This window comes from Pontibacter sp. CAU 1760 (assembly GCF_054482735.1).
In genome coordinates this window covers 57,672-115,342 of record NZ_JBTLRL010000010.1, presented here as the reverse complement: position 1 = coordinate 115,342, position 57,671 = coordinate 57,672, and the positions used below count along the sequence as shown (strand labels likewise).

The 57,671-nt window shown below is 48.7% G+C and carries 49 protein-coding genes (2 of these 49 cut by a window edge); 22 read left to right on the top strand and 27 right to left on the bottom strand.

All coding sequences use genetic code 11. The features are described from left to right. The 12 genes from ACXYMU_RS14975 to ACXYMU_RS14920 form a co-directional block, all read right to left on the bottom strand. On the bottom strand, positions 1-849 hold the 5' portion of the coding sequence (locus ACXYMU_RS14975) for a glycosyltransferase family 2 protein (RefSeq protein ID WP_458987222.1). Its footprint begins 108 nt before the window's first position; 849 of the gene's 957 nt are visible here — the first part of the coding sequence; it begins with the start codon at positions 847-849; its stop codon lies beyond the left edge, outside the window. After that, positions 846-1,625: a glycosyltransferase family protein gene (locus ACXYMU_RS14970; protein ID WP_458987221.1), complete on the bottom strand. Its 780-nt coding sequence runs from the start codon at positions 1,623-1,625 to the stop codon at positions 846-848. Before ACXYMU_RS14970 ends, ACXYMU_RS14975 begins: the two co-directional genes overlap by 4 nt. A gap of 7 nt (positions 1,626-1,632) precedes the next feature. Beyond that, positions 1,633-2,598, bottom strand: a complete 966-nt coding sequence (locus tag ACXYMU_RS14965; RefSeq protein WP_458987220.1) for a glycosyltransferase family 2 protein — start codon at positions 2,596-2,598, stop codon at positions 1,633-1,635. Positions 2,599-2,626: 28 nt separating this feature from the next. Further along, on the bottom strand, positions 2,627-3,424 hold the full coding sequence (locus ACXYMU_RS14960) for a glycosyltransferase (RefSeq protein ID WP_458987219.1): 798 nt from the start codon (positions 3,422-3,424) through the stop codon (positions 2,627-2,629). 11 nt (positions 3,425-3,435) lie between these two features. Continuing rightward, entirely contained in the window at positions 3,436-4,071 is a 636-nt protein-coding gene (locus tag ACXYMU_RS14955; protein WP_458987218.1) for a class I SAM-dependent methyltransferase, read from the bottom strand. A gap of 1 nt (position 4,072) precedes the next feature. Next, a complete protein-coding gene (locus ACXYMU_RS14950; RefSeq protein WP_458987217.1) occupies positions 4,073-4,876 on the bottom strand; it encodes a class I SAM-dependent methyltransferase in 804 nt (267 codons plus the stop codon). 1 nt (position 4,877) lies between these two features. Next, entirely contained in the window at positions 4,878-5,495 is a 618-nt protein-coding gene (locus tag ACXYMU_RS14945) for an acyltransferase (protein WP_458987216.1), read from the bottom strand. An 11-nt stretch (positions 5,496-5,506) separates the two neighbouring features. After that, a complete protein-coding gene (locus tag ACXYMU_RS14940) occupies positions 5,507-6,799 on the bottom strand; it encodes an ABC transporter ATP-binding protein (RefSeq protein ID WP_458987215.1) in 1,293 nt (430 codons plus the stop codon). Between the two features lie 138 nt (positions 6,800-6,937). Further along, positions 6,938-7,801, bottom strand: a complete 864-nt coding sequence (locus tag ACXYMU_RS14935) for an ABC transporter permease (protein ID WP_458987214.1) — start codon at positions 7,799-7,801, stop codon at positions 6,938-6,940. A 14-nt stretch (positions 7,802-7,815) separates the two neighbouring features. Further along, entirely contained in the window at positions 7,816-10,239 is a 2,424-nt protein-coding gene (locus ACXYMU_RS14930; RefSeq protein WP_458987213.1) for a GumC family protein, read from the bottom strand. A 7-nt stretch (positions 10,240-10,246) separates the two neighbouring features. Then, positions 10,247-11,029 (bottom strand): polysaccharide biosynthesis/export family protein, encoded by a 783-nt coding sequence (locus ACXYMU_RS14925; protein ID WP_458987212.1) that lies wholly within the window; start codon positions 11,027-11,029, stop codon positions 10,247-10,249. 126 nt (positions 11,030-11,155) lie between these two features. Continuing rightward, complete coding sequence (locus ACXYMU_RS14920; RefSeq protein ID WP_458987211.1) at positions 11,156-11,947, bottom strand: DUF481 domain-containing protein; 792 nt, start codon at positions 11,945-11,947, stop codon at positions 11,156-11,158. 225 nt (positions 11,948-12,172) lie between these two features. On the opposite strand from ACXYMU_RS14920, the gene ACXYMU_RS14915 reads away from it, so the two are divergent. The 3 genes from ACXYMU_RS14915 (at position 12,173) to ACXYMU_RS14905 (ending at position 15,780) form a co-directional block, all read left to right on the top strand. Continuing rightward, positions 12,173-12,640 (top strand): hypothetical protein, encoded by a 468-nt coding sequence (locus tag ACXYMU_RS14915; RefSeq protein WP_458987210.1) that lies wholly within the window; start codon positions 12,173-12,175, stop codon positions 12,638-12,640. Positions 12,641-13,030: 390 nt separating this feature from the next. Further along, positions 13,031-13,690, top strand: a complete 660-nt coding sequence (locus ACXYMU_RS14910; protein ID WP_458987209.1) for an HD domain-containing protein — start codon at positions 13,031-13,033, stop codon at positions 13,688-13,690. 92 nt (positions 13,691-13,782) lie between these two features. Next, a complete protein-coding gene (locus ACXYMU_RS14905) occupies positions 13,783-15,780 on the top strand; it encodes a cation:proton antiporter domain-containing protein (protein ID WP_458987208.1) in 1,998 nt (665 codons plus the stop codon). A gap of 40 nt (positions 15,781-15,820) precedes the next feature. On the opposite strand, the gene ACXYMU_RS14900 is transcribed toward ACXYMU_RS14905, so the two are convergent. Continuing rightward, complete coding sequence (locus ACXYMU_RS14900) at positions 15,821-16,366, bottom strand: DUF4136 domain-containing protein (RefSeq protein WP_458987207.1); 546 nt, start codon at positions 16,364-16,366, stop codon at positions 15,821-15,823. A 406-nt stretch (positions 16,367-16,772) separates the two neighbouring features. Here ACXYMU_RS14900 and ACXYMU_RS14895 point away from each other — a divergent pair, with 406 nt between their 5' ends. From ACXYMU_RS14895 to alr, 6 genes are all read left to right on the top strand, one after another. Further along, on the top strand, positions 16,773-17,060 hold the full coding sequence (locus ACXYMU_RS14895; RefSeq protein ID WP_458987206.1) for an acetyl-CoA hydrolase/transferase C-terminal domain-containing protein: 288 nt from the start codon (positions 16,773-16,775) through the stop codon (positions 17,058-17,060). Positions 17,061-17,137: 77 nt separating this feature from the next. Continuing rightward, positions 17,138-17,971 (top strand): DUF1206 domain-containing protein, encoded by an 834-nt coding sequence (locus tag ACXYMU_RS14890; RefSeq protein ID WP_458987205.1) that lies wholly within the window; start codon positions 17,138-17,140, stop codon positions 17,969-17,971. A 324-nt stretch (positions 17,972-18,295) separates the two neighbouring features. Further along, complete coding sequence (locus ACXYMU_RS14885; protein WP_458987204.1) at positions 18,296-19,654, top strand: sigma-54-dependent transcriptional regulator; 1,359 nt, start codon at positions 18,296-18,298, stop codon at positions 19,652-19,654. Between the two features lie 76 nt (positions 19,655-19,730). After that, on the top strand, positions 19,731-24,392 hold the full coding sequence (locus ACXYMU_RS14880; protein ID WP_458987203.1) for a PAS domain-containing hybrid sensor histidine kinase/response regulator: 4,662 nt from the start codon (positions 19,731-19,733) through the stop codon (positions 24,390-24,392). Positions 24,393-24,541: 149 nt separating this feature from the next. Beyond that, complete coding sequence (locus ACXYMU_RS14875; RefSeq protein WP_458987202.1) at positions 24,542-25,702, top strand: amidohydrolase; 1,161 nt, start codon at positions 24,542-24,544, stop codon at positions 25,700-25,702. Positions 25,703-25,708: 6 nt separating this feature from the next. Further along, positions 25,709-26,860 (top strand): alanine racemase, encoded by a 1,152-nt coding sequence (alr, locus tag ACXYMU_RS14870; protein ID WP_458987201.1) that lies wholly within the window; start codon positions 25,709-25,711, stop codon positions 26,858-26,860. A 27-nt stretch (positions 26,861-26,887) separates the two neighbouring features. Here the strand turns inward: alr and ACXYMU_RS14865 are convergent, their stop codons facing one another. The 5 genes from ACXYMU_RS14865 to ACXYMU_RS14845 all read right to left on the bottom strand — a co-directional run bounded on the left by ACXYMU_RS14865 (position 26,888) and on the right by ACXYMU_RS14845 (position 32,749). Then, positions 26,888-27,703, bottom strand: a complete 816-nt coding sequence (locus tag ACXYMU_RS14865; RefSeq protein ID WP_458987200.1) for an ion transporter — start codon at positions 27,701-27,703, stop codon at positions 26,888-26,890. Positions 27,704-27,835: 132 nt separating this feature from the next. Continuing rightward, entirely contained in the window at positions 27,836-29,188 is a 1,353-nt protein-coding gene (locus tag ACXYMU_RS14860) for a DUF2254 domain-containing protein (protein WP_458987199.1), read from the bottom strand. A gap of 178 nt (positions 29,189-29,366) precedes the next feature. Next, the gene (locus ACXYMU_RS14855) at positions 29,367-29,789 is read right to left on the bottom strand and encodes a helix-turn-helix transcriptional regulator (RefSeq protein WP_458987198.1); all 423 of its coding nucleotides are present in this window, start codon (positions 29,787-29,789) and stop codon (positions 29,367-29,369) included. A gap of 611 nt (positions 29,790-30,400) precedes the next feature. Then, the gene (locus ACXYMU_RS14850) at positions 30,401-30,949 is read right to left on the bottom strand and encodes a plastocyanin/azurin family copper-binding protein (RefSeq protein ID WP_458987197.1); all 549 of its coding nucleotides are present in this window, start codon (positions 30,947-30,949) and stop codon (positions 30,401-30,403) included. A 51-nt stretch (positions 30,950-31,000) separates the two neighbouring features. Further along, entirely contained in the window at positions 31,001-32,749 is a 1,749-nt protein-coding gene (locus ACXYMU_RS14845; RefSeq protein WP_458987196.1) for a L,D-transpeptidase family protein, read from the bottom strand. A 316-nt stretch (positions 32,750-33,065) separates the two neighbouring features. Between ACXYMU_RS14845 and ACXYMU_RS14840 the strand changes: the two genes are divergently transcribed. Continuing rightward, complete coding sequence (locus ACXYMU_RS14840) at positions 33,066-34,973, top strand: M1 family metallopeptidase (RefSeq protein ID WP_458987195.1); 1,908 nt, start codon at positions 33,066-33,068, stop codon at positions 34,971-34,973. 136 nt (positions 34,974-35,109) lie between these two features. Here the strand turns inward: ACXYMU_RS14840 and ACXYMU_RS14835 are convergent, their stop codons facing one another. Beyond that, positions 35,110-35,601 (bottom strand): YciE/YciF ferroxidase family protein, encoded by a 492-nt coding sequence (locus tag ACXYMU_RS14835; protein WP_458987194.1) that lies wholly within the window; start codon positions 35,599-35,601, stop codon positions 35,110-35,112. A 302-nt stretch (positions 35,602-35,903) separates the two neighbouring features. Here ACXYMU_RS14835 and ACXYMU_RS14830 point away from each other — a divergent pair, with 302 nt between their 5' ends. Beyond that, a complete protein-coding gene (locus ACXYMU_RS14830) occupies positions 35,904-36,797 on the top strand; it encodes a cyanophycinase (RefSeq protein WP_458987193.1) in 894 nt (297 codons plus the stop codon). 22 nt (positions 36,798-36,819) lie between these two features. Here the strand turns inward: ACXYMU_RS14830 and ACXYMU_RS14825 are convergent, their stop codons facing one another. Further along, complete coding sequence (locus tag ACXYMU_RS14825; protein ID WP_458987192.1) at positions 36,820-37,758, bottom strand: isoaspartyl peptidase/L-asparaginase family protein; 939 nt, start codon at positions 37,756-37,758, stop codon at positions 36,820-36,822. 165 nt (positions 37,759-37,923) lie between these two features. On the opposite strand from ACXYMU_RS14825, the gene ACXYMU_RS14820 reads away from it, so the two are divergent. The 3 genes from ACXYMU_RS14820 to ACXYMU_RS14810 all read left to right on the top strand — a co-directional run bounded on the left by ACXYMU_RS14820 (position 37,924) and on the right by ACXYMU_RS14810 (position 40,905). Beyond that, positions 37,924-38,292, top strand: a complete 369-nt coding sequence (locus ACXYMU_RS14820; protein WP_458987191.1) for a DUF3127 domain-containing protein — start codon at positions 37,924-37,926, stop codon at positions 38,290-38,292. A gap of 127 nt (positions 38,293-38,419) precedes the next feature. Further along, the gene (locus ACXYMU_RS14815) at positions 38,420-39,040 is read left to right on the top strand and encodes an AlbA family DNA-binding domain-containing protein (RefSeq protein WP_458987190.1); all 621 of its coding nucleotides are present in this window, start codon (positions 38,420-38,422) and stop codon (positions 39,038-39,040) included. A gap of 437 nt (positions 39,041-39,477) precedes the next feature. Continuing rightward, positions 39,478-40,905, top strand: coding sequence for a PhoH family protein (locus tag ACXYMU_RS14810; RefSeq protein ID WP_458987189.1), 1,428 nt, complete (start codon positions 39,478-39,480; stop codon positions 40,903-40,905). A gap of 133 nt (positions 40,906-41,038) precedes the next feature. On the opposite strand, the gene ACXYMU_RS14805 is transcribed toward ACXYMU_RS14810, so the two are convergent. Continuing rightward, entirely contained in the window at positions 41,039-41,569 is a 531-nt protein-coding gene (locus ACXYMU_RS14805; RefSeq protein ID WP_458987188.1) for a DinB family protein, read from the bottom strand. After that, entirely contained in the window at positions 41,550-42,137 is a 588-nt protein-coding gene (locus ACXYMU_RS14800) for an SRPBCC family protein (RefSeq protein ID WP_458987187.1), read from the bottom strand. Before ACXYMU_RS14800 ends, ACXYMU_RS14805 begins: the two co-directional genes overlap by 20 nt. 204 nt (positions 42,138-42,341) lie before the next feature. Here ACXYMU_RS14800 and ACXYMU_RS14795 point away from each other — a divergent pair, with 204 nt between their 5' ends. After that, positions 42,342-42,794: a YkvA family protein gene (locus tag ACXYMU_RS14795; protein ID WP_458987186.1), complete on the top strand. Its 453-nt coding sequence runs from the start codon at positions 42,342-42,344 to the stop codon at positions 42,792-42,794. 216 nt (positions 42,795-43,010) lie between these two features. Here ACXYMU_RS14795 and ACXYMU_RS14790 read toward each other — a convergent pair whose 3' ends face one another. Beyond that, the gene (locus tag ACXYMU_RS14790) at positions 43,011-43,625 is read right to left on the bottom strand and encodes a PAS domain-containing protein (RefSeq protein ID WP_458987185.1); all 615 of its coding nucleotides are present in this window, start codon (positions 43,623-43,625) and stop codon (positions 43,011-43,013) included. 435 nt (positions 43,626-44,060) lie between these two features. Between ACXYMU_RS14790 and ACXYMU_RS14785 the strand changes: the two genes are divergently transcribed. After that, positions 44,061-44,654 (top strand): hypothetical protein, encoded by a 594-nt coding sequence (locus tag ACXYMU_RS14785; protein WP_458987184.1) that lies wholly within the window; start codon positions 44,061-44,063, stop codon positions 44,652-44,654. A gap of 78 nt (positions 44,655-44,732) precedes the next feature. On the opposite strand, the gene ACXYMU_RS14780 is transcribed toward ACXYMU_RS14785, so the two are convergent. Continuing rightward, positions 44,733-45,608, bottom strand: coding sequence for an SDR family oxidoreductase (locus tag ACXYMU_RS14780; RefSeq protein ID WP_458987183.1), 876 nt, complete (start codon positions 45,606-45,608; stop codon positions 44,733-44,735). Between the two features lie 120 nt (positions 45,609-45,728). Between ACXYMU_RS14780 and ACXYMU_RS14775 the strand changes: the two genes are divergently transcribed. Beyond that, on the top strand, positions 45,729-46,130 hold the full coding sequence (locus tag ACXYMU_RS14775; protein ID WP_458987182.1) for a nuclease A inhibitor family protein: 402 nt from the start codon (positions 45,729-45,731) through the stop codon (positions 46,128-46,130). 10 nt (positions 46,131-46,140) lie between these two features. Here the strand turns inward: ACXYMU_RS14775 and ACXYMU_RS14770 are convergent, their stop codons facing one another. Then, entirely contained in the window at positions 46,141-47,598 is a 1,458-nt protein-coding gene (locus tag ACXYMU_RS14770) for a phytoene desaturase family protein (RefSeq protein ID WP_458987181.1), read from the bottom strand. Between the two features lie 98 nt (positions 47,599-47,696). Here ACXYMU_RS14770 and ACXYMU_RS14765 point away from each other — a divergent pair, with 98 nt between their 5' ends. The 3 genes from ACXYMU_RS14765 (at position 47,697) to ACXYMU_RS14755 (ending at position 50,430) form a co-directional block, all read left to right on the top strand. Further along, positions 47,697-48,524 (top strand): SDR family oxidoreductase, encoded by an 828-nt coding sequence (locus tag ACXYMU_RS14765; RefSeq protein ID WP_458987180.1) that lies wholly within the window; start codon positions 47,697-47,699, stop codon positions 48,522-48,524. A gap of 122 nt (positions 48,525-48,646) precedes the next feature. Further along, positions 48,647-49,912, top strand: coding sequence for a BaiN/RdsA family NAD(P)/FAD-dependent oxidoreductase (locus tag ACXYMU_RS14760; RefSeq protein WP_458987179.1), 1,266 nt, complete (start codon positions 48,647-48,649; stop codon positions 49,910-49,912). Positions 49,913-49,977: 65 nt separating this feature from the next. Next, complete coding sequence (locus tag ACXYMU_RS14755; protein WP_458987178.1) at positions 49,978-50,430, top strand: ferritin-like domain-containing protein; 453 nt, start codon at positions 49,978-49,980, stop codon at positions 50,428-50,430. 307 nt (positions 50,431-50,737) lie between these two features. On the opposite strand, the gene ACXYMU_RS14750 is transcribed toward ACXYMU_RS14755, so the two are convergent. Beyond that, positions 50,738-52,591 (bottom strand): DEAD/DEAH box helicase, encoded by a 1,854-nt coding sequence (locus ACXYMU_RS14750; RefSeq protein ID WP_458987177.1) that lies wholly within the window; start codon positions 52,589-52,591, stop codon positions 50,738-50,740. A 613-nt stretch (positions 52,592-53,204) separates the two neighbouring features. Here ACXYMU_RS14750 and ACXYMU_RS14745 point away from each other — a divergent pair. Next, positions 53,205-53,744, top strand: coding sequence for a hypothetical protein (locus tag ACXYMU_RS14745; RefSeq protein WP_458987176.1), 540 nt, complete (start codon positions 53,205-53,207; stop codon positions 53,742-53,744). A 197-nt stretch (positions 53,745-53,941) separates the two neighbouring features. Beyond that, complete coding sequence (locus ACXYMU_RS14740; RefSeq protein WP_458987175.1) at positions 53,942-57,346, top strand: UvrD-helicase domain-containing protein; 3,405 nt, start codon at positions 53,942-53,944, stop codon at positions 57,344-57,346. A 17-nt stretch (positions 57,347-57,363) separates the two neighbouring features. Here ACXYMU_RS14740 and ACXYMU_RS14735 read toward each other — a convergent pair whose 3' ends face one another. After that, positions 57,364-57,671, bottom strand: the 3' portion of a protein-coding gene (locus ACXYMU_RS14735; protein ID WP_458987174.1) for a S8 family peptidase. It continues 1,504 nt past the right edge of the window; 308 of the gene's 1,812 nt are visible here — the last part of the coding sequence; its start codon lies beyond the right edge, outside the window; the stop codon is at positions 57,364-57,366.

Below are 57,671 nucleotides of genomic sequence, written 5' to 3'. Positions count from 1 at the left end.
GTATATTGAAAGCGAAAGCTTAAGTTCACGCATCTCATTGAATACGAAGAACTGAGTATCTTTTTCAAAATTATAATGCTCGCTGTAAATCAGTATATCACTTTCAAATGCGGGCTTCTTTTTTAAAGTGCAGAATAAATTAAGCAAAGCCTCTAACTTATTAAAACTATAATCAGAATAGTTATTGGATATATTCAGTTTACTCTGTCTGATAAAAACTTCCCCTTTACAAGTTGTTCTAATCCCTGCTTTTTGTCCAAAAAGGTACCAGGCAGCATCATCACTGCCCCATGCTAGCGGTAATTCTGGAAACCCCCCGGTTTTAACAAATGTCTTTCTGCTAAAGACATACTCCGCAAGTGTTGATGTTCTGTTATAATTTATTTTCTCCATAAGAGAGACAAAAGCTGCTTCTACTTCAGGAAAAGGAGGATTTTTCTTTATAACGTGCCCCTTTTCATTGACTAAAGTTGAATTGAAGCGTATTAATTCATGTCGTGAGTTCTTCAATATTTCTTCCAGTACTCCCTCTACACATCTTTCATTCACATAGTCGTCGTCAGGCAGAAGCCATATCCATGGTTCATTATTTGTTAGCGCAATGCAACGTTGCCAGGCTTTAACTAAAGACGTGCTGCCTAAGTTTTTGTCGAAATAAACGTAGGTCAGATCCAATTCAGATTCAAAGCTCTTTACGATGTCATCTATTTCACTATCGCCCCCATCATTTCCAATATATACTTTAAAGCTTTTACAGGTTTGAGCAGCCAAGGAGCTCAAAGTGTCTGTAATGTATTTTGCCTTATAAGCAGGTATAACTATTGCGAGCGTGTGCTGGTTAGCCTTCAATATTTTGGGATTGTAGAATTGCCTGTAAGTTTATTTGTCCATGACCCTGAAGCGGATGTAGTCCTTTGATAATACACCTCGTCGGCCGATAGTTTTTGAGGGTCTACGTACCATGACAAGTGCTGCGCAACATAAGGATATCCCGTTCTTAGTGCTTTTAGCTCTGAACCACCTTTAGTGCCAGGTCTGTAAAGTGCGAAGGTAGTATCTATGGGCGCTTCAAAAATATTCTTGTCTATTTCGTGTTCCCAAAATTTATGCTCCCAGCTAATTACATTCTCCTTTAAGGGGTAGTGGTCTGGGATAGAGTTTAACTCCAAGCCAAAGCCAACTTTATCATAAGCCTTGAATTTAGCCAGCACTGCCTTAAAATGCGTTAACACTGTAACCGGGCATTCGTGTATGGGTAGCAAATCAGCATCGGAGTACACGTAATAGTTATCTGAAAAACGGGTAAACACTATTGTTTGCCATAGCGCCAAAAACCCGACATTTTTGTTTAACCTGTAAACCGTATGCGGTGTACTTTTATAGTAATCTAACAGCGGGGGGTAGGTGGAATTGTTGTCTAGGATAAACAGATTTTTGTATCCCGCTGATTCAAGCCACGCCACCATTTTCTGAAGATACTCGAGCCTGTTGTAATTATTCAAAATGATGGGAATTTCAAAGGGATCGCACTCCGCTGACTTAAATATTCTTTTAAATTTAGTTACAGCCCTAAATCTTAAGTTATCAAAGAAGCCAAACGATGCGTTGATATTAATAATTGGCATAGAAAGCTTAAAGTGGCGATAAAAACAGTTTTGTAAAAAGCGATAGGTTGATTCTGTTAAAATGAAGTTGCCTGGCCAGGAGTAAATTCTTAAATGCCTTTTTACACTCAGTCTTATATCCTTTTAAGTATAGTGTGTTAAGGTATTTAAGGTACCAGTAGTTTCTTACTTTATCTGTATCTAAAAAAGACATGTCCCAGTTTTGAGACGTATACTTATTTTGATGGGGCAACTGCTTAATGCAGCCTAACAGCGCTGTCGAAAAGTTTAACTGCATTGCTAAATTAATCCAGATGTCGTTTTGCTCATACCAGAATTTTTCAAATCCTTCTCCTACACTCTTCGATGATTTATGCAGCCTGAAGTTTACCAGTAGCTTTTCGGTAATTCCCACTGTATCTATACCAAACCTGCACAAATACCTAAACCATAGCTCATTATCAAACACATAGCGCAACGACTCGTTTACCCCGTTCAGGCTATTGATCGCATGCATCCTGTAAAATGTACCAGGCTGGTTCATGGCATAGTTTAAGATGGTGTCTGTGGTGGTAGCCCTTAAGCCCATTCTGTAAGTATGGCTAGTCGTCTTATCTTCATCATAAAAACAATGGGTATAGCCACAGCATACATTCTTATCGGGGTTATTCAAAAAGAACTCTCCAATTGCATGCAACGCTCCCGGCTCCAGGTAATCATCGCTGTTTATCCAGTTAAATACATCGCCGGTTGCCAATGCTATACCCTTATTGATAGCATGAGCCTGGCCCCTGTCTGGCTCGCTTACCCAATGTGTAATGGCGTATTCAAATTTCTTAATAACGTTAACCGTGTTGTCTGTACTACCGCCATCAATAATTATCAACTCCAAATTAGGGTAACCCTGCTCAAGTATAGAATTGATGGTTTCCTCAAGATAATGCCCTTGGTTGTAACTTGGGGTAATAATGGAAATTTTAGGTAAAATAGACATTGTTTTGTAAGAAGATACAATCAAATGATTAACGGTTAAATTCTGATTTCTTCGTTATCAGGTATAAAGAAAAGTTAGCCCATGACTGGTAAAAAGCCCAAAATACTGAAAGAAACAATCCTAAAAGCCCATCTTTATAGCCCTTGAAATGGATAAAAGATTTTTGAAACTCTTTTAGCGGAGATATAATTAACTGTTTAAAAGAAATTCGTTTACCTAAATTATATCTATCCCTGCCTTCATTTTTCAAATACCGCATGTGCTTTTTGAAAAATATACTATAAGTAGGCATCCAATCATGGTGTAAAATATTATCGCTCTCTAAGTCGATCTCGTAAGATTCAAAACCACTGTTCAAATACCTACCGTAATGTGCAATAGGTTCAATACTGAATCTATTTCTATTGACTAAGATGTACTTTTTATTGTTACCCCAAACAGTTCCCTCAAGAATTTTGCCATTGAAATAAAATCTCCATGGCACCATAACTGCACCAACTTTTGGGTCGTTAGATATTTGTGGATACAATGAAATTAGTTGAGAAGCTAAACTAGAGTCAATGTATTCATCAGGATCAATAAAAATAACCCAATCGTGCTTTGCCTTTCGAATCATTAAAGATTGTGCAAACTCACAACCAGGAATAGGATCAGAATCGAGTATGAAATCGGTATATTTTGCAGCTATTGCTTTTGAATTGTCTACAGATTGTATATCTGTATAAATTATCTCATCACAGAAATTAATTGATGATAAACACCTATCTAGAAAGTGAGCTTCATTTTTACCTGTAATAATTGCCGTAATTGGTAACTTTACGCACATACAAAAGCTATTTAAATCTTCTTAGCAACCCAAAGAGAATCAACATTAGATAAAAATCTAAAATTACTGCTTTGCATTACCAAGTTCTTGATTACCCAAGTAGGCCCAAGTTCATCTCTGTCAGAGTAATAATCATGAAAAGCAAGAATGCCACCACTTTTCAATTTTGGAGAAAACAACTCAAAGTCATTTCTGCATCCCTCTATACTATGATCCCCATCTATAAAGATAAAGTCTAACTCGTCGAAATAATTTACAAACTCTTTAGAATACCCCTTTAAAGGTGTGATAGAATTAATAAGGTTGTATTTCCTGATATTGGCTATAAATTGGTTTAAAAGAGATTCTGAACCTATTTTAGCGAGATATTCTTCCTTACTACCTAACTCACCTTCAGCATTAAATGGATCAATTGCGAAAATTCGACTTTTATAAGTTAAACCTAATCCGAGTGCAACTGTGCTTTTACCTTTCCAACTACCTATCTCAACTAGTTTCGATTTTTCGGGTAGTTTTTTAGAAAGTTCAAACAATAATTTGGCTTCACCTTCAGTTAACCAACCTTCAATTGAAGCAATATGATTTCTTACCGTAGAGAAATCTGAACCATATATTCTACGCTTAATATTTCTTAAACTATTAATCATATTATTTCAATTTATATAAACTTATAGTTTGATCCTGTAATGAAGGTATAATTTTAGAGACTTTAAAAGTAAATTTATAAAGAAAATTAATTGGATGCACCAATGAGCAGTAAGTGGTTTGTTGCGATGTAAATTCGCTAAACATTAAGTCAAGGCTTTTGGGTGTGAAATGCCAATAGTGCTGTTCAGGCACCCAGGCATACCAATTAGCTTTTTTGAGCGATGGGAATAAACCTTTATAGTTAGTTTGTGTGAGTAAAACACCGCCACTAGGTTTTAAAATCTTAGACAAATCGCTTATGAACTTCTTAGGATCTGGCATATGCTCTAACACATGCGAAAGTATAACTAAGTCGTACTCTCGTTTTAAGTCCAGGTTCTCGAACATATCATTAAGTACATGCAGCCCCCTTTTGGCGGCTCTGGCAGCTGCAAACTTACTCGGCTCTATTCCGGTGACATTAGAATATCCTTCCTTTTGTAGTTCATTTAGCAGTATCCCTTCACCACAGCCAATTTCAAGCACTTTTATTGATGGTTCAAAATTAGAGTTAATTATGCCAATTTGCTTTTTTAGCAGCACTTTCCAATCATGGGGCAGCTGTTCAAACGTGGTTAACATAGTATCATTGGCATCGTTATCTTTGGAGTGGAAGTCCATTGCCGCATAATCCGGCAACACGGGTGCCGGATAGGTAACTCCTAAAGAACAACCTTTACATCCTAAAATTTTGTAATCATTTGAGTCAATTACAATATTAAACTTTGTAGAATTACAATTTATACATTTAGGATATTGAGTCATGTTAAGTTAATGTTTTTATAGGCTTAGCCGGGTTACCCGCTACTACTATTTTGGGTTTAACATCTTTAGTAACGATAGAGCCTGCACCAATCACGGCTCCATCTCCAATCGTAACACCTTTAAGTACAGTGGCATTCGACGAAATCCAAACGTTTTTACCAATCCTAACAGCCTTATAGGGTGCTTGCCGAATGTCACTTTGAAATTTTCTATCTACATCATTCAAACAATGGAAATCAGTATCATAAATATTTGAATTAGCTCCTAAACCACTGTCATCTCCGATAAAGATTCCTTCAACAGCACAAAGCGTAGACCCAGATATTCCCACTGCACCAATCTCAATGATAGCGTTCTCAGCTAGTGTTGCTATAATGACTGGGTGATTAATTCCTGCAATGTTATATTTCGATTTAGAAACTAGGGTTACACCTTTATGTAGAATGATCTTAGAACCTTTAGCTTTTTGAATGATTGGCCATCCCATTAGCTTAACGTAACCCAATTTCGTATCTACACCGTGAAATTTTAAATAAATATAGTCTACAACTATACTTGGATTTAATATAAATTTAAATAATTCCCTTGAATGGAAACTAACTTTATGTATCAAATTCATAGCAATCAGTATCAAGAATGAACTTGCGAATCCCAATTCAAAATTGGAAAAATACTGCCAGGGTGATTATTTTCGTTTAATATAGAATGGTAAATAGAGTTACTTGTATCCAATACTACCTTAAACTGAATTACCGGATTATCAATTTTAATTAACGACTCCACACAGTGAATTGAAAAATGTGGTTTTATGGAATAGGTGCCTTCGTTAAGCAAATTACCAGCTATATTACAAGTAAATGTTTGATGTACTTCCTTTTCTAAGGTTGATACATTGTAAGAATCGATTTGATGGGTCCTGAAAACTACCTCGTTATCCTTGATTAAGTCGAATCCAATTTTTACATTCTCTATCCTCATTTTCGAAAACACTTCCATTTCAACAAGAACTGGTTCAGATGACAGAAAACTCTGTTTGGAAAATCTATCTTTATTTAAAACTTTAATGCTTTTCAGATCAACCTTACTTGAATTGTTAACGCTATTGGTCCAGGTTGAAGTAAGGTTGCCTAAAAACTGATTCTCATAGATCGCAATAGTATCGTTTATAGACCCATTATAGGTTATTAAGCCATTATGCATCAATATGCCATGCGTAGACAGATTTTTGAGACTTGCTAAATTATGGCTTACAAACAAAACCGTTCTGCCGTAGTTACCACTAATATCTTTAAGCTTTCCTAAACATTTCTTTTGAAAATCAATGTCCCCGACAGCCAGTACCTCGTCCACAATTAATATTTCTGGCTCTAAATGTGCCGCTACTGCAAATGCAAGCCTCACATACATCCCAGACGAGTATCGCTTAACCGGTGTATCTATATATCTTTCAACACCAGCGAAGTCTACAATCTCATCAAATTTATTTTTTATTTCGTTACGGGTCATCCCCAAGATGGCACCGTTTAGGTAAATGTTATCCCGGCCGCTTAATTCCGGATGAAAGCCCGTTCCTACTTCGAGTAAACTCGCTACCCTACCTTTGATTTTAATTGACCCGGTTGTCGGAGTTGTTGTTCGGCTTAACAGTTTTAACAACGTTGATTTCCCTGCACCGTTTCTGCCAACTATTCCTAAAATTTCGCCTTGTTTTACGTCAAAATTAATATCTTTTAATGCCCAAACATAGTCGCTATTTCCAATCTGTTCTCTATTATTTTCTTCCCCAACCTTTAAGTACGGGTCTTCTTTACCTCGAACTTTATGCCACCAACGATTAATATCATGAGACAATGACCCTGTACCAACTTCACCCAAACGATATTGCTTGGAAATATTTTCGACTTGTATTACTATGTCAGACATAAATTATATACACTTATATAGAATAAGCGTTTGAAACACTTTGTTGAATTAGATTAATACTAAGGTTTTTAAGTAAGCTAACTTAATAACTTGATTGTCTGAAATTAAAAAAGATGAACACTGAATCTGAAGAACAGATTATACCGTGTCCATAAAAGACTTCTCCACTTTATTGAAAGTAATTAAGCCAAAGAGCAGAACTACAAAAATAAATGCAGCACTATAACCTAGCCACGAAATAGAGAATGCCCCCTGTTGAAATAAAGCATATCTAAATCCCTCTATTATCGGAGTTAAAGGATTCCAAGCGATAAGTCCACCGTAACTTTTATCATTCAAATAAGACAAGGGATAAATAACTGGAGATGCATACATTAATAATTGCACTGCAAAGCCTATTAAAACAGTAAAATCTCTGTACTTTGTTGTTAATGAAGAAATGATAATCCCTAATCCTAATCCCAGGAGTGCCATCATAACAACTAATACTGGTATCAACAACCAACTAAGGCCTACATGAATTTCGTTTCCTTGCACAAAATAGTACCCCATCACTACAAGCAATAAGAGAAACTGTATAAAGAATTTAATAATATTGGAGAGCACAATTGACAATGGTAATACCAAACGAGGAAAGTAAACCTTCCCAAATATATTAGCATTAGATACAAAAGTGTTTGAGGTTGCTGTAAGGCAATTTGAAAAGTAATTCCAAATAGTTATACCACTCATATAGAATAGAATTGGTATAACGCCATCTGTAGGAATATTAGCAATTTTATTAAAAACAATCAAGAATATTACTGTAGTGAATAACGGTTGAATGAAATGCCATAATGGTCCAAGAATTGTTTGCTTATACTGAGCTATGAAATCCCTTTTTACAAATAATAATAAAAGATCTCTATATCTCCAAACCTCCTTCAAATTTAAATTTAATAAAGAAGACTTGGGTTGTATAATTAAGTCCCAATCTTTATCATCAGCTATTTTTATGTTCATCCTTTATAAATATATTAAGCTTGAAATTTGTTAAAGAAACTATTCCACCATTTATTTTGATGTAATGCGTCTTCGGCATAATAGCCATAGCCATAGCCATAACCATAGCCATAACCATAACCATAACCATAATTTAATTTTGAATAGTCAACATCATTAAATAAAATAGCTGTATTATGAATTTTTCCAGATTCATACTGCTGCTGAATACTGGTTAGAAAAGCTCTTTGTGAATAACCTTGCCTGACCATAAATATATTAGCGTCAGCCACCTGCATCAATTCCAAGCCATCAGACAGAATCCCAACAGGTGGTGTATCTACAATAATATTATCAAATTGAACACGAAGTTTAGAAATAAGGTCTCCCATACGTTTACTGAGTAGTAACTCGGATGGATTGGGAGGTATATCGCCCGAAGGTAATATATTAAGATGATCTTGTAAGGTGTTATGTATGACTTCGTCTAAATTTGCATGCCCAGCAAGATAGTTGCTTAATCCTATACTGCTGTTCACGCCAAAATCAACATTACTATTTGGTTTGCGCATATCGGCATTAATGAGCAAGGTGCGTTCCCCTGATATGGCTAAAATGTAAGCCAGGTTTTTAGCAGAAAAGGTTTTCCCTTCGCCACTAATGGACGAAGTGACCACATAGATTTTACCAACTCCTTGTGCTTTGTTGCTAATCATAAAACGCAAATTTGCCCTAACAGTCCGGAAAGCCTCAGACATTGCCGATCGGGAACTCTGATCAATCAAATTCTTATCGTCACTTTTGTTGTGCCCTACCATTCCAAGCAGGGGCAGAGTTGTCAACTGCTTGATATCATCTGTAGTCGTTATTTTATTATTCAGAAAGTCACGCAGAAAAATAAAGCCAATAGGCAAACCTAAGCTTAGGAGAATGGCTATAAGGTAATTTTTTGTGTTTGTTGGGGTAACCTGATTTCCAACATATGCCTCTGTCAGGATGGTGACGCTTGATGTATTTGCTGCCTTCGCTATACCAGCCTCCGCCTTTTTTTCCATCAAAAGCACGTAAAGGCTTTCGCTAAGCGTATAGAGCCGATTAATGTTAACGAGTTGACGTTCAGCTGCAGGTATGCCTTTCAGCAAACTGGTTTCTTTGGCAATCCGATTATTAAGATCCTTTAGCGCAATCTGGTTGGCAGCTTTTATATTGGCAAGGTTCTCTTGCAGACTTTGCTTTAATTCACGAAGTTGTTGTCGCCTTTCGTTCAGTTGGTGCTGCAGCAAGGGATTATTGCGCATTTGATTTTGCTCCATCACCCGTATTTCTCCTTGTAAGGTTACTAATTTACTGATGAGTGAGTTTAAGATGGGGTCCTCAATGCCAAAATTTGAGGGAATCACAACATCTCCTCCCTCTGCTCCTCCTGCAAGGTAATTTTGTAGATACTTATAATATTGCTCGTTTAGTAGCAGAATGGCCTTTTGCTGTTCATAGTTTTGTAATAGCTCGGCTACCTTGCCACCTTCTCCGCTAATATCAACAGAGGTATTGGCACGCTTAAATGACTCTAATCTACTCTCTATTAACTGCAATGAATCGCTGATTTGCTGCAATTGCTCGTTTATAAAGTTTAAAGTATTGATCGCATTTATATTTTTCGTGTCCAGGTTAAATTGCCGATAAGTCAGCATGTGTTGGTTAAGGAAATCAATTTCCTTGTCAGGCGTGGCACTGATTAACTTTAATTGTAGTACCGAGGCTCCCTGAACGCCAGGAGTTACGTTAAGAGCCGCAGCATAATGCCCTGCTAATGCATTTAAGTCGTTTATTTTAAATAAATGATTGTTGTCATCAAGTTTAGGCAGCGCTTCTTTAAGGTCAATTTTAAAAGAAAAGCCGTTTTGTGTATAAGTCTTTCCGAAGGTAAATTTTTTCTCTCCTAAAATTTGGCTCCAATAAGGGTTATCTGTTGTTAAGGTATAGTTCTTTTCTGTTAAGGCGATCCCAAATAGAATATGATAGGGTATATTAGCAGAGGCTGTATCAATACTGATTTGGTAAGGCGCCCCATAGTTATAAACTTCTGTCAGTTTAATGTCTCCTTGCCGGTAATAAGAAATTTGAAAGCTCAGCTTTTGAAGTGTTTCATATGCCAGAGCTTTTGTCTTCAGAATGATGGACTCATTGGTAAGGTTATTTGAATTACTGAAAAGGTCTTCGCCATATAACAATGCTGTAGCAGAAGAAGCTTCGTTTGCCGCTTCGCTTAACATTACTGAAGAGTTGACTTCATATTGCGGAACAGTATACCGATTAACGACATAAGCACCAACCAAACCAATAAATAAACTACCTAAAAGGAGCCACCAGTTTGATAAAATTTTCCCTATGAGTTTAGGTATATCCAAACCTTGTTCTTGTTTCTTTTCCAATTTATTTATTGATGTCGCGTTGGCCATGTGCATCCTATTGAATAAATCGGGTAATTAAGGTCGCTAACAGCGTAACAACAGATAATGTGAGCGTCACATTTGCTATCAGATTCTCCCTGATATTCTTCGCCGGCAAAGGGTCTACTACAATCATGTCATTTGGCTGCAGGTAATAGTTTGAACTGGCCAGTACCTGATCATCCAGCAAACTGAATTTATATAACCGCGCCACACCGTTTTCATAACGGATCAACTTGATCTGGCTACGATCTGAGTAGGGGCTGAATCCACCGGCAGAGGCAATGGCTTCCATCGCGTTAATATTGTCCTGGTACGTGGTATATTGTCCCTGTCCCGCTACCTCCCCCATGACGGTATAGCGAAAGGTTAAGAGGCGTAGGTTTACGGTTGGGTCAGAGAGGAAGGGCGCCAGGGCTTCCGTTACTTTGATGCGCGCTTCGGGCATGGTGAGGCCAGTCAGATTAACTTTGCCAACGGCAGGTATTAGGATGTTTCCATTTACGTCCAGGGTATAACCGCTCAGCACAGGGTCTTCGGAGCCGGCCACGGCGGCGGGGGTATTCAGAAAATTGTATTCCGTGGGAGTGGTGGTCTGGACGCGCAGCGACAGCACATCACCCGGCTTTAGGGTATAAGGCTGTTGCTTCAGGTTAAAGCTGCGCAGCAACTCATCGGCGTTCCCCTGGTTGTCCACCGAGGGGTTCTCCTGCAATAAGATGATGCGCTTTTGCGGCACACAACCTGCTAGCCACACCAGGGCAACTAAAAGGTAAAAAGCAATAAGGGTGTTGCGCATGTAACGTGTTGTTCTCTTCTATCTTGTAAGCAGGTTTTCTGCGCCTGCCGTATAATCCTAAATGGCGAATTTAACGATTTATTGCTTTATCTGCTGCAATTGGACCAAAATCATTGGGTTTATCCCCTAAAAAGCAACCTGCACGCCGTTTGAAATGGCGTAAACGAAGTTGGTGACCGGCACGATAGGCCTGTCCTCGTAAACGCAATTGAAGTTGGTACGCAAACTAAACCGACTGGTTAACTTTACCTGCAAGGTGATGTCGCCGCTCACCCGGTTTCGGAAGCGCTGGATCGCATCGGCGTAGCCGGTCTGGTAATAGACGATGGCATCGGTACTCACCTGCTCGGTCAGCTTCGTTTTAAGGCTCAGGTAATTGGTCGACTTGATCAAATCAGAGACAATAACGCCTGCCTCCTCATCCGGGCTATCCCATGCCTCGTGCTCGTGCATCAGGCCAACGCCCAAAAACATGACAGATTGTTTGGTGCGAAGCAAACGGTAGCGCAGCCCACCCCCTGCCAGTGTGCGTAGATCTAACCCGCGGGCCTTGTCTGCCTGCCCCTGTGCAAATAACTCATAAGACAAGGGGCGCCTGTACCATAAGTTGGTCCTGACGTGCGAGTAACCGGTGCTGGCGACTGTGTTCCGTTGCTCTTTGGAGTCGTAGTTCACGAGCAGGTAATTGTAGTAGTTGATCCATAAATAGCTGTGCTGTTTTGAGATATAAGCCACGTTGCCATCGAAGGTGAGTTGCAGGTAATTATTGGGGTTATTCTTGCCGGCATTGCGGTTGAACATCGAGAAGTTAAGCCCCGCCTTGCCAGTGAAGTAATCCGCTGAGTCTTTCTGCACCCGGGAATGCTCGATGTTCAGGATCTGGGCATCGACTGACTTGGATAAAAATACAAGGCACAAAATGAAACCGAGGGGAAGAGCACTATGGGCACAAAAGTTTGCTGTAGATCGGAAATTTGAAAGAAAAGCCATACTATAATCTTTGATTTTGCTGCCTGCCAGGCAAACATTCCGGCAATTCTAACGCTTATATACCTAACAAGCAAAAGAAGCTCTTGAGGCTATTCCGTCAAATGCTGGCTCCCGGCAGCTTCAAAGGCATGGTATTCAAAAGATTTAGACAGCATGGCACATCCTTCAATCAAACTTATAAAAAGCCTTCGGGAAACGGCATTCCGACTCGAAAAAGGCGAGGCCTATCAGTGGGGGCATATGGGCAGTTGCAACTGCGGCCACCTCGCCCAGACCATTACCCGGTATAGCAAAGGTAAAATCCATGGGGCTGCCATGTGGCGGCATGGAGATTGGCGCGAACAACTCCGGGACTATTGCCCGCAGAGCGGGCTGCCCCTGGATGCGATCATCGACCATATGCTGGCGTACGGGTTTAGCAGGTCTGACCTGGAGCACCTGGAACGGCTCTCCGATCCAGCCATCATTCACCGCCTGCCTAAGCCGCGACAGCCCCTGCGCCACAACCAGCGCGATGATGTGGTGCTTTACCTCCGCACCTGGGCGGCCCTGCTGGAGGAAGAAGTATTGAATAGCATCAAGCTGCCCGACTTAAATCAAAAGATTGCCTTATACCCTTAACAATTGGACATTGCGTCATCAAGCTGTTCCATACGATGCCTACCACTGCAACCCACCCCTAACCCCTCCGGGGAACAAGGCCGTTTCATTCTCTATTTTGATGGCGCAAGTTTTCAAACTTGTGTCTAACAATGATGTCGAGTTTGTAACTCGACTGGGCCAGAGGCCCAATTATCCCTCTCACTCGCGGGACGCGAGCGAGTGAAAGCTTGGAATGAAACAGCCCTGCTCCGGGGAGGGGAATTTCCTGTAGGTGTATTATAAGGCTTAGCGCACCAACCAACTGATATGGGCATTACAAAAGATTTATCCCTGTTTTCCTGATGCCGGGTCCTGGCCTTGTAACTGGGGATAATTTATTAGCTTTGACTTGACACAAAGAACAAAGCAATGCCCACACCAAATGAAATTATTGAGGCCACGGCTGCACATGTGCAAAAATTAATGGCCGGCGAAGGATCCGGGCACGATTGGTGGCATATCTACCGGGTATGGAACAATGCCAAATTAATCGCCTCGCAAGAAAAAGAGGCAAATGTATATGTCATAGAGTTAGCTGCGCTGTTGCATGATATCGGCGATCATAAGTTTCATGGCGGAGATGAAACCGTTGGGCCGCGCATGGCGCGCGAATGGCTTGAAAAACAGGAAGTATCGCCTGAACACATCGGCCATATCTGTGAGATAATCAAGGACTTGTCTTTCAAGGGTGCTCATACCTCCTCCGCCATGCGCACCAAAGAGGGCCAGGTGGTGCAGGATGCGGACCGGCTCGATGCCATCGGTGCCATTGGCATTGCGCGCACCTTTGCCTATGGTGGGCACAAGAACCGCGAAATGTACAACCCCAGCGTTAAACCGGAGTTGCATTCCTCCTTCGAAACCTATAAAGCCAATACCGCCCCCACTATCAATCACTTTTACGAGAAGCTTTTATTGCTTAAAGACCGTATGCATACGCAGGCAGCCCGGGCAATCGCGGCAGCACGCCACCAGTACATGGAGGATTTCCTGCGCCAGTTCTATGCGGAGTGGGAAGGCAAAAAGTAAATGCACGGAAAGGCCGCAGAAAATTTCGGCCGGATACAGGAGCGCCATAGCTCAAATCAAATTCATAGATCAACTAAAGACAAACGTAACCGATGGAAATACCTTTACTCTCAGACATAGTCATCATCTTAGGCCTTGCTGTAGTAGTAATCCTGCTTTTCCAGCGCTTCCGGTTCCCAACCATCCTGGGCTTTCTGGCAACAGGCGTTATCGCGGGCCCGCACGGGCTGAGCCTGATTGCGGCCACGCACGACATCGAGATACTGGCGGAGATCGGTGTGATCCTGCTGCTCTTTATCATTGGTATGGAATTCTCGCTTCGCAGCCTGGCCATGATCAAGCGGACAGTGCTGCTGGGGGGCACCACCCAGGTGCTCGCCACCATTGTGCTGGTCTGGGTGATCATGTTGATCTTCGGGTTCAGCCACGGGGAAGGCGTATTCATGGGCTTTTTGATTGCCCTGAGCAGCACTGCCATCGTATTAAAGCTGCTCCAGGACAAAGGCGATATCAACTCCCCCCAAGGGCGTGTGGTGCTGGGCGTGCTAATTTTCCAGGACATTATTGTGGTGCCGATGATGCTGGTGACGCCGCTCATGGCGGGCGGCTCGGAGAACCTGGGCTCTGCCCTGCTGTGGATGGGCCTGAAAGGTGTTTTTGTGATTGTGTTTGTGCTCATCAGTGCCCGCTACCTGGTGCCGATGCTGCTGTATGCCGTGGCCAAGACCAAAAGCAAGGAACTCTTTATACTATGTGTGGTCGTGATCTGCTTTGCGGTCGCCTGGCTGACTTCAAGCTTGGGTTTATCGCTGGCCTTGGGTGCCTTCATGGCAGGCCTCATTATCTCAGAATCGGAATACAGCCACCAGGCCACCAGTAATATTCTACCCTTCCGCGAGATCTTCACCAGCTTTTTTTTCGTGTCAATTGGCATGCTGCTCAACTTCCAGTTCATGCTGCAGCACCTGCCTATCATACTTTTCTTTACGCTCATCACCATTATCATCAAAGGCGTTGTGGCGACGGTGGCCGCCCGAATGCTGCAGTACCCGCTGCGCATTTCGCTGTTGGTTGGCCTTTCCATCTTCCAGGTGGGTGAGTTTGCCTTCATCCTCTCGAAGGCAGGTATAGACAATGGCCTTCTCTCGCAGGAAACCTACCAGTACTTCCTCTCCGTGTCGTTGCTGACCATGGGAATCACGCCCTTCGTGATTGAGTATTACCAGAAAATCTCGAATGTGATAGGCGCCCCGTTTTTCTCGTCCAAAGAACCCATGCCTTTCAACCATACCTCCCTGAACGAACACGGTGACCTGCCCCCACTCGATGACCATATTGTTATCATCGGATTCGGTATAAATGGGCGAAATGTGGCGAAAGCAGCCCGACATGCCAAAATACCCTATGTGATTGTGGAGTTGAATGCCGTGACGGTGAAGCATGAGCGGAAGTCAGGCGAGCCGATTATATATGGTGATGCCGTGCACCCGATGATTCTGGCGCACATCAACATCACCCATGCCCGGGTAGTGGTGATTGCCATTTCAGACCCCGAGGCGACCCGGCGCATCATCGCCTCTATTCGCGAAATTTCCGACAAGGTGCACATTATCGTGCGCACGCGCTTTGTGCAGGAGATGGAGGAGAATTATAAAATCGGGGCTGATGAGGTGATTCCGGAGGAGTTTGAGACCTCCATCGAGATTTTTACCCGTGTGCTCAATAAATACCTGATGCCACGCGATGAGATAGAGAACTTCACCCAGATGATCCGCTCCGACAATTACGACATGCTCCGAAGCATGTCGGCGCGGCAATCGCATATGCCCGCTACCATCGACCTGGAATTGCCGGATATAGAAGTATCCAGCTTGCGGATTTATACCAAACACCCGGAGTTGGTAGGCAAACCACTGCTGGAATCAGGTATACGGCAGAAGTTTTCCGTTACGATCGTCGCCATTAAACGTGGCGGCCAAACGCTGCTCAATATCAACGCCAACACCTATTTGGAGACGGGGGATATTATTTATGTGATAGGCAGACCAAGCGAGGTGATGCGCTTCAACAACTACCTCAAATCGGACTGATTACCCGTCTCATTATGAGTTGTTTGCAACAGTCTTGGCATTAAAGATTCCCGAGTATTTCCTCTACCTGCTGCTGCACCGGGCTGTATCCGGCTTTCGGGTTTCGGATGCCGCCTTCGGCCCAACCACGCCACAGCAGCATGTTTGACTTAGGATGTATCAGGTCGATGATCAGGGTACCTTGCTTAAACAGGTCTACGCTGCGATAGCCGGGCATGTCCACGTGGCCATATTTATACCGATAGCCTGCCATGTAGCCATAGCTGTACCCAAAGCCCTGTGCGGGTTTCGCTTTTTGCTCCTGCTCTTCTGATACCGAAACGCTGACATCATAGGCGACCAACACATCCGGCTGCTGCTCCACTTTGCGGTAACCCTGCTCCTGCAGCTCGGCTTCCACTGCCTTCCGGATGTTTTCGTTCAGCTTGGTGGAATAAGGCTTCACAAAGTCTGCAGTCGCTACCGGGGCCGGTTGGTACCAGGCATAGGTTTTATAAGCGCTGGGTGTGGCATAAGGCGCCTTAATGGCGGTGGCCTGCATCACACTGGAAGCCGCCACACAACCAACCATGGTTAACAGGCTCATTGTGAAACCGGTATAATATAGGAAAGCTGATTTTTTTTTGGATATAGCCATAGTTTCTGTTGATGTTCGATGTAGCTGTTGCCATGCCCAACATAGGGTGCTGATACTGAAATGCCTCCTACATGGCCGTTACTCCTGCAAATGTAGAAAGCCTGTTATCACCCCGCAAGCCCATGCCACATCAAAACCCCGCCAGATGTTACCGGGGGTAGCCTAAGGTAAAATAAAATTATATGACACACCTAATAACTACCTATCAATCAAATAAATAAGCTTTAGCCATTTTTCCGGTTGGGGAACAGCGTTTTTTTGTAGGGCTGCGCGGCCATGCCTCCATACCTGGTACAAAAACTGGCTGAACGCGCTGATGAACTTCGGAATGTAGCACTTGCCAGCATCACAACTTATGGCAACCTGCCGCTTGGCGACACCCGGTATAACGATTCTTTTTCATCAACTGCCCCTGGTAGAGCCGGGTGTGATCACCAACGAGCACAAGTACCGGCATTCTGGCTGCCTTGCCACCGGCTGTATCGTCGGCAACCGATATGACTTTGTGGACGACAACCCGCTCATGCTAAAGCAGCATAGCGACTACGTGGATGCCACAGCCCTCATCCGCTCAACTTCAAAAGTAACAGCTCTCAACAGCGCCACCGAGATTGGCTTAACCGGTCAGGTGGTCTTTGTGTGAGGAGCGGCTTTACAACGTTTGTGCCGGAATTTACGTGTATGGGATGAACTCAATTTTCTAAATATAATTAAAAATCTATGGCTGATATATCGACACATGTACCATCCGCTCCACCTGAATGGGTCAAACGCTTTGCGCAGGTAGGCTTAAGCGCGAAAGGAGTAGTCTACTGCCTTGTAGGAATTATTGCATTTATGGCCGCCTTTGAGATAGACGGAAAATCAACTCAGAAAGCGGGTAAATCAGGCATTTTCCAGACGATACTGGAGCAACCTTTTGGAAAGTGGCTCTTGGGGGCAGTAGCCCTGGGCCTTGCTTGTTACACGATCTGGCGTTTTATACAGGCCCTGCAGGACTCAAACAACAAGGGCTCTGATGCGAAGGGTATTGCCAAGCGACTGCGGTATGCTTTCAGCGGCATAGTGTATGCCGGTTTGGCGTTTCTGGCAGCAAAACTGGTGCTCGGCAATGGTGGTGGCAGCAACGGCGACTCAAGGGAAACCCTGGCACGCGAGCTCCTGCAGCAACCCTTCGGCCAGTGGCTCGTCGGCATTGTGGCTGTCATCACCATGTTGACAGGCGTTTATCAAATCTATTACGGCTTATCCGAGAAATACCAGAAAAAGGTCAAAAGCGGTGGCTTTAAAAGTGATATAGAGCAGAAAATGGTGCGGGTCGGTAAAATCGGGTATGTAGCCCGCGGCGTGGTATGGCTCGTGATTGGCTATTTGTTCCTGAAGGCAGCCATGCAGACTAACCCGGAGCAAGCCGGGGGCAGTAGCAGTGCCTTTGCATTCTTGGAAAGTGCCTCGTATGGCTCTTACCTGCTGGGTGCCGTCGCCCTGGGCCTTATCTGCTATGGCGTGTTTATGTTTATGCGCGCTAAATACCAGCCTATTTATACCAATTAAGAATTTGTTATAGCGTCATCTGGCAAGGCCTGTATCTTATGAGGATACAGGCCTTGCTGCATTTACACCATCCCTGAAAATCAAAAAAAGGCAACCAATGTTTACACAACAATATGCACAAATCAGGCAGTGTATTTATATAACTATATCTAATTTTACTTTTCCATTAATCCTGCATATTATCTTTAAAATAAAGTTTTTAAAGGATCACTATTTCCACTTCATCCGCTTAACTTTGAGAAAGCCATGGTAAAATCTGACCTCCAATAACATCTTCTTTATTCATTTTTATTATGCCTCAGCGTTCTGGTACAAATTGATACAATGATGAACACCTCTTTTAAGATCTTTATTCTAGATGACGATGTGTGGTATAGCGAACTGCTGGAGTACCACCTCTCCTCAAACCCGGATTATGAGCTTAAGAAGTTTCATGCGGCCAAAGAATGCCTAAGCGCCTTGTATGAGCGGCCAAATGTCGTGACGCTGGACTACTCACTTCCCGACAAGAACGGCGCAGAGGTCCTCAAAAAGATCAAAGAGCAAAGCCCGGACACGCAGGTGATCGTGATCTCGGGCCAGGAGGATGTGGCCACAGCCGTTGACCTGCTCAAAAAAGGGGCTTATGATTACATCGTAAAAGACGAGGATACCCCGGAGCGCCTCTGGAACACGGTCAACAAGATCAGGGAGAACGTGTCGCTGCGCGAGGAAATTGACCAGCTCAGGGAAGAGATCGGCCTCAAGTATGATTTTACCAACTTTATCATCGGTAACAGCCCGGCCATGAAGCGGGTGTTCACCATGATGGATAAAGCTGCCAAGACGAACATCACAGTATCCATTAACGGGGAGACAGGCACGGGCAAGGAGCTGGTAGCGAAAGCCGTGCACTACAACAGTACCCGCAAAAAAGCACCCTATGTGGCCGTGAACGTGGCCGCTATCCCTCGGGAGCTGATAGAAAGTGAGCTTTTCGGGCATGAGAAAGGAGCCTTTACCGGCGCTGTGAGCCGGCGACTGGGCAAGTTTGAGGAGGCGAACAAGGGCACCATCTTCCTGGATGAGATCGGCGAACTGGACATCAGCCTGCAGGCAAAGCTCCTGCGGGTGTTGCAGGAAAAAGAGATTACGCGGGTGGGCGGCAACAGCATCGAACCGATTGATGTGCGCATCATTGTAGCCACGCATAAAAATATGGCCGAGGAAGTGAAAAAGGGAAACTTCCGGGAAGATTTGTACTACCGTTTGCTGGGCCTTCCGATTCAGCTCCCCCCCTTGCGCGAACGTGGGGCCGACATACTGGTCTTGGCGAAGTTCTTCCTCGAAAGCTTCGTAAAAGACAACGGCATGGACAGGAAAACGCTCTCGACGGAGGCACAGGAAAAACTTCTTGGCCACTTTTACCCCGGTAACGTGCGCGAACTGAAGGCGGTGGTGGAACTGGCAGCCGTAATGGCAGACGAGGCGACCATTGAGCCCGGCGACATCATCTTCGCAGTGGAATCACAGGACTCTAATTTCCTTGCCCAGGAGAAGACCCTGAAGGCCTATACCACGGAGATCATACAGCGTTTCCTGAACAAGTATAGCAACAACGTGCTGCTGGTGGCGGATAAACTGGATATCGGGAAATCGACCATCTACCGCATGATCCAGAACAACGAACTGAATGTAGATTAAGGGACAAGCACAACCGTACCGGTAGCTGACATGGCCGGTTAACATCCTTACCCGTAACAAGCCCACTCACCCGACGATGACAAAAGAGAAAGAGGAACAGCTGCTACAGGAACTGGCGGCGGAGCGCAAAGCCAGACAAGCGGCGGAACGTCGCGCCGATGCGATAGCCCGGGAACTGCAGCTCAAAATGGCGCACGCCGCGACCGTTCCCTCCCACCCGCTACCCCATCTTTTGCCAGAGGAATTGCTCTTGTTTCTGAAGCTGCCCGCGTTGCTGACGGATAGCGAAGACCGCATCGTGCTGGTGAACGCCGAACTGCATGCCCTGCTGGCCCTGGAGGAAATACCTGCTTTTTACGCCGGGAAGACACTGGATGAATTTGAAAAGATCAGCCCCCTGGGCCATCTGCGTCCGCACCGCGAGGTAGCCAATGCCCTGCTTGGGTACGACCGCGGTGAGTTGCCCAGGCATCAGATCATCAAACGGGAGCGGGTAGCCATCTCTACAGGCAGCGAAACCCGCGGCTATGTGTGGTTTTACCGCGACATCACGGCCAACCAGCAACGGCAGCGCGAACTGGAACTCCAGTCCGAATTCCAGGCCCAGTACCCCAACCCCATTTTCCGGCTCAGCTACAGTGGCGACATCCTGTTCTCGAACCTCGCGGGCAAGCACCTGCTCGGCGCCATTACCGAGAAACGCCAGAACGCATTCACCAGGCTGCTGCTGCTCCACATCAGCAAACTAGGCCTGAGCAGCACCTCCTCCACGGCCTCCCTGGAAACACATATTGGCAAGCGGCACTATTATACCCTCATCACGCCGCTGCCCGAGAAGGGGTACTTCAATATCTACATGTCCGACATTACCGAGCGCAAGCATGCGGAGGAGGCGTTGAAGATATCGAAAAAGTTTGCGGACACCATTGCCCATACCATCCCTAACATGGTCTACATCTACGACCTGGAGGATGGCTTATACATCTACGCCAACGAGCAGGTGTACTCGGTGCTGGGCTATACCCCCCAGGAGATTGAGGCCATGGGAGACCAGGTGCTCACCAACCTGGTGGTGCCCGAGGACCTTATAAAGGTCTATACCCATGTTTGCCTGATGGTGAAAGCGCAGGAGGGCGAAATACTGGAGATTGAGTACACTGCCCGCTGCAAGGACGGTGCGCTGAAAGTGCTCAACTGCCGGGAAAGCGTGTTCATGCGACGCGATAACGGCCAGCCGAAACAGTTGATCGGCTCCGCCGAAGACGTAACCCTGCTGCGCCGGCAAAGGCGCGAACTGGTGCAGCAGAAAGAGTTCTACGAAACCATCCTGAACAATATCCCATCGGATGTGGCGGTTTACGATGCCGACCTGCGCTACCTCTTCCTGAACCCTGCCGCTGTTTCAGACGAGAACATGCGCAAGTGGATCATCGGGAAAACGAACGAGGAATACAGGCAGCACCGCAACATCAAGCCAGAACTTTTCCAAACGAGAATGGACAACCTGAAGCGTGTGGTGCAGCGGCAGCAACTCGTGGAGTTTGAAGAGCAGTTGTTTGACAAAGAAGGCAGCCCGACTTACCACTTCCGCCGGTTGAACCCTGTTTTTGGCAAAGACGGGAAATTGCTGCATGTGATTGGGCATGGTATGAACATCACGGAACAAAAGCGGGCACAAGCGGTGATTGCGGCGAGCGAGGCGAAGAACAGCGCTATTCTGGCCGCTATCCCCGACATGATCTTCATCCTGGATGGCAAAGGCACCGTGCTGGACATGAACAATGTCGAGGAGCACCACCTCCCGCTGCCACTTAACGAGATGATTGGGCAGAACCTGGAGGATCTATTCCCGCAGCCGCTCGGCAGGGAGATCGTGCAGATGCTTCAGGAGGTGGTGGCTACCGGAATCCCCGCTAAAAAGGAGTTTTCGTTTGAGTTTAAAGATGGGCTGCGCCATTACGAGGGCCGCTACGTGAAATACGCTGATAACCAGGTGCTGTCTATCATACGCGAAACGACCGAGGACAAGAAGCTCGCGCTGGAGTCGAAAGCCAAGAACGACTTCATAGAGCAGGTGCTCGACTCCAGCCCGAGCCTTATTTATGTGAAAGATGCGGAGGGCACCTTCCTGCTGGTGAACCATGAATTTGCGAAGCTTTTCGGGAAAACGATCGAAGAGGTAGAAGGTAAAAGCGCCAAAGACCTTTACCCGAACCAGCAGGAAGCCCGTTTATACCTCAGCACAGATCACCAAGTCATTAACGAGCAGAAGGAAGTAAAACTCCAGGAGCGCTTTACCAACAGCAAGGGCGAAATCACCTGGTTCAGCACCACCAAAAAGCCGTTGATCTCGCCGGATGGCAAGGTGCAGGTGCTGGGCATCTCCACCAACATCACGGAGCAGCGAAATGCCAACCAGCGCATCCAGCACAGCGAAGAGCTGCACCGCCTCCTGTCTGAAAACTCGCGCGATGTGATCAGCCTGCACAATACCGACGGAAGTTATATTTATACCTCCAAGGCGGCAGAGGAAATGCTGGGTTACTCCCAGCTGGAGTTGCTGCTGCTCGAGCCATTCAGAATCATACATCCCGATGATCGGGAACGTGTACGTGTACAGGGTTTTAAGGAGGCCGTGGCGCAGAAGATCGGCGTAACGATTGAGCACCGGTTGGTGCGCAAGGGTGGTACCGATTTTTGGGTGGAGACAAACTTAAAGCCTATCCTGGACCAAAACGAGAAGGTGATCAACATCCAATCGGCTACGCGGGATATTTCTGCGCGCAAGAAAGCCGAGGAAGCCCTGCGTAACAGCGAGAAGAAATACCGTGACCTGATCAACTACAGCCAGGCTTATTTCTGCACCCATACCCTTGAAGGAGTGATTCAGGATGTAAACCCATACCTACTGAATATGTTAGGGTTAACATCTGACCAAATGCTTGGCCGCAACTTGACAGAGTTCTTCTCCAAGACATTTCATGCGGACATAAAAGAGTACCTGATCCGGTTTGAAAGCAGCAGTGTGGTGGACGGGGTGCTGATGATCTTGAACAAAGACAAAGAGCAGCGGTACCTCTATTACCAGAATTATAAGGTGGAGGAGCCAGACACTGCCCCATACATTATCGGCATTGCCCAGGATATTACCGACCGCATGCGCAGCGAGCAGCAACTGAAAAGCGCGAAGGAAGCCGCAGAGGAATCAGCCCGGGTGAAAGAGAACTTCCTGGCTAACATGAGCCATGAGATCCGGACGCCCATGAACGGCATATTGGGTATGGCAGGCCTCCTGAAGAAAACCGAATTGGACGAGACGCAGCAAAACCTGCTGAAGATCATACATAAATCCGCCGACAACCTGCTGGTCGTCATCAACGACATCCTGGACATCGCTAAAATAGAAGCCGGCAAGCTCGAGCTGGAAGAGATTCCGTTCGACATCACCGAGACCATCAAGGCGGCTTACCAGACCATGATATATAAGGCTGAGGAAAAGGAACTTGCTTATGACCTGATTCCGTTGGAGTTGCCGCATACCATCATGTTGGGTGACCCGTACCGGCTGAATCAGGTGTTGCTGAACCTGTTGAACAATGCCATTAAGTTTACGGAAGAAGGAGGCGTGACGCTGGCGTGCCAGATGGTGCTTGAAACTGAAACGGAGATTAAACTTGAGTTTACGGTTACAGACACAGGCATTGGCATCCCGGATTCAAAGCTTGAGGTGATATTTGACAATTTCACCCAGGCTTACTCCAGCACCACGCGCAAATTCGGGGGGTCAGGGCTTGGGCTTAACATCTCGAAAACGCTGGTAGAAATGCAAAATGGCCGGATCTGGGTGGAAAGCTCCGAAGACCAGGGCAGTGTATTTAAATTCGCTCTTACTTATACAAAATCAAAAGACATGCCGCATCAAGTAACAGAAGATGAAATAGAGTATAGCTCGTTGAGCCACATCCATGTATTGTTGGCCGAAGACAATGAAGTGAACATCTTTTTGGCGCAATCCATCATAGAAGGTTGGGGTGCCAGCATCGATGTGGCCCATAACGGACGGGAGGCGGTTGAGTTGGCGGCACAGCACCGCTACGATGTGGTGCTGATGGACATACAGATGCCCGAACTAAGCGGCATTGACGCCACACAGCAGATCCGGCAGCTGGAAGATAGCCAAAATTCGCAGGTCCCGATCATTGCCCTCACGGCCAATGCCTTAAAAGGCGATGCGGAGAAATACATGAGCGCAGGCATGAACGACTATATCTCGAAGCCTTTTGAAGAGGACAAATTGTTCCTGAAAATTGCCGGGGTGCTTCCGCAGAAACCCGTTGCTGAAGAGGCGCACCCCGCCCAGGCACCTGAAACTGACCCTGTGGAGCCGCTTTATGATTTATCAATCCTGAACAAGATGTCGCGTGGCAACGAGAAGTTCATACTGCGGACCAAACAGCTGTTTGTGGCTACTGTACCGCCAAGCGTTGCGGAAATGCAAGCGCATTTTACCGCCCAAAACTGGGAGGGCGTAGGCGCCACGGCCCACAAGCTTAAATCTACCATCGATACCATGCGCATCGAATCGTTGAAGGAGGTGGTACGCCAGATTGAAACCAACGCTAAAAATCAAACCGACATGCAGAAAATGAAACAGGACATCGACTTTTTGGAGAAAATACTGGCCCAAGTAGTCGTGCAGTTGCAGGAAACCATGGTAGAAACGCCAACGCTTTTGTAGTATACCCAGGCATACACAGCCGCTCATTTAAAGCGGCTGTGTATGCCTGGCGGTTCAAGGGTTATTCACTCAGTTCATAACATCTGAGCATCATTTCGTATATTGGCTTAAGCCGCCTTTACCGGTTGCGCTGGCCAATATACAACTACATGATGCATCATACCCCACTCACAGACTTACCCCAGCTTATACAACTTCGCCACAAACTGCACCAGCACCCGGAACTTTCGGGTATGGAACAGGAGACGGGGGCCACGATACAGGCCTTTTTAGCAACCTACACCCCGGATGCAACCCTCACTGCTTTAGGCGGCACGGGTATAGCCGCGATATTTGAAGGGACGAACCCTGACGGGCCGGTCGTCCTGTTCAGGGCGGAGCTCGACGGGTTACCCATTCCCGAAACAGGAAAAACCAGCTATACCTCCCTGGTGCCAGGGCGCGGGCACTTGTGCGGCCACGACGGGCACATGACGGTGTTAACAGCGCTCGCTAGTATGTTGTACCGTCAGAAACCTGAAACCGGCAAAGTCATTCTACTCTTCCAGCCCGCCGAGGAAAACGGGGCCGGGGCATGGGCCGTCCTGCAGGATAAACGCTTTCAGGCCCTCCAACCAGACTACGTATTTGCGCTGCATAACCTGCCGGGGCTCCCCCTGCATCAGGTGGTGGTACGCGAGGAAGTATTTGCCGCCGCCTCCACCGGCATGGTTGTAGCGCTTACCGGGAGCCCCTCCCATGCCGCCGAGCCGGAAAACGGCCTCAACCCTGGCCTGGCAATGGCTGAGATCATCCAGGCTTTTAATGGGATCGTTGCCGCCAAAGAACAGTTTGAAGACCTGACGCTGCTCACGGTTATCCATGCCCGCCTGGGTGAAATGGCATTTGGCACAAACCCAGGGTTTGCAACCGTTATGGCCACCCTCCGCTCCTTCCAGCCCAGCGATTTCGAAAAACTAAAACACCTGACCCAACACGCCGCCCACAGCATTGCCGGTAAACACGGCCTGGGATGCAAGATTCATTTTGTGGAGGAATTCCCGGCCACCGTTAACCACCCTGAAGCCGTGCAGCTTGTGCGGGCCGCAGCGGAAACCCTGCAGTTGAACGTGGCAGAAGCGCCACGGCCTTTTCGGTGGTCAGAGGATTTCGGCCATTTTACCGGGCGTTACAAAGGGGCTTTGTTCGGATTGGGGGCAGGCGTGTCGCAGCCTCCGCTCCACGACAGCACCTATGATTTTCCTGATGAACTGATCCCAACGGGCGCAAGGCTTTTTTACCGCATCGCAACTGCTATCCTGAACCCATAACTACGTATGTTCCATTCTTCTTACATAGAGCTAAGCAAACAGTCACTTCAGCACAACATTAACTTCATCCGGCAACAGGTAGGGCCAGATGTCATCGTCTCCTCCGTTATCAAGGGTAACGCTTACGGGCATGGCATAGAGACTTTTGGACCTATTGCCCAGGCTTGCGGCATCCATCATTTCTCTGTCTTCAGCGCCGACGAGGCACTGCGCCTCAAGGAATCCCTCCCTGCCCCTGCCACTGTTCTCATCATGGGTTACATCGGCCAGGAAGAGCTGGAGTGGGCCATCCGGAACGAGGTGGAGTTTTTCATTTTCGATTTGGCCCGACTGACGAAAGCAGCGGAGGCGGCCATGCGTGTCGGAAAACGGGCGTTGGTGCACATCGAACTGGAAACAGGGATGAACCGCACCGGATTTGAGGCACAGGAACTGCCCGCCGTCATGGATATTTTGGAGTCGAAGCGCGAGCACTTGCTTTTCAAAGGCCTCTGCACGCATTTTGCAGGTGCGGAGAGTTACCAGAACCACGAACGGGTCATGGCGCAATGGCGCATCTTCCAGAAACAGCAGCAATACCTCGCGCAGCAAGGCCACACGCCACAGCAAATCCACACGGCCTGCTCCGCCGCCATGATGCAATACCCCGAGACCCACATGGACATGGTGCGGGTCGGCATCATGCAGTATGGCTTCTGGCCCAGCCCGGAAACGTATTCCTCCTTCAGAAGCCAGAACCCGGATTGCCCGGACCCGCTGCGGCGGCTCATCAACTGGAAAAGCAGTATCATGGCGCTCAAGCAAGTGCCGCAGGGCGATTATATCGGGTATGGCACGTCCTATCAGGCACCGCGCGACATGCTGTTGGCGGTGGTTCCGGTGGGCTATGCCTGGGGGTATAGCCGTTCACTGAGCAACCAGGGGCAGGTGCTGATACAAGGGCAAATCGCCAGCGTAGTGGGCATCGTGAACATGAACAGTATGATGGTGGATGTAACGGACATCCCAGGCGTGCAGCAAGGCGACGAGGTCGTGTTGCTGGGGTTTCAGGGCGATCAGAGCATCACGGTGGCCTCTTTTGCCGAGCTCAGCACCCAGCTTAATTATGAGCTCCTTACCCGCCTGCCGCTTAACATTCCCCGGTATGTAACAGACTAGGCCTTGCCTTGAGGATTGAGAAATGGCTTAGAGTTTATACCCGCAGTTGTAGCAGAACTTCGCTTCCACCTGGTGCCCTTCCTGGTGGCAGTTAGGGCATACCCTGGTGGCGGCCAGATCGCGGTCTGAGCGCGCCATCTCCACCGACACGATTCCGGTTGGCACTGCAATGATGCCGTATCCCATGATCATCAGCACGCTGGCCAGCACCTGCCCTAAAGCGGTGGCTGGCGCAATGTCGCCATACCCCACGGTGGTCAAGGTCACGATGGTCCAGTAAATGCTGATGGGTATACTGGTAAAGCCACTGGCTGCGCCCTCTATCAGGTACATCAGCGAACCGACAATCACCACCACCGTCAGCACCACCCCGATAAACACCAGGATTTTGGTAACGCTGGCCCGCAGCGCACGTGACAGGACCTGCCCCTCGTTGATGAACCGGGTGAGTTTGAAAATCCTGGCGATGCGCAGGAGGCGCAGCACGCGCACCACCAGGAGGTAGTGGCTACCTACCAGGATCAGGCTCAGGTAAGTCGGTATAATGGAGAGCAGGTCTACAATACCGAAGAACGAAAAGATGTACTTAAAGGGCTTTGGGGTGCTGTAAATGCGCAGGAAGTATTCTAAGGTGAAAAGGATCGTGAAAGACCATTCCAGCCCGCGAAATATCGGCAGGTACTTTAGATTGAGTTCCGAGATGCTTTCCAGGCTTACGACCAATACACTAGACAAGATGAGCACCAACAGCAGCACATCAAAAGCCTTTCCGCCTGGTGTTTCGGCTTCGAAGATGATGGTGTACAGCTTTTCCCGGAAGGGGTTCATCTGTTTAATAGACATAGGCGCAGGGGTATGGGTTACGAATATACTATATGTTTATGGAATCTGTATCAGAAAGCCCGGTAACTAATCAGGCAGCACAAGGCGCTACAATTGGCTGGGAGATAAGCACCGCGTTAAATCATGCACAGGCTAGACCGGCTCATCCTCAATTTTTAGCAGGGGCAGTGTTTTGTTCAGTACAAGCATGCCGTTTAATTCCTGCACTTTCAGGTTGATCTTTTTCCTGTCGCCGGGGTTTCCAATGGACTCATCCGCGTCGTAGATCAGCTGGTGAGCATCGTCGTATAACACGGGCTTCAGGTGTGGGTAATCCTCCACGAGGTATACCAGGCTCTTGAGTAAGTGCAGGAGCCGCAAGACAATCACGCTACTCTCCTTCCCATAAAGCCGGATTGGGCTAAAGCACGTAGAGTGCAGGTCCCGAAACGTCTCGTGCTGGAAGCTGATGCGTGCGGCACCATCCTCGTCATACAGCACTTTCTCATCCGTGAGTTGCATCCGAAGCGCCAGCAGCGAAGTGAGGTAATCAATGGCCTTGATGGCGGTACCGGGGTCGTTGATACCGGGGCTCAGCGCCTTGACAGCACTCTCGGTGATATGCTTGAACCCAAAAAGGTAGTTCGCGTCCGGCAGCTCTTCCCTGAAAAAGTTCATGTGCTTGAATACACTGGTGGCAAAGCCGTCCATGTCCTCCAGCCGCTTGTTCACGCGCGCAAAAGGCACGCCCTCTATCAGAAAGCTTCCCAGGGGCTGATCGAAGTACAGCACCACGTCGCGCTCTCTGCAAATCTCCAGCACTGCCTGATCGTCCATGCTCTGCAGGTAACCTGTTTTGGGGCTTTTCAGCATTTGCCAATTATCTGCCTGCTTAAACACATTGGGTATACCGGGGCCTTTATCGTGTTCGATCTCTTTCTCCAGTTCACGGTGCGTCACTTTATAAATGCTCTCCAGGATGCTCTCGATCTGGATGGACTGGGAAATCGAATGGATAAAATAGACGAAGAAACCCAGGCAGACAATGGTAAAGCACATGGCCAGGAATACAGCAAAACCCGGCAGCGAGATGCTATAATACTCTGCCCGCACATTCACCATGATGACGAGGGTATAAATAAGCGTGCCGAGGTACAAGCCCAATACCCGCTGGTTAGCCTTGTAAGAGATAAGCCCGGGAATAACGCGCGGCGAGAAATTGGCCGCCGCCTGGTTCAGCACTAGCATCACCATCGTGAAGGAGAACACGGTCAGGGAAATAATGCCGGCCGCAATGGTACTCAGGATAAGGCGGGCCGTCTCGTGGTTCGAAATGATCATAAACGGCAGTTTGTCCTTCAGGCCTTCACTCAAACCCTTCGCCTCCGAGTAAAGCATCAGCAACGCCAAACCGAAAAAGAAAAATGAGATAACGGTGGGGTAAAAGCCGATGCTGTTGATGATATACTTGTAAGCAAACTTCAGCCTGCTGATAATAGTTTTCATAGAGTATAAGGTTAGAGGCAGTGCCGCAAAGCAAGCCTGTATGTGCTCATGTACTTACACCAATGCAAGTAGGTTATCCCTCAGTTTCTATACAGCTCATACGCTAACAGGGATTCCTGGAAACTACAGGCTGTTGCCCTACCGAAGCGCCTTATAAGACACAGCCCGCTACAAAGGATCAGGAAGGCTTATAGGCTGTAAAAGTTTGGTCGGAGTAGAATACTAAAACCTGCTCAACGGTTTTACCGGCAGCATTATTTGTTGACCCTGCCAAAGGTAGATCTTGCACTTTGGGAGGTTGTGCTACCGGCGGCGAGGCATTCTGAGAAGCAGCTTCAGGTTGTGTTTTGGCTGGAGATGGAGCTACGGCATTGATGCGGCCTGAGGCTAAGTCAGTTAGCATCGCGCCCTCCCCCAGCAGCAGCCAATCAACCGATACTTCCCGAAACGTATGGAGCATCTTCTGCACCACATCTAAACTAGGGTTATTTCGCCCGCTAAGGATATGACTCACCGTGGCCCGGGGCACTCCCACCTGATCGGCTAGTTGGGTTGAAGTCAGGCCTTTAAATTCCATAAGCGCTTTGATTCTGTCTACCATGAGCACAAACACATCTGATTACAAATGTAATATACAATATTAAATACATTAGTTCAGCCAGTTGAAATAATAATTCTTAAAACTAAAGTGATTTATTGTTTAAATCTCTTAATTATCTAATAAAAAGGGTGTTATAAATAACACATAAAAGACACAAGCCAACTGTTTACAATTGTATATACATTTGTAAACAGTTGGCCAGCAGTGTATGATATACGTGGGCCAATCCTTTATTTCTTGATCCGCATTTCAGACAGTTTATGCAAACAAAGGCCATAAACTGTTGGATTCAGGTCGGAGGAAATGATCACACATGACAGGTTGGCAGACCTATTTAACCGATTTGTGGATAACTCGAGTTATCCACAAATCGGTTACTGTCAACATATTAGACTTAAAGTATTCATGCAGTAGTGTGGCTGCTGGCGGCAGGAAGCATGACAAAGACGCGGTATAATGTCTATTAGAGTCACCTGCTAGTTAAGCTAGGGCAGAATTGAACTTTACGGGCTTTACCGCACAGGAAAGCAAGCTTGCATAAAGACAGAGGCCCTATCCTCTCTTTGGAGAATAGGGCCTCTGTAAAAGTAGTGTGGAGTTATGGGCTAAACTTACTTTACCAGTAAGATGCCATGCATTTTCTGCCAGTGGTCTGGGTAGGTGCAAACAAAATTATAGGCCGCTGGTTTGAGCGGTGCCGTGAACTCCATCTCAACTGTTTGGCCCGGAAGCGCCATAGGAGACGCAGCGATCACGGTAGAGTCGTTCGGTACGTAATTTCCGGATGCGCCAATCCTTGACCCAGCCAAGGCCACCTGTTTAAAAGCACCTGGAAGGGTAAACACAACGTTGTGTACCATGGGCATGTCCACGCCTTCATTCACGAATGTCAGCTTTACGAGAGCGCCAGCCCTCACCTCCAGGGTGTCTTTGCTATAAGCAATATCTTCGAGGGTATTACCCGTAGCCGCAAGGGCAAGCTCCACCTTCTGCTGCAGTGGCTCCTCGTCCTGTACAGGCGCACTGGAAGCGGTGGCGCTATCGGCAAGCGCTTTTTTTAACAGCTCGTCAGGCAAGTCCTGATCTGAGTCCGGCTGTGAACAGTGCATGCACAGCAGCGCAGTGCTCAGGAGGCCATACCGCTTAAGAGATTTTATCATAGTCTATACGTTTGGTCAGGGAAGTGCTACAAAAGCTGCCTGACCCTGAAATTAACCGAAATACTCCTGGGCCAGGTCTTTGTCATGGCCATAGATGTCATCCCGGAAATGAATCTGCCCTTCGTCGTCCACCCAACTGGTAAAGTAAACGATGTATACCTGCACTTTATTTGGCAGCGTCACCCACGTTTCATCACCGCCCGTCATAGTTTCGCGTATTTTCGACTCATTCCACTGTGGCATATCCTTGAGCAGGTATTTGGCTAACTCCACCGGATACTCTAAGCGCACACACCCGTGGCTAAAGTCCCGGGAGGTCTGATTGAACAGTGCATCGGCGGGGGTGTCGTGCAGGTAAACGGCATACTCGTTCGGGAAAAGAAATTTGATCATTCCCAGGGAGTTTTTAGGCCCTGGCTTCTGACGCACCAGGTATTTAAAGTTGTTTTGCGTAACGCTTCCCCAGTCAATATCATAAGGCGATACCGGATTTCTGGCTTTGTCGCGGGTAACTACCTCCATGTTGTTAGCAGCCAACCAACCCGGGTTCGATACCATCTTCGGTTTGATCTCAGCTTCCACAATGGTATTCGGCACATTCCAGAAAGGAGCCATTACCACAAACTCCAGCTTGTCGCTAAATATGGGAGTGGAATGCATGGTCTTACCCACGATCACGCGCATGTCCATCACTTGCTTGTACTGTCTTTCAGCATCCGGATCACCGTCCGGGTCTTCATAAATGTAGAGTTTATACTCCGGTATGTTTACCCAAATGTATTTCTGTGGCAGGCTTTTAGGCACCATGCGCTTCGGGATCCAGCGCCAACGCTCCATGTTGATCATGATCTGGCGGATTCTATCCTCAACCGGTATGTTCAGCCTTTGCAAGGTATTTCCTCCCAGCACGCCGTCTTCCTTCAGGCCACTCCGCCTCTGGAAGTCTTTTACCTGGTCTACCAGTTTTGCATCATACACCAGCATTTTAGGGTCCTGCGCGTTAATCTGCAGCTCAGGGTTCAGGCGCTTGCGCAGAGCCAGCACTGCTTTGGCAGAGTCGCCTTTTTCAATGGTTTTACGCTTGCCCAAATCAATTTTCGGCCAGCCGCCTTTTTCCTGCAACGCACGATACTCCTGTAACTTGTCGCGCAGGCGCGTATAGCCGGCGTGCAGGGCCTCGAACTCGTAATAGGGGTAGGTGCTCTCCCGCTCCTTCAAAATGGTCTGAAGGGCCTTGTGCAGCTTGATCTTGTTCTTCTTCACATCCCAGGTCACACCCTCCTCTTCCTGCGGGTTTACGCGGCCCCGGTAGAAGTCAGAAGCATAGTTGAAGTAGGATGCTGTCAGGGACACATCAATTTGCTTTTGCAACTCCAGTCGTGTCGAGTCCGACGGCTCAAGCTGTTCATATTGCTTCACCAGTTTGCTGATATCCACCACGCGGTAGTTCTTAGGGTCCAGGCCCTCATGCGAGGCATTGTCGATGGCCGAAAGAAACTTCTCAGCTTCCGGGACAAGCTCATTGTCCCGGAACCAGGCTAGTTTGTAATCGCGGTCGCCATAAAACATAAACATCAGCTCAGACTGTTTTCGGAACGCTGGCTTCTGCGCGATAAATTGCTGTACATACGTGCTATCAGTAGTAGCCTGTGGCAGTTCTTTGCCTTTGAAAAGGTCTGTGATGGCATTTGAGCCGCTCTCCTCGTCACCGGAGGCAGACTGGTTACAGCTCATGATACTGAATAATCCCAGCCCAGTAAACAAGGGTGTGGCCAGGTATTTCATTATATAAGGATTCATGCGTTTTTGGGATTGAAAGTAAATGATATTAAATTCCTGGACTCAGCGAGATCAGCCTTGCAATGAAACAAGATCTGTCTTAGAAAAATCCATTAAATTTGGCTTATATCTTTGGATATCATGTTTTTTTCTCATTGTACTTCTTATTTGGCCAAAAAGTTATGCCCCACACCAGATCGTGCGGACCCAGGATACAGCGCCTTTATCAAGCTATATGACTGGAAGAGACAGCGCTTCTGAGAAGATGTATGGCCAGATACTTGCTCTGATCCTGAAACAGAATTCGTACCTTCCCTTATCGTTAACTAACTTAACCATGAAACCATTCCACCGGTATTTACTCGGGCTTGGCGTGGCAGGAAGCCTGCAACTGGCAGCCTGCTCACCGGACACGACTACTCAAAACACGACTATGACAAATGAAATGACAGCACCGGCACAGGTGCCCAAAGATGTGCACAGCTATTCCAAACCTTCTGAAGCCATTGCCAAACACCTTGACCTGGACTTAAAGGTTGATTTTGAAAAGAAAATGCTGGAAGGACGGGCAACTTATGCCATCGAAAACAAGACTGGCACCGACCAGATCATCTTCGACACCCGTGGCCTGAACGTAAAGCGTGTGTCGATTGGCGCCGGTTCGGGGCTTGAGGAAACAGACTTTAGCCTCGGGGCAACAGACAAGGTGCTTGGCCAGCCTCTGCTAGTCACGATCAAACCAAATACTACATCGGTGCAAATCCAGTACAGCACCTCTTCGGAAGCAGCGGCACTGCAATGGCTAAACCCCCAGCAAACCGCCGGGAAAAAGCACCCTTTCCTGTTTACCCAGTCGCAGGCCATCCTAGCCCGCACCTGGATCCCGATTCAGGACAGCCCCGGCATCAGGATTACTTACAATGCAACGGTACAGGTGCCAAAGGAGCTTTTGGCGGTGATGAGTGCCTCCAACCCCACCCAGAAAAACGACACCGGGGTTTATACCTTTGAGATGAAGCAGCCAATCCCCTCCTACCTGATGGCGCTTTCGGTTGGCGACCTGACTTTCCGGGAAATTAGCCCACAGACAGGGATTTATGCAGAACCGGCCACCATTGCCGAGGCCACTTACGAATTTGCGGAAATGGACAAGATGCTGGCCGCAGCGGAGAAACTCTACGGCAAGTATAGCTGGGACCGGTACGACCTGCTGGTTCTTCCACCGTCCTTCCCGTTTGGGGGCATGGAGAACCCACGCCTGACCTTTGTAACACCGACCATTCTGGCTAAGGACCGCTCGCTCACCAGCCTTATTGCGCACGAATTGGCGCACAGCTGGAGCGGCAATCTGGTCACGAACGGCACCTGGGATGATTTCTGGCTGAACGAGGGCTTTACCGTTTACTTTGAGCGGCGCATCATGGAGGAACTGTACGGGAAAGGGTATGCAGACATGCTGAATGTGCTCGGCTACCAGGATTTAACGAATACGCTGAATGACCTTGGCCCGGGCAGTGACGACACGCGACTGAAACTGAACCTGGAGGGACGCGACCCGGATGACGGCTTAACGGATGTGGCCTATGAAAAGGGCAACTTCTTCCTGCAAAACATAGAGCAGGCAGTAGGGCGCGAAAAGTTCGATGCCTTCATCAACAAGTATTTTAACACGTTTGCCTTCCAGAGCACCTATACCGATTCCTTCCTGCAGTTCCTGCGGTCTGAGCTGATCAAAGGGGATGAAGGCTTGGAGGCCAAAATCAATATAAACGGATGGGTGTTTTCGCCGGGTTTGCCGGAAAGCTTCACAGCGCCAACTTCCAGTCGATTTGCAGCCGTGCAGCAAACCTATGAAGCCTGGAAAAACGGGAAGCCCGCTGCCTCCCTCGATACCAGGGATTGGTCGAGCCACGAGTGGCTGCACTTTATTCGCCTGCTGCCAGCGCAGCTGTCGGCCCAGCAGTTGCGTGACTTAGATCAGGCTTTCTCGTTCACCAACACGGCCAACTCCGAAGTTTTGGCCGCCTGGTTGCTGCATGCCATCCGTAATGACTACAAAACTGCGGACCAGGCCCTGGAGAAGTTCCTGGTGAATGTAGGACGCCGGAAATTTCTGGTGCCAATTTACAAGGAGTTGCTTCAAACACCGCAAGGCAAAGAGAAAGCACTTGCCATTTATGCCAAGGCCCGGCCAAATTACCATGCCGTGTCCACTGTCACGCTGGACGAGATGCTGAAACAGTAGCGTTATGAGAAAGCAAAAAGGTCAGCCGTTAAGCTGACCTTTTTGCTTTGATGCTAAATGAAAGGCTCTGTTACCTTCTGACCTGCTGGTTAGGCGAGGTGAAGGTACAGAGCCTTTCCTATTTTTTATAGCCGGCTTAGTGCTCAGCCTTTAGGTTCACTGTTTTCTCTGCGATTTGAGTGAGCAAATCGTCCGTTTTCTTCTCTTCTTCCAGTGTCATCACCAACTGGTCTAACACATCTTTCATCTCTAACTGCTTAGCATAGGTGCAAACCGTACCATAAGCTGCGATCTCATAATGCTCTACACGTTGTGCCGAGGCAATCAGGGCGGCATCCATCACGCTCTTGTCGGCGCGCTCGCTCATCATGGATTCAGCCTCTTTGATGATGCCTTCCATGGCCTTGCACTTCTCGCCTGTTGCCTTCTCACCCAGCATGTCAAACACATTTTCCAAACGCTTGATCTGCCCCTCTGTTTCTTTCAGATGGTTCTCAAAAGCTTGCTTTAACTTATCGTTAGAGCATTCTTTCATCATTTTAGGAAGCGCTTTAGTGATTTGCTGCTCCGCGTTGTAAATGTCTTTTAACTCGTGGATTAACAGGTCTTTTAAATTGTTTAGTTTCATAGCTTGGAAAGGTTACGCGTTGATAAATACTCTTTGGCTTTGAGCCTTTGTACTACCTATACGGCACACCTTGACCTGAGTTTACAGATATAATTTTTTATTAGCCAATCCCCTGTTTTATCATGTTGCCACTTAATTAATATAAAGTTATTTATATAATCAAATGTACAAGTATCGTAAACCCTGCCCTGTTCTGCTTTTGGCCGGGCATTATTGAAACGATTTTTCTGTAAAGCGGTACTGTTAGGTAGGCAAGCCATAGTGCCAGCCTGATGATAAGCACCTAAACCGATAAGACACCCGTGGAGATACCGAGAGGAAAACTAATAGCAATTGGCGGCAACGAAGACAAGGGGTCATACCCTAACCCCAGGTTTAAAAAGAAGTATTACCTGGACTTCTTTGAGCTTGGCATCCTGAAGCGTTTTTTGAAGGAGATACCAGTCAAAAAACCGCATATTGAAGTAGTTACCACGGCTTCGATGATCCCGGAAGAGGTGGGAGACCGGTACATGAGCGCATTCGGGATTCTCGGAGTGGAGAATGTTGGCCTGATGCATATCCGGGAAGAGAAGGACGCCCTGTTGCCAGAGTACCAGCAACGGATGCGGGCTGCGGACGGGGTGATGTTCAGCGGAGGGGACCAGTCCCGCATCACCCGCATGTTCCTGAACACCGAGCTGCTGGAAATTATCCGCCGCCGCTATCGGGAGGAGCCTTTTGTCATGGCCGGAACCAGTGCAGGCGCCATGGCCATGTCACGGATCATGATCAAGGGAGGCAGCTCTACGGAGTCGCTTCTGCGAGGATCCGTAAAAATCGGGGAAGGCCTGAACCTGATTGATGGGGTAATCATCGACACGCATTTTGTGGCCCGGGGCCGGTTTGGCCGGTTGATGGAAGCAGTGGTGACGCATCCTAAAACAGTAGGCTTGGGATTGGGCGAGGATACCGGCGTGCTACTCACAGAAGGCCACCTGATTGAAACAATTGGCTCTAACCTGGTGGTGATTGTAGATGGGCATGAGGTGCATTACACCAATGTACATGAAGTGGAGAAAGGCCGCCCCGTCGCCATCGACAACATGGTGATGCATGTGCTGGCAAAAGGCAACCTCTACGATTTTACGTCACGGCGTTTTTTCAAGAGCCGGGAAGCCTACGAGCAGGCGATGGTGCTGGAGCAGCAAAAGTAAGCGCACTCTCAAAAGCCGTGTATCAATCTACTTCTTTATAGATAGCTACCAGCGTTTCGGCAGCGTTTACTTTAGAGGCCCGGTACATCCCCTCTGAGTTAAAGGGCAGCGCCACCTCGCCAGACGTGTTCACCGCAATAAGTCCCCCTTCCCCGCCGAACTGCTTTAACTTCTGCATCACTACCTCGTCGCATGCCTGCTGCAGGGTATAGCCTTTGTATTCTATCAGGCAGGAAACATCATAAGCCACCACCGCCCGCATAAAGTACTCCCCGTGGCCTGTGCACGAAATGGCGCACGTGTTGTTATTGGCATAGGTCCCGGCCCCGATGATGGGCGTATCCCCGATCCGGTTATACCGCTTGTTGGTCATTCCCCCGGTGGAGGTGGCTGCCGCCACGTTCCCATCCTGGTCTAAGGCCACGGCTCCCACCGTGCCCATTTTCTTGGCGGCATGCTCCGTGTGGTCCAGCATGCTAATGTCCGAATCCCGGACCTCACGCCATTGTGCAAACCGGTAAGCATTAAAGAAGTAGGATTCCGGTGCAAAAGCCAGCCCCTGGTTACGGGCAAACTCCTCGGCGCCCCTTCCGCTCAGCAGCACATGGTCGGAATGCTCCATGACGGCTCGGGCAAGCTTAATGGGGTTTCGCACGCCCTGCACACCCGCCACAGCACCTGCCTCCAGGGTATAGCCGCACATAACGGACGCATCCATCTCATGCTTCCCCTCATTGGTGAATACGGCCCCCTTTCCGGCGTTGAACAAAGGTTTGTCTTCCAGCATGGCAACCGCCAGCTCCACAGCATCCAGCGCACTGCCTCCTTTGGCTAAAACTTGGTGCCCAGCCTCCACGATCTCTTTTAAAGCTGATTTATAGCTCTTTTCCTGCTCTGCTGTAAGGTTTTTTCGGGTGATGGTGCCGGCCCCGCCATGTATGGCAATTGCAAAATGCTTCATAGGTATCTGTGCTGTCCGTATTGTTTGCTACCCTGTACGCCACCAGGCGGCAACCTGTTTTCGCTGGTGATTTTTATCTTTTAATGCGCCTGTGGTTGACCTAAAACAGGAGAAATTTCGTTATCTTTGTTCTGGATAAGATAACCTATTTTAATAAAAGTATTTATGTCGTTCGATATTCAAGGCAAGCTGTACGAAACATTTGAGGAGCAACAAGTAAGTGACAAATTCAAGAAAAGAGAGTTTGTGCTCGAGGTTCCGGATGGTTCTTACACCCAATACGTAAAGTTTCAGCTGACGCAGGACAAGTGCAGCCTGCTGGACTCTTATAAAAATGGCGATGAGGTGAAGGTTACGTTCAACCTGACGGGCAAGCCTTTCACCAAAAACGGCACAACCATGTATTTCACTAACCTGCAGGCCTGGCGCCTAGAGCCTGCCAATGCGGGCGGAGCACCAACCGGTGGCGCACCGGCCCAGCAGGATGCCCCATCGTTCTATAGCAGCGAGGCAGACAATGACCTTCCGTTCTAAGGATATACAAACACATTGACAGGGAAAGCGGGCTGAAAGGTCCGCTTTCCTTATTTATACCCTCTCCTAGTGTCAGGAAACTTTCGTGTGCAATAAAGGTTATATTTATACCACCCGACACACACCTATGGAAGAACTTCAGCGCCTCATCCTGCTGGGCGAAAACGACACGGTTGATTTCAAGCAGCGCGTCACCCAACCCGACAAAATCGCGCGCACCCTCGTATCCTTTGCCAATACCCGCGGAGGCATTATACTTGTAGGCGTAAGAGACGATGGCACCGTCTCCGGGATCGACCCGGAGGAGGAAAAACACACGTTGCAACTGGCCGCCGATTTTTACTGCGACCCGCCCGTCCCGCTGCTCTATGAAGTGGTAGAAGAGGATGATCGCGCCGTCCTGAAGGTGATTGTGGTAGAGAGCACGCACAAACCGCACTTCGCCAAGGTCCGCGAGAACGACTGGCGGGGCTACGTGCGCGTGGGCGATACCAGCGTGCAGACCAGCAAAATGGTGAACAGGTCATTGGTGAACGAAGCCCCAAAGTTCGAGCCCCGGCTTCTTGAACGGCATGAATCGGCCGTATTGCTCTACTTGCGGGACAATCCGCGCATCTCACTGAAACAGTACATGAAACTGGCTAACCTTTCAGAGCGCCGGGCATACCGCACCCTCGTGAAGCTGGTAATCCATGGGTACCTGCGCCTGCACGATAAGGAGAGAGAAGATTATTATACTTTGAGCTAGCGGCTGGCACTATACCCCTCTGCTCAGCCCCTTGATGACTGCTTACTTATACATTCGGTTTGCAATTATGATAGGGCAGAAAGCTCTAGCGGATGGTCAGGGGTATGGCTTGTGTCAGCCATGTATGTTTGTGCCAGCAAGTTGCTTCCCAGTCTAAGGATATAGCTCGCGCTTGATAGAAACTCACATCCAACGATAGGGGGCAGTGATCTAAGCCAGATTTTTTGGATGCGCCGGAATTATTTTCTGATACGCCCTTTCGATGGCAAATAGCTGGCATCCAAGCTTGTATATATCAAATAAAGGATGTATTATTCTATCAAGGATACCGAACCCTTTACTTTGCCTCTGGCAGCTACAGCCGCCAAGCAAGCCCAGCCGTAAACAGGTTAAATGGAGTATCAGGAGTTAAAAGTTTCACCCTTTCTACTAAGCCTATGATAAGCCCCAATGCCCCCGCTGCCGCCTCCGGCAACCTCAAAGTGACAAAATCAACCGCATCCGTCAGAAGCAAGCCCTCAAAATCCAAAAGTAAGTCCACTGAAATCAGCACGAGTAAGATCTTTGTGCTGGACACCTCCGTGATTCTATACGACCACAGTGCGATTCAGAATTTTCAGGAGCATGACGTAGCCATACCTATCACAGTGCTTGAGGAGCTCGACAATTTCAAAAAAGGAAATGATATCAAGAACTTTGAGGCGCGCGAGTTCATACGCTTTATAGACAAGCTCTCGGCTGAGCACAAGCTGCAGGAGTGGCTGCCGCTGCATGGCAAGAACAAGGGCTACTTTAAGGTGTTGATGGGTGAGCCCACAGCGGTAAGTGCTACCACCATTTTCGGTGACAAGAACGACCACCGTATCCTGAACTCAGCCCTTAGCCTGCAGAAGGAGAAACCGGACAGCAGGATTGTGCTCGTGACCAAGGACATTAACCTGCGCCTGAAAGCCCGGGCACTTAACTTGACGGCTGAGGACTATGAAACCGGCAAGATACAGGACGTGGCCGGCCTTTATACCGGCAACGACACCGTTGAGGATGTAGCCGCTGAGGTAATCAGCGACTTGTATGAGAAAGGGGTTTATAATGCCGAGAAGGTATTGGATGAGACGCCCAAAGACAACCACTACTTTATCTTGAAGAGCTTTAAAAGCTCTTCGCTGGCTTTTTATAACGCCACCGAGAAGCAACTCGAACGCGTGGATAAGATGACGGCTTTTGGTGTGAAACCCCGCAATGCTGAACAGGCATTTGCCCTTCATGCCTTGCTGAACCCGAAGATAAAGTTGGTTTCGGTGCAGGGGGTGGCAGGTACAGGAAAGACCTTGCTAGCGTTAGCATCCGCCATAGAGCAACGCCGCGAGTACAAACAGATCTACCTGGCCCGGCCGGTGGTGCCGCTGAGCAACAAAGACATTGGTTACCTGCCCGGCGACATAAAATCCAAGCTTAACCCCTATATGGAGCCGCTTTGGGATAACCTGAAGTATATCCAGAACCAGTTTGCCGAAACCAGCAAAGAGTATCAGAAAATACGTGATATGCTTGAGCTGGAAAAGCTGATGATCACTCCGCTGGCCTATATCCGGGGCCGTAGCCTATCTAACATTATCTTTATCGTGGACGAGGCACAAAACCTGACCCCGCACGAGGTGAAAACAATCATCTCGCGGGCAGGCGAAAACACGAAAATTGTCTTTACGGGAGACATATACCAGATAGACACCCCTTACCTCGACTCACAGAGTAACGGCCTCTCGTACCTGATCGATCGGGCGAAGAACCATCCGCTGTATGCCCACATCACGTTGCTGAAAGGGGAACGTTCTGAACTTGCAAATCTGGCGAACGAACTCTTGTAAAAGGGTATCCCATAAAAACAGGAAGGCCCTGCATCTTGAACGTGCAGGGCCTTCCTGTTTTAGAACTTACGAGTCTCCCTTTTTAATTTAGCGATGTGATGGCTAGCGCCTTGCCCGTCTACTTTTTCCCAGTCTACTTTTTCTTAAGATAACGCGTTTTGAGCAAGTGCATGTGGTGAAGCTCGTGCGCCGCCATGATATGAATCAGTCCCCGCAAGGTCATCCGTCGGCCGCTTGCCTCGCCTACGTTGTTCAGCATCTCAAACGTAAAGCTCCGGAACAGGACCAAGTTAGACCGCCTCGTTAAGTCATACTCATCTAAGAGATTCTCCAGCGGGCGGATGTTTGCCAATGAGTTATAGACATAGCGGTCCTCGTCCCAACCCGGTAACGGGGATTCCTCGTTGCGGCTAAAGCAGAGGGCACGGTACCCGAATATGCGTTCGGCATCAATCAGGTGCTGCAGCACTTCCTTCATCGTCCACTTGCCCTCGGCATAAGACTCTTCGGCCCGCTCATCAGAAATATGCTTGAACATGTAACGCAGGTCCACGGCCTGCTTTTCGAGCAGGTATAGAATATCGCCCTCGGGCAGGCGGTTCAGGTACTCCTGGTAAATCTCCGGGTATTCCTCGGTTGTGGGTCTATGGATGCTGGTTGGCATAGGCAGTGTGTGTTTTAGCAGGCTTTTTCTTACTGTTATTCTGCAGCAAGGTTTTAAGGCCTAGTAAACCTTTCTCAATTTCAGCTTTCTGCTTTTGCTTTCTCCAGGCACCCCGCATGCGCTCCCAGGGCTTTCGGCCAGCAACAGCCTGTACACGCCAGGTTATCTGCGTACCACCTTCTACCGGTGTCAGGGAGAAAAAGCCCAAACTGCTCTCCTGAGAGGTTTTTTCCTGCAGCTTGTAAGCCAGCAATGAAGGACTGATGCTCTCGGTAACAAGCACAGCGCCCTCTCCCACCTTGTCGCCACTCCACTGCAACCGCGCCCCCGTACCCATCATAGGCCCACCGTACAGATGGATCATGGATGGATCTGTCTGCTTGTTCAGCACGCTCCACTCCTGCCAGTGCGTTGGGTTATCCAGCAGCGGGTGAATTTCAGCAGGGGTGGCCTCCACGAATATCGTTTGTTGCACCTCATACGTAGTGGGCAGAAAACAATAAGAAGCGCCAAGCAGGGCAGCGAGTACCAAGGGTACCGGTAACAGCAATTTAGAGGACAACTTCATATGGGATAGGCTAATGATTTCGAATCGGGAGCTTGCCTTTCAGCACACCAATTTAAAGTACCTTTAGGGTAGTAATCAAGCATAAAGCCGGAATTATTTTTGCTGTAAATGAAGGGCCTGCTGGCAAGTAGCGTAGATTAGGCAGCTTAAATACGGCTTCGCACGTAGAGTAAAAGCAAAGGACTATATATAAAACAAAAGCACATGATAAACGACTGGATAACAAGAGGTATGAAATACTCTAAGAATCCTATATTCAAGAAGTTCTTAGGAAAAGCAGGCGGCTTTATGACCAAGCCCCTGAAACTCGCCTTGCTCATGACTTCGGCCTATGGCAAACTGGTGGACCTTGACAGCGCCCAAAGCGGCTTTGCGCAACTCAAGGAGTTTATGTTCACCTTCATCAGGATGGTTAAGGCCTATATCTCGGGCGAATACAGGCAAGTGGCAACCAAATCTATGCTGATCGGAGTAGCCGTGCTGCTTTACCTGGTAACACCCCTTGACATTATTCCGGACTTTATCCCTGCCATTGGCCTGCTCGACGACATTAGCCTGATGGCGTGGTTTGTTGACGCATTCCAGAAAGAAATCAGCAAGTTTGTAGAATGGGAAAACGACCGGAACTTCGATCATACCCGCATCGGTTCGCTCTAGGTTAGTCAAACAAGTTCACAAGGCCATACCCCTGCACTAGCTTAAGTAGCTAGTGCAGGGGTATGCTTTTAGGGGTATAACCACTTCAGCAGAAGGCATCAGCCATCCAATGCGTCAAGGCGCTTAGCTACGGTTAAGGGCTTTTTTACTAACTGACGCCTGACCATGACAAAGGCACTTCTGAAACAAGCCGGAACTGTACCCCATAAACTGCTTCTACTCTATCACATTACTTTTGGATGCGGTTGCCCTGATCACATCATCCAGTTCCTTGCAGCTGTCTAGCAACATGATGAGTATGTTTTGCAGGTTCTGATCCAGGTCTATCTTACTTAGCACCGTGGCGAGGCCAAGAATATTTGCAAGCGGCTTTCGGATGATGTGTGATTGTGTGAAAGCTATTTCTTTTAGAATATTGTCTTTTACAGCCATTTTGCTCTGCGCTTCTTTCAGTTTGGTATACTGCCCCATGTATTCTGTTACGTCATACCCCAGGCAGAAAATACCGGCAGGCTGGCCAGCCTCATCAAATAAGGCTTTATATTCCCATTGCGTGATCACATACCCCCCTTTTCCGTCATGCTTGCGGATAGTGGCTGGAAAGGTTCGGTCAGGATTTGCAAAACATTTCAGCGAAACCTGATGGCAAACCTTGGTATCATCCGGGTGCATGGTTGCTTGGTAGGGTTGATTGATGATCGGGCCATGAATAGGCTCGAATGCCTTGCGGTAATGTTTATTCACGTAGGCATACTTGCCTTCCATGTTAGCTTCAATGATATAATAAAAGGCTGAGTCATCCAGCAACCTTTTCGTTTCCTCAAAATGCATTTAAAGTTTGTTTTAAAGCAGCGATTAATGCTTGGTACTCTTAACTGATGAATCCAGATGGGAGCAGCATGAAAAGCAGGCAGCAATAATTATAAGCCGGTTATTTGATTGAGCATGCAATTTACCGCATTCCTCTTGTTTTCTCATCCTCTTCAGGCGTTTTCCTGTGTTGCGAATGTTTGAAGAGCGTGCTCGTAAGCCACCAACGTCAAAAGAACGGGGGAACATTAGGCAATAGAGATGGAAGTGATATGCAAAGCACCTATTTTCCATCCGTTCAGGACTTGCTGGTTTAAAACAGAAACGACAATTTTTTATACAGATAAAACATTCCTTTCTGAAAATATTTATTTTAATAAATATGTGATATACTATATTTGCGTCAATTGATTTTGCCGCTTCGCAAATTTATTCACTGCATTGATACATTTAACCATGAAAGCAATCTTCTTAGCGCTCGTGCCCCTCTTGCTGATATTCCTGGAATGTCAAGCACAAGACACTATCACCAAAAAGAACGGGGAAAAGCTACAGACTAAAGTGCTGGAAATAACGCCGGCGCAGGTTAAGTACAAACGGTTCGAAAACCCTGATGGCCCGTTGTATATTATTAATAAGTCGGATGTGCTGCTGATTCAGTATGAGGACAAGTCGGAGGAAACCTTTGAACCTGCAGCGTTTGCCTCGCCCACACCTGAAGTGGAAGCCACTGCCCCGGGGATCAACTATTTCGTGAAAGGGCAAGAGGATGCTAAAATCTACTACGAGGGGTATAAAGCTGCCAGCACAGGTGTTTTGGTTGTCAGCCTGCTCTCACCGGCTGTCGGGCTGATTCCGGCCATTGCCACCTCCACTACTCCTCCCAAGGACAAACACCTGGATACCCCAAACCATGTATTGATGCAGCAACCTGACTATAAGAGTGGCTACCTGCAACGCGCCCGCAAGGTAAAGGCCAACAAGGTCTGGACAAACTGGGGAGTTGCTTTAGGTATAAATGTGGCTTTGGTGTATATGCTGATGCAGTAAGCGCTACAGCTTGAGGTAAAAGAAAAAAGGGGCCCGCACAATTGCTGTACGGGCCCCTTTTCATTGCTTTAGAGATGGCTAGGCACCCTTCCCACGCATTTGCTTTTCCATGGCATCCCACATTTCTTGAGGCACCTGGTCGAAGGAATTGAATTCACCTGCTCCGTGCAGCCACTCTCCCCCGTCAATCGTCACAACTTCGCCATTCACAAAGCCCGCATAGTCAGAGATCAGGTAGGCCGCTAAGTTTGCCAGTTCCTGGTGCTCGCCGAAGCGCCCCACGGGGATGCGTTTGAGAGGGTCCAGCTTATCGGCCAGTTGCTTGGGGAACAGCCGCTTCCAGGCTCCCTCTGTCGGGAATGGGCCTGGGGCGATGGCGTTCGAGCGAATGCCGTATTTCGCCCATTCAGAGGCTAAGGAGCGCGTCATGGCCAATACACCCGCTTTGGCGCACGCCGATGGAACCACATACCCCGAGCCAGTCCAGGCATACGTCGTCACGATATTCAAGATGCTGGCCTCCTGCTGCTGTGCAATCCAGTGCTTGCCGAGGGCCAGGGTGCAGTTATAGCTCCCCTTCAGCACAATGTCTGTCACCACATCAAAGGCCTTGTGACTGAGGCGCTCCGTCGGGCTCACAAAATTACCGGCTGCGTTGTTCACCAGCACATCCACCCTACCGAAGCGCTCCAGCGTCTTTTCCAGCATGGCCTCAATCTCATTGTACTTGCGCACATCGCAGGCTATGGCCAGCACCTGTCCGCCCGTTTCTTCCTGCAGCTCCTTCGCAGTTTGCTCCAGCACCTCGAGTTTGCGGCTACAGATAACGGCATTGGCGCCCAGTTCAAGGAAATATCTCACCATCGAGCGGCCAAGCCCGGTGCCGCCCCCCGTCACGATGATGGTCTTGTCTTTCAGGGCTCCCGCCTGCAACATTGGCTCAGCTTTTAACATAGTCAGTATTTTTAGAAGGTTAATATAGTCTTGTTTTGTCTCAACGTACTTAAAGTTACTAAACTGCGGCACTAATCAGCCATAAATCCGTATCCTTTGAACCTAAAGCGATATAAAACGATGAAGCTAGAGCAGATAAAATCCGAACTGAACGAGGCGTGCAAAGGCCTGCTGATGCGGAGCGAGACCGACGAGCCATTTGAGTTCTATTACGACGAGGAGCTAAGCGCCGATGAACTTAACGAGGATACCGTGCGCAAAATGGCAGGCATGCCAGCGCAATACCCCCTGGAAGTAATCGAACTTGATTATTTTTTCAGAAACCAGACGCGCCCACCTGAAGACACCCCCGAGGAGCAGGAGCGTGCCGAGCGATTCAAAAAGCTGCAGGCAAAAATTCAGGAAACGCTGAGAGACGTGAAAGTATACCGGCTCGGGGAAACCCGCATGACCGCTTTTATACTGGGCACAACCCCGGACGGCGAAGTAGCGGGGCTGACGACCGTGGTGGTGGAAACCTGAGTTGAAGGCGCTAAAAATGATCCTGGAGTAATTTTTCTGTCGCGATGATTCCGCTCAGGCATACCCCTGCTATTCCCTGGCCGGGGTATACCGTGTCGCCACACACATAAGCGCCTTGGTGATCGAGGCGGGCGTCTTTCATTTGCCAGGGCTTGATATGGCGATACTGCGGGTAGCCTCCCACTGCCCCAAAGGCGCGTTTCGTCCAGAAAATCCAACCGCCGGGCGTGGCTGACTGCTGGTACACAATTTCCTCCCGCATAATCAGGCCGCATCGCACCAGCGCATCCTCGATGGCCTTATCAATAAGTGCTTTATCCTCAATCCTATGCCTTGCCGGATCCTGCACATGCGTACTGACGCTGGCCACCACTTCGCCCGAGGGGGCGCGCAGGGTGTCCTGGGGGTGACTGAATGAGATGAAAATACTTTTGCTCCCGATAATGGGTAGTCCTTCCGGCACGTGCACCTGGTGATGCAGCACCTGCGGGTGCTCGTTCGTTCTCAGCACAAGGCCCGTGGTATAAGCCCCGTTGAGGTTCACAGAGGGCATGATATGCTTTTTTAGCCTTCGACGGCTAGCCTCATCCTCAACTAGTTCCAGGGTATTGTTCAAAGGGATGCCACTGATAACGAAGCGGCTCTCAAACACGCCTTTCGGGGTATGGACTTTATACCCCTGCTTGTCTTTCGTGATGCGCCTCACATTTTGGCCGAGTAGCACTTCGCAACCGTCATGGCTCCTAATATACTCCACGACTGGCTGTACCAGGTTGATCAGGCCACCGGGCACGTAGTAATTGCCAGAAAGGGTATAACAAAGAGCCGTTGCGCCAAAGAGTTCGTTCACCTCCTCTAACCGGTTTTGGGCCGTAATCAAGAGTTGTTCATTCACAAAATCTACGAACAGGCGGTTTTCCAGCAAGCCATACCTTCGCAGCACGGTTTCCATGGTCCGGAAGGCCTTTGGCAAAAGCTGTACCTGTGCGGGGCGGGTGCGCGTGGCTGCCAACCATACGTCTTTCAGGTTCGAGAAGGGAAAGCTGCGCTGCTGCAGCGAGGTTTCCCAGACCTGCTGGCTGAGGCGGTAACAATGCTCCCAGAAAGGCCGCTGGTTGTATTCGCCGAACACGCGCCCGGCTTCCTGAATCCACTGCTCCAGGTTTCCATAGCGCGACACGGTCTCGCCGTTGGACAGGTGTACCTGCATGGGCATGTCCAGTTTAAGCCAGGGAAGCTTGATACCTGTTTCATCGAGCAGGTAACGCAGGGGCATGTGCCTGTCTAAACCCACCAGAGTGGTAGCACCGGTCTCAAACCAATAGCCCTTGCGTTTGTAGGACGAGGCACAGCCACCCGGATACTTGGCCTGTTCCAGCACTCCTACTTTCAACCCGCGCTTTGCCAGCAAAGCAGCGGCTGTGAGGGAGCCAAAGCCAGAACCAACTAATAAAACATCATACCGCATTGATAGACTTAAATTAACCAGGCTGCGCAACAAACACAGCAGATTTGAAACAGCACGCAGCGCAGTTTGTTATCTTGCAGCAACGTATAAAAAATCAGATGAGCGATAAAAATGTGATCAGCATCATGGGGTGCGGGTGGCTGGGGTTGCCCCTGGCAGAGCAACTCCTGCGGGCGGGGTATACCGTGAAGGGATCTACCACGACCCCTGAAAAGGTAGCCTTACTACAAGAAAAAGGCATTAACCCATACCTCCTGAACCTGCAAGAGGGCGCCCTGGATGAAGAGCAACTGCAGGATTTTCTGGAGACCAGTATACTGGTGCTGAACATTCCGCCCCACTTGCGGTCCGATGGCGGTAAAGGCTACCTCAAGCAGCTGCACGTGCTCCTCAGGGCCATGGCCTCTTCCCCTGTTAACCGGGTACTGTTTGTCTCCTCTACCTCCGTGTACCCCGACCTGAACCGGGTAGTAACAGAGGCGGACAGCTCAATCACCGAAGCCCAACAACCGCCTCACATGCTGCTGCAGGCCGAACAGCTCTTCCAGGAAAGTGACGGTTGGCTGACCACTATTCTGCGCTTCGGTGGTTTGGTGGGCGAAAACCGCAAACCGGGCCGCTTTCTGGCAGGCAAAAAGCATGTTCCCAACGGCGACGCCCCTGTTAACCTCATCCACCTGGAGGATTGCATCCAGATCATGCTACGCATCATAGACCAGGATAAATGGGGCAAGGTATACCATGCTTGTGCCGATGGGCACCCCCTGCGCAAGGACTTCTATGCCCAGGCTGCACTGGTGCTCGGCCTCACGCCACCGGAATTCGATGACATGCAGGAAACAAAATTCAAGCTCATCAACAGCCAGAAACTGAAAGAAGAGCTGTCCTATGCCTTCCTGCACCCCGACCCTATGGCCTTCTTTTAGTACCTTTGCAGGAAACTCAGGCCGACAAAGGCTTGCCATCCCCTCGCTGGCATCATTGCTATAAAGAAACGGCCTGGTAATGGTTTACAACTGATGATTCAATTTAAGATGAAGAACAAGCCATGCAGCAGCGTGTAGTAGTGATCGGGGGCGGAGCAGCCGGCTTTTTTGGGGCAATCACCTGTGCCCAGTTGCAACCTGGGGCACATGTGCTTTTGCTCGAGAAAACCAGTAAGCTGTTATCGAAAGTGCGTGTATCTGGCGGAGGACGTTGCAACGTGACGCATCATTGCTTTGTGCCTACCAAGTTATCAGAGCACTACCCACGCGGTGCCAAGCAACTGAAAGAAGCCTTTAAGACCTTTGGCCCGCAGCATACCATCGATTGGTTCTCGGCACGCGGTGTGGCGCTTAAAACCGAGGCCGATGGACGCATGTTCCCGGTTACCGATAACTCCGAGACAATTGTGAACTGCCTGATGCAGGAAGCCAAACGTACAGGTGTACAGATAAAAACCAGCGCTACTGTCGAGCAGATCGTTCCTGAAAGAACCGCTGAGGGGCAGTTTTTTCAGATCCGGCTGACTAACGGCGAGACAATGACAGCAACCCAGGTATTGGTATGCACAGGCGGAAACCCTAAATCGCAGGGGTATGACTGGCTGCAGGACTTGGGCCATTCCATTCAGGAGCCTGTTCCCTCGCTTTTCACCTTTAATGTGCCGACTTCCCCGCTAAAGCAATTGCAAGGCATTGCGGTGCAGCGCGCGCGGGTGCGGGTGGCCGGCCAGAAATTGGAGTATGAAGGGCCCCTGCTCGTGACGCATTGGGGGTATAGCGGACCTGCCGTCCTGAAACTATCGGCCTGGGGCGCCCGGTTGTTTCATGAGCAACAATATACCTTCACGGCACTCATCAACTGGATACCGGATTATACCGAAGAGAGCCTGCGCGAACACCTGCAGCAGTACCGGCTTGCGCACCCCAAAAAGGTAGTCAGCACCAATCCCCTGTTTGGGTTGCCGCAACGCCTCTGGAAAGCCCTGTCGGACTTGGCCGAGGTACCTGCCGAAACCCGCTGGGCAGAACTATCGGGCAAAAGCACTAACAAGCTCGTAGAGTCTCTTCTGCGTGCCCCGATGGCGGTACAAGGCAAAACCACTTTCAAGGAAGAGTTTGTTACCTGCGGCGGGGTGGAACTTAGCGCAGTGAACATGAAAACTATGGAAAGCCGCGTGCAACCCGGGGTATACTTCGCCGGCGAGGTGCTTGACATTGACGGGATTACGGGCGGCTTCAATTTTCAGGCTGCCTGGACGACCGGTTACCTTGCCGGCCAGGCCATTGCCAACGCTCTACGCCCGGTTAAACATCAAAACGAAGCCTGAAGCAACTATTTTTAGGGAAGTGCAGTACATCAGCTAAAATAAACACTACCTAAAAACATAAAACTATGGCTATAAATAAAGAACTCGGATCAACGATCCATCACCTGATTGAAAGATGTAAGGACGGCGCAAAAGGGTATAAAACAGCATCGGAGGATGTGGAAGACAAGGACCTGAAAGACCTGTTTAAGAAATACGCCGTGCAGCGCGACAGCATGATCACAGAGCTACAGGACCAACTGGTGAAGATGGGCACGCTGGACGATGAGTCTAGCTCTATTGAGGGAACCATGCACCGCGCCTGGATTGACATCAAGTCTGCCCTTACCTCCCGTGACCGCAAGCGCGTACTGGAAGAGTGTGAGCGTGGTGAGGATTATGCCGTGAAAGCCTACAAAGAAGCGCTGGAAAAAGAGCTGCCAGGCGATTTCAAGGCAATTGTGCAGCAGCAGTACGAAGACGTGAAGCGGGCCCATGACCATATCCGTTCCTTGCGCGACGCCGCAAAATCAAGCTAAGGCTGATCAGCTTATAAATATAATTCAAAAAGGAGCTTCGGCTCCTTTTTTTGTACCAAACAGCCGGAAAAAAAGAAGGGCTTCATCCGTCTGATGAAACCCTTCTTGAAATCCGTCTACTAAGCAGTAGCGGACAATGTTTAGTACGGCAGCATAAAGCAGTAGTTGCAACAGCCAGATAATTTCCTGTAAAAACAAAAAGGCTGACGTTTCAAGTCAGCCTTTTCTAACAGCTTTAGAAGTTTTTAAGCTTCAAACTCTGTATGTTTAAATATACGGTGACATGGTAACAAGGTTACCAGTTTTTTTAGAATCTTCTTTTACGGAAGCCACCACGGTCACCGCCTCTGTCACGGTCGAAACCACCACCGCCACCTCTGCGATCACCACCTCTGTCGCCGCCACGGTCATATCCGCCGCCGCCACCTCGTCGGTCGCCGCCTCTGAAGCCGCCACCACCGCCTCTGCGGTCACCGCCGCCGTAGCCACCGCCACCTCTGCGATCACCACCACGGTCACGGTCGCCGAAGCCAAACTCATCGCCGCCACGGCCTTCTTTAGCGCCGGTTCCTTTCTTCTGCGATTTTTCAACCACAACAGAACGGCCCTGGTACTCAATACGGCCGAGGTTAGCCACGATCTCAGCGGTAAACTCAGTAGGTACTTCCACGAAGCTGAACTTGTCGTACAGGTCAATGTCTCCTACTCTGCCTTCCGGGATGCTTGCGTTCTGAGCCAACAGGTCGATCAGGTCGCGTGGGTGCACGTTATCCTTCTTACCGATCGTGATGAACAGGCGGTCCATGCCGTCTTTGGTTGCTCCAAGGCCTTTCTCAGCCTCAGCGCCCTTCTCTTTCACTTTCGCTTCCTTGAGGCTCATTTTAATGAGCGCGGCCGCTACATCAAGCGGGGTATAGCCTTCTGTTTCGTTCACAAAGCGCTCTACGCGGGCAATGTGCTTCGCCAAGTGGCCTTTCTCCAACACTTCCTTCACTTTATCGAAGAACAGGTTAGAGCGGATCTCGTTTACGTCTTCCAGCGAAGGAACCTGCTGCAATACGATCTTAGCCTTCGTATAGCGCATGATGTCTTTCAGCTTGTAACCGTCGGTACGGCCACCAACAAACGAGAACGCCTTACCAGACTTACCGGCACGGCCTGTGCGGCCAATCCGGTGTACGTAAGACTCTTCGTCCTGCGGCAGGTCGTAGTTGATAACGGCTTCTACGTTTTCAACGTCCAAACCACGGGCAGCCACATCTGTCGCTACCAGCACTTCGAGGCTGGCGTTACGGAACTTGCCCATTACGTTAGAGCGCTGGTTCTGGTTCAGGTCACCGTGCAGGGCATCGGCAAAATAACCACGCGCTTGTAAGCCAGACACCAGGTCATCGACCATGCGCTTGGTGTTACAGAAGATGATCACCGACTTCATGTTATACATATCCAACAGGCGAGAAACCGCCTCCTGCTTGGCGCTGCTGCGCACCTCAAAGTAGAACTGGTCGATGTTGGTTACGGTCAGCTCCTGGTGTACCACTTTCACGATCACCGGGTCTGTCTGGTAGCGCTTTGTCATCTCCATGATCGGCTTCGACATGGTGGCCGAGAAGAAGATGGTCTGGCGCTCCTTAGGGATGCGCTCCAACACGTACTCGATGTCTTCACGGAAGCCCATGTCCAACATCTCGTCCGCCTCGTCCAGGATGATTTTCTTCACACCATCCAGCACCAGCGTGCCGCGGTTAATGTGGTCCATCACCCTGCCCGGCGTACCGATCACGATCTGCACCCCCTGCTTAAGGGCACGCAGCTGGCGGTCGTAGCTCTGGCCTCCGTAGATAGGAACCACGCTGATGCCTTGCTTGTACTTGGCCAGCTTCTGGATCTCACCGGAAACCTGAATAGCCAGTTCTCGCGTCGGGCACAGGATCAACGCCTGTACACTGCGGTCGTTCGGGTCAATCGACTCGATGGTCGGGATACCGAAAGCGGCGGTTTTGCCAGTACCCGTCTGGGCCTGTCCAATAATGTCTTTACCTTCTAAAACAACCGGGATGGCTTGTGTTTGGATGGGAGAGGCTTCTTCGAACCCCATGTCAGCGATAGCGCGCTGTACTTCCGGCGAAAGCGGAAGCTCTTCAAATCTGATCTTGTTCATCTGATATACTTAATACTTTAAAACCTGGGGCAGCCTGCTATTCAACCTAACTCTGCTGAGAGAGTGCGACACAAAAACAATAAACAACCAGGTTAGCCTACAGTGGGAGCATCCAGTTATCAGTAATTCAGACTGTACCAAATCGGGTGCAAAATTACGAAATTATTCCGTAATCCACCCAATCCAGTCAAATATAAATAAATTATTTCAATTGTACTGTTTCAAGTTTGTTTGTGTGCAGGACGTAGCACTACTCATTCAATTTATATTTTGTTTAGGAATCTGACTATAGTAAAATTTAAATAAAGATAAAATCATAAATAATCTTACAAAAGTAGCAACGTTATGTAGGTTCACCCGTATTTAGGGTCAGTTCACCAAGAAAACAGTCCTTCTCGCCATGTATAGTATGAAACGATTATTTTATTGTATATATATGCGTAGTAAACCAAATGTTTAGCATTCTGCTCTAACCGGGGCAATTCAAATTGAACACAATAAACGGTTTTTCAAATAGCATTTAGCTGCATAAACCAACTTTATGTATCAAAATGCTCTCAAGCATTCGAATTTTAACCTGATCTATATATCGTAGTCACTTAAACGCTTTACTATGCTGCACTTCTCCAAAATTTCTTCTAAAGGAAAAGACTTTAACCTGATTGCCTCCGGGGCCCTTGCCTTTAAGATCCACAACAAGATCCTGAAGGACGAGACCTTTCTGCACGGCTCCAAGATTTACCGGAACATGCTGCTGGGCAGTGCGCCTGCACGTGCCGTCAACGCCGACCGGCGCAATGTTTTCTATGTGATCCTCTCCGACCTGGACAGAACAAACATCGAGTCACTGTGTGAGACGATAGCCAAAGAGCGGGCCAAAGGGAGTTACGCTGTCTGCCAGGTAATACCGGCTTACTTCAACGAGCCTTCCTTCAAAGCCCTGAAGATTCTGCGTCAGAATTTTGATGAGGTGATTGAGTTGAGCAAGTTCAACCTGGGCAACAGCAAAATGCTAATCAGCGCCGAGCAGCAGCAATGCCTCATCACGGACTACTCCTTGTCGATGGCCCGGATCATGTACCATGTGTGCGTGAAGGACTTTAGCCACGAAAGCCACCCAATGCCAATGGGCCGCCTCGCTTATGCCAGTTAAGCTCGCCTTAATTCTAAGAATGATAATCGCCTCTGTTCTACCGGACTGAGGCGATTTACTTTGTAACAGGCCCTACCACCCCTTCCCCTACCTCACTGAGTTATGTATGCCGGGCTTAGCATTTCCCTAAAAGTATACCTGCCTGGGCTTGGCGGGTGCCCTTGTTCCTGTGTATCTTTAAGGTATAGAAAAAGCTTATGCCCGCTACCTTCAAAATATACTCTGCCTCTGCCGGTTCAGGTAAAACCTACCACCTTACCAAGGAATACCTGAAACTGGCACTGCAGTCACCTAACCCCGACTACTACCGCTCCATCCTGGCCATCACGTTCACCAACGATGCGGCGGCTGAAATGAAAGAGCGAATCATGGCGGCGTTGCGAAGTTTCAACGATACCCGCCTGCCGGAAAAAGACAGACAGAAAAGCGAGCAGCTGCTGCATGCCATCACCTCAGACTTGCAGCAGGAGTACCCGGAGGAGCAGTTGACCGTAGACACAGTGCGGGAGCGGTCAAGCCTGGTGTTCCGGCAGATCCTTTATAACTACAGCGATTTTTCTGTCAGCACCATCGATAGTTTTGTGAACAAGATCGTACAGGCCTTTACCCGGGAGTTACACATCCCCCATAACTTCGAGGTGGACCTGGATTCAAATTCATTGGTAAGTACTGCCGTGACGCTGTTGCTGGACAAGGTGAGCGACAGCAAGGACGACCTGCTCTCTGAAACCCTGGAGCAATATGCCCTGGAGAAGGCGCGGGAAGGAAAAAGCTGGACCATGTTGCCCGACGACCTGATGGATTTTGCCAAAAACCTGCTGAACGAGCAGGTGTACGAAGCCGTGACAGATTTGCAGCAACTGAGCCTGCAGGACTTTAAACTGGTGCGGCACGAGCTGTACCAGGTGGTAACTGATGTGGAGGCCGCCGTTAAAGCCACTGCTGCGGAGGCGATGGAGGCCATGCAGCAAGCCAATGTAACTCCCTCCGACTTATACCAAAGCACCCGGGGCATTTACAGTTACTTCAATACCTTCGCACGCACCGTAGACCTGAACTATGGCAACAACTTCGCGCGCCAAACCATAGGTGATGATAAATGGTATGCAGGCAAGGCTACGGACGCCACGAAAGCGCAGATAGACAGCATCAAGCCCAGCCTTACTACCTTGTATCACCAAATTGAGGGTATAAAGGAGCAATACGCCAACACTTTTACGCTCATACAGGCGGTCGTGCCGCACCTTTATAAGGTATCGGTGTTGAACGAGCTTGAGAAATGCCTGCAGGAAATCAAGCTGGACCGCAACACGGTGCATATCTCGGAGTTCAACAAACGCATTATCGATATTGTGCTGCAGGAGCCGGTGCCCTTTATATATGAGCGTCTGGGCGAGAAATACAACCACATCCTGATCGATGAGTTCCAGGACACCTCGGTGTTGCAATGGAACAACCTGTTGCCGTTGGTAGACAATGCGTTGGCTTCCGGCCATTTCAGCATGGTGGTGGGCGATGCCAAGCAGGCCATCTACCGTTGGCGGGGCGGTGAGATGGAACAGATCCTGCACCTTTATAAGCAGACCACCGAGAACCTGTACCAGAACCGCCGCCACGGCCCCCTCATTGAGGAGCGCTACCAGTCCGTGGACCTGGCGCTGCAGCCAGACACGCTCGGTACCAATTACCGCAGCCGCGCGGAGATCATCGATTTCAACAATGCCCTGTTTACTTTTATCAGTGCGCAGCACCAGCAATTTGGTATGTTTTCGGCTATTTACGACGACAAGTTCCAGCAGCAGGTACCGGTGGGAAATGCCAAGAACGGCGGCCAGATTCAGGTCATGTTTACGCACGACGACGACATGAATTACCGCTATGACCTAAGCACTTGCCAACGGACAGCGCAATTATACCCGGATTATACCCACCTGGAAGAACTTAGCTACGACGAAAGCATGCTGAATATGGTGCTCCAGCTAGTGCAGGAGGCACAAGTGGAAGGCTACCGCTTACAGGACATGGCCATCTTGTGCCGCACCAACAGCAGAAGCAAGCTCATCGCCAACTTTTTGAAAGAGCGTAAGTTCGACATCATCTCACAGGATTCTCTTTCCCTGCAGTTTGCCGAAGTCATCAATCTGCTTATTGCCATGTTCCGGGTATTTAACCGCCCGAACGACACCCTGGCTAAAGCAGAGGCGCTCTACCTGGTCCGGAAAGTAACGAGGGGAGAAGCGCCGGATGCAGGGATGACGCAAACCATTGCCACCATCGCCAATGAGGCGGGCAGTCAACCGTTTTTTGAATTGCTGCGCGCGTTCGGGTTTGATTTGCAGGAACGCGAAACCGGAAACCTCTCCATCTATGAGTTAACCGAGAAGCTGATCCGTATATTCGGCCTGCTTAATAAGAATAACGAGAGCGAGTACCTCTTCCGCTTCCTGGACCTGGTGCTGGAATACAGCCTCAAGCACAGCAACAACCTTAACAACTTCCTGCAATACTGGGAGGTGCAGAAAGAAAAGCTCAGCATCAACACTCCCAAAAACAGGAACGCCATCACCATCACCAGCATCCACAAATCCAAGGGCCTCGCCTACCCCATCGTGATCGTGCCGTTTGCCGACTGGAGCACGGAGCCTATGAGCAGATCGCTGATGTGGAGCCAGTTGCCGGAGGAAGTAACCGTGACCGGAAAGCTACGCAGCGTGGCAGTTAACATAAGTTCTAAACTAGAGAAAACAGTTCTGGCCCATGCTTATAGCGCAGAGGTGGAGAAAACCTTTATTGAAAACCTGAACATGCTGTATGTGGCCCTAACTCGCCCCATCGACCGGTTATACCTCATCGGCAACAGCAAAGACCTGCAGGAAGAGAAAAAAGCCGCACGGGCACTGGAAGGCTCAGCCAAAAACATCAGCCACTTGCTCTACCGCTACCTGGTGCATACCGGGCAATGGGAACCCGGCCGATTCTGTTACCAACTGTCCAAAGGGTCAGCCATGCCCCCTTCCCATGTCCCGCAGGAGGATGACAGCACCTACCTGCTGGATTACCTAAACGCCACGGATTGGGAAAAGCGCCTGAAAATAAAGCAGCATGCCAATAATGTGTTCGACTTCGAAACGCAGACTACTCACCGCCAGCTCAACCGAAAACTGCATTACGCATTGGCGCGCATTGCGTTTGCCCAGGAACTGGACCTGGTGCTGCGCCAGATGGTGAACGAGGGCATCATCAGTGAACGGGAAAAGCCGGAGATGAAGCAACAACTGAGCAAAGTGCTGCAGCATCCCAAATTACGCTATTATTTCACTAAAAAAGTAGCTGTGGAGCACGAAAAGGAAGTACTGGATGCCCGCGCATACCTTTATAAGCCGGACAGAATTGTGTTTGATGGCGAAGCCGTGGTGTTGCTTGATTTCAAGTCGCCGCCTTTTCAGTGGGAGCACCGCAATAAACTGGACCAGTATGCCGTGCGTTTCCGGCAGTTGGGTTACCATACCGTGAAGTGCCTGCTTTATTATTTTGAAACGGAAGAAGTTAAAAACTGGAAATATGCCGATAAGAAGTCGGAACAGCTTGGGCTCGAGCTATAAGCGAATAAGGCGTTAGCCTAAATTGGAGTGTCAGTCATGTACGAGGGCTTACCCTGGTACTCAAGCTCCTGCAGTGCCACCAGGCGCGCAAAGGCGGCGGCACTGTCAATCAGCGGCGCTTCACCACTCATCGTTCTTCGGCCTGTTGTTCCTCGACCAAGTTTGTGCTCCAGCAGGGATGCAAAGTGCTCTGCCTCCCTGCTCCTGGCCATACCTCCCGCGTGCACCGGTTCCTGCATTAAGTTCGCTGTTCTGCTTCTGCCTTGCGGTTTTGCGAGCACTGTATGCCAGTCTTTGTAAGCCATTTCGCGGGCGGCCAGTGGTT

Excerpts from the sequence above, each read along its gene's own strand:
- ACXYMU_RS14925 (WP_458987212.1), bottom strand. The coding sequence starts at position 11,029 with ATGCGCAACACCCTTATTGCTTTTTACCTTTTAGTTGCCCTGGTGTGG.
- ACXYMU_RS14825 (WP_458987192.1), bottom strand. The coding sequence starts at position 37,758 with ATGAAGCATTTTGCAATTGCCATACATGGCGGGGCCGGCACCATCACC.
- ACXYMU_RS14760 (WP_458987179.1), top strand. The coding sequence starts at position 48,647 with ATGCAGCAGCGTGTAGTAGTGATCGGGGGCGGAGCAGCCGGCTTTTTT.
- ACXYMU_RS14785 (WP_458987184.1), top strand. The coding sequence starts at position 44,061 with ATGAAAGCAATCTTCTTAGCGCTCGTGCCCCTCTTGCTGATATTCCTG.
- ACXYMU_RS14960 (WP_458987219.1), bottom strand. The coding sequence starts at position 3,424 with ATGTGCGTAAAGTTACCAATTACGGCAATTATTACAGGTAAAAATGAA.
- ACXYMU_RS14915 (WP_458987210.1), top strand. The coding sequence starts at position 12,173 with ATGGCACATCCTTCAATCAAACTTATAAAAAGCCTTCGGGAAACGGCA.
- ACXYMU_RS14800 (WP_458987187.1), bottom strand. The coding sequence starts at position 42,137 with ATGAAGTTGTCCTCTAAATTGCTGTTACCGGTACCCTTGGTACTCGCT.
- ACXYMU_RS14970 (WP_458987221.1), bottom strand. The coding sequence starts at position 1,625 with ATGCCAATTATTAATATCAACGCATCGTTTGGCTTCTTTGATAACTTA.
- ACXYMU_RS14965 (WP_458987220.1), bottom strand. The coding sequence starts at position 2,598 with ATGTCTATTTTACCTAAAATTTCCATTATTACCCCAAGTTACAACCAA.
- ACXYMU_RS14880 (WP_458987203.1), top strand. The coding sequence starts at position 19,731 with ATGACAAAAGAGAAAGAGGAACAGCTGCTACAGGAACTGGCGGCGGAG.
- ACXYMU_RS14930 (WP_458987213.1), bottom strand. The coding sequence starts at position 10,239 with ATGGCCAACGCGACATCAATAAATAAATTGGAAAAGAAACAAGAACAA.
- ACXYMU_RS14775 (WP_458987182.1), top strand. The coding sequence starts at position 45,729 with ATGAAGCTAGAGCAGATAAAATCCGAACTGAACGAGGCGTGCAAAGGC.
- ACXYMU_RS14820 (WP_458987191.1), top strand. The coding sequence starts at position 37,924 with ATGTCGTTCGATATTCAAGGCAAGCTGTACGAAACATTTGAGGAGCAA.
- ACXYMU_RS14810 (WP_458987189.1), top strand. The coding sequence starts at position 39,478 with ATGATAAGCCCCAATGCCCCCGCTGCCGCCTCCGGCAACCTCAAAGTG.
- ACXYMU_RS14750 (WP_458987177.1), bottom strand. The coding sequence starts at position 52,591 with ATGAACAAGATCAGATTTGAAGAGCTTCCGCTTTCGCCGGAAGTACAG.
- ACXYMU_RS14950 (WP_458987217.1), bottom strand. The coding sequence starts at position 4,876 with ATGACTCAATATCCTAAATGTATAAATTGTAATTCTACAAAGTTTAAT.
- ACXYMU_RS14805 (WP_458987188.1), bottom strand. The coding sequence starts at position 41,569 with ATGCCAACCAGCATCCATAGACCCACAACCGAGGAATACCCGGAGATT.
- ACXYMU_RS14935 (WP_458987214.1), bottom strand. The coding sequence starts at position 7,801 with ATGAACATAAAAATAGCTGATGATAAAGATTGGGACTTAATTATACAA.
- ACXYMU_RS14875 (WP_458987202.1), top strand. The coding sequence starts at position 24,542 with ATGATGCATCATACCCCACTCACAGACTTACCCCAGCTTATACAACTT.
- ACXYMU_RS14850 (WP_458987197.1), bottom strand. The coding sequence starts at position 30,949 with ATGATAAAATCTCTTAAGCGGTATGGCCTCCTGAGCACTGCGCTGCTG.
- ACXYMU_RS14945 (WP_458987216.1), bottom strand. The coding sequence starts at position 5,495 with ATGAATTTGATACATAAAGTTAGTTTCCATTCAAGGGAATTATTTAAA.
- ACXYMU_RS14795 (WP_458987186.1), top strand. The coding sequence starts at position 42,342 with ATGATAAACGACTGGATAACAAGAGGTATGAAATACTCTAAGAATCCT.
- alr (WP_458987201.1), top strand. The coding sequence starts at position 25,709 with ATGTTCCATTCTTCTTACATAGAGCTAAGCAAACAGTCACTTCAGCAC.
- ACXYMU_RS14790 (WP_458987185.1), bottom strand. The coding sequence starts at position 43,625 with ATGCATTTTGAGGAAACGAAAAGGTTGCTGGATGACTCAGCCTTTTAT.
- ACXYMU_RS14905 (WP_458987208.1), top strand. The coding sequence starts at position 13,783 with ATGGAAATACCTTTACTCTCAGACATAGTCATCATCTTAGGCCTTGCT.
- ACXYMU_RS14755 (WP_458987178.1), top strand. The coding sequence starts at position 49,978 with ATGGCTATAAATAAAGAACTCGGATCAACGATCCATCACCTGATTGAA.
- ACXYMU_RS14885 (WP_458987204.1), top strand. The coding sequence starts at position 18,296 with ATGATGAACACCTCTTTTAAGATCTTTATTCTAGATGACGATGTGTGG.
- ACXYMU_RS14865 (WP_458987200.1), bottom strand. The coding sequence starts at position 27,703 with ATGTCTATTAAACAGATGAACCCCTTCCGGGAAAAGCTGTACACCATC.
- ACXYMU_RS14890 (WP_458987205.1), top strand. The coding sequence starts at position 17,138 with ATGGCTGATATATCGACACATGTACCATCCGCTCCACCTGAATGGGTC.
- ACXYMU_RS14860 (WP_458987199.1), bottom strand. The coding sequence starts at position 29,188 with ATGAAAACTATTATCAGCAGGCTGAAGTTTGCTTACAAGTATATCATC.
- ACXYMU_RS14900 (WP_458987207.1), bottom strand. The coding sequence starts at position 16,366 with ATGAGCCTGTTAACCATGGTTGGTTGTGTGGCGGCTTCCAGTGTGATG.
- ACXYMU_RS14855 (WP_458987198.1), bottom strand. The coding sequence starts at position 29,789 with ATGGTAGACAGAATCAAAGCGCTTATGGAATTTAAAGGCCTGACTTCA.
- ACXYMU_RS14895 (WP_458987206.1), top strand. The coding sequence starts at position 16,773 with ATGGCAACCTGCCGCTTGGCGACACCCGGTATAACGATTCTTTTTCAT.
- ACXYMU_RS14910 (WP_458987209.1), top strand. The coding sequence starts at position 13,031 with ATGCCCACACCAAATGAAATTATTGAGGCCACGGCTGCACATGTGCAA.
- ACXYMU_RS14840 (WP_458987195.1), top strand. The coding sequence starts at position 33,066 with ATGAAACCATTCCACCGGTATTTACTCGGGCTTGGCGTGGCAGGAAGC.
- ACXYMU_RS14940 (WP_458987215.1), bottom strand. The coding sequence starts at position 6,799 with ATGTCTGACATAGTAATACAAGTCGAAAATATTTCCAAGCAATATCGT.
- ACXYMU_RS14780 (WP_458987183.1), bottom strand. The coding sequence starts at position 45,608 with ATGTTAAAAGCTGAGCCAATGTTGCAGGCGGGAGCCCTGAAAGACAAG.
- ACXYMU_RS14955 (WP_458987218.1), bottom strand. The coding sequence starts at position 4,071 with ATGATTAATAGTTTAAGAAATATTAAGCGTAGAATATATGGTTCAGAT.
- ACXYMU_RS14745 (WP_458987176.1), top strand. The coding sequence starts at position 53,205 with ATGCTGCACTTCTCCAAAATTTCTTCTAAAGGAAAAGACTTTAACCTG.
- ACXYMU_RS14845 (WP_458987196.1), bottom strand. The coding sequence starts at position 32,749 with ATGAATCCTTATATAATGAAATACCTGGCCACACCCTTGTTTACTGGG.
- ACXYMU_RS14835 (WP_458987194.1), bottom strand. The coding sequence starts at position 35,601 with ATGAAACTAAACAATTTAAAAGACCTGTTAATCCACGAGTTAAAAGAC.
- ACXYMU_RS14740 (WP_458987175.1), top strand. The coding sequence starts at position 53,942 with ATGCCCGCTACCTTCAAAATATACTCTGCCTCTGCCGGTTCAGGTAAA.
- ACXYMU_RS14815 (WP_458987190.1), top strand. The coding sequence starts at position 38,420 with ATGGAAGAACTTCAGCGCCTCATCCTGCTGGGCGAAAACGACACGGTT.
- ACXYMU_RS14765 (WP_458987180.1), top strand. The coding sequence starts at position 47,697 with ATGAGCGATAAAAATGTGATCAGCATCATGGGGTGCGGGTGGCTGGGG.
- ACXYMU_RS14770 (WP_458987181.1), bottom strand. The coding sequence starts at position 47,598 with ATGCGGTATGATGTTTTATTAGTTGGTTCTGGCTTTGGCTCCCTCACA.